Raw genomic sequence first — 55,307 nt, 5'->3', positions numbered from 1 at the left:
TTGGGGGCCTTAGGCATTTCAGCGACTTGTCGTTCCAATGGGCAATCGTCGCGCGGCATCGAGTGTCGCCGTATCCTTTGCGGGACGGCGAGTAGAACAGGGAAGGCAACGTGGCCCAGGACACGCAACGCGGAGGCGACGACAAACGGCCTCGGCGGACTCCCAGCGCCGGCGCACCCCGAAGGGGTTCTTCTGACCCCCGCCGTGGCTCGGCACCCGGCTCCGGCTTCGGCGATCGTCGCGGCGCCCCGCGATCCGGCGGCCCCGATCGCCCGCGCCGACCACACTCGCCATCGGAGGATCCCCGCTCCGACAAGGACGCACCTCCCATCCCCGACGACGTCGAGGCCAAGCAGCTGTCCCCGGACGTCCGCGGGGAATTGATGACCCTGGACAAGGCCACCGCCGACTACGTGGCCAAGCATCTGGTCGCTGCCGGTGACCTCCTCGAGGAGAATCCCGAATTGGCGTTGAAGCATGCGCAGGCCGCCCGGACACGGTCGGGCCGGATCGCCGCCGTACGGGAGGCCGTCGGCATCGCGGCGTATCACTGCGGTGATTGGGCTCAGGCGCTTTCGGAGTTCCGCACCGCGCGACGGATGGGCAGCAAGTCGCCTTTGCTGGCACTGATCGCCGATTGTGAGCGCGGCGTCGGCCGTCCTCAGCGTGCGATCGATCTGTCCCACACCCCCGAGGCGGAGGAACTCACCGGTGACGACGCCGACGAGTTGCGGATCGTCGTCGCGGGCGCCCGGTCGGATCTTGGTCAGCACGAGCAGGCCTTGGCAGTGCTGTCGTCGCCTCCGCTCGACCCAGAGCAAACGGGGTTGACCGCGACACGCCTCTTCTATGCGTACGCGGACACCCTTCTCGCCCTGGGGCGCAATGACGAAGCGCTCCAATGGTTCATCAACGCCGAAGCGGCGGACGTCGACGGCGTCACCGACGCCGACGAACGAATCACCGAGCTGAGCTGAGCTGACGTGACGACACTTGCAGAGCTCCACGACTGTCTGCTGCTCGACCTCGACGGCACGGTCTTCCGCGGGCAACAGCCCACCGAGGGTTCGGTCGAGACGCTCGCGAGCGTCGAACCCCGCACGCTGTTCGTGACCAACAACGCGTCGCGCGGTTCCGACGACGTCGCGAAGAACCTCGTCGCGATGGGCTTCGACGCCAAGGCGGACGACGTCGTCACCAGCGCGCAGAGCGCCGCGCGCCTGTTGGCAACCCAAATGGCTTCGGGGTCAAAGGTTCTCGTCATCGGTACCGAGGCCTTGGCGGACGAGGTCCGCAAGGTCGGTCTCGAGCCGGTCCGCAAGTTCGCCGACAAGCCCGACGCGGTGGTGCAGGGTCATTCGCCGGAGACGGGGTGGGCCGATCTCGCCGAGGCCGCGCTTGCCATCCGTGACGGTGCGCTGTGGGTGGCGGCGAACGTGGACCGCACCCTGCCGTCGGAAGTCGGTCTGTTGCCGGGCAACGGGTCGATGGTCGCGGCGCTGGAGACCGCGACCGATCAGCGACCACAGGTGGCGGGCAAGCCGCAGCCGCCGCTCCTGCTCGACGCGCTGGCCCGCGGTGAGTTCGAACGCCCCCTGGTGATCGGGGACCGACTGGACACCGACATCGCCGGCGCCAACGCCGCCGGTCTGCCGAGCATGTTGGTGTTGACCGGCGTCAGCTCGGTCTCCGACATGATCTACGCCGACGCCGCCGAGCGGCCGAACTACCTGGCCGCGGACCTGCGGTCGCTGAACGAGGACAGCGGAACACTGCGCGTCGCGCCGCACCCGTCGTGGCGCGTGGAGGTCGGCCCGCAGGACGTCACGGTGTACTGGACCGGCCGCGACGCCGAGGACCCGTTGAGCATCGTGCGCGCCGTCGCGAGCACCGTCTGGGGTTCCAGCGTCGACGGGGTTCGGTTCGCCATCCTTGGCGGGGACCACACGGCACACGAAGCACTGGAACGCTGGTCGTTGGCGGGTTCGTCCGATCAGCTAGCGTGAAGGTCGAGATGACGACCGATCCCGACCAGATCCGCGCCATGGTCGCGGCATTGCTCGCCGACCTGCCCGATCCGAGTGCCGACGACGCCGAGCACGTCGACGTCGAGCGCATCGCGGCAAGCCTGGAAGAAGCACACGATCTGCTGGTTCGGGCGCTGGAATCAGTCGAGAGGTAAGCACACGTGACTCGGCGCGCTCGCGTTGATGCCGAGCTGGTCCGACGTGGCCTGGCACGGTCCCGCCAGCAAGCGGCGGAGCTGATCGGTGCCGGTCGGGTGCGCATCGACGGCATGCCGGCCGCCAAGCCTGCGACCGCAGTCACCGCCGACGCGAACCTCACCGTCACCGGAGCCGACGAGCGAAGTTGGGTCTCGCGTGGCGCACACAAGCTGATCGGTGCCCTCGACGCCTTCGACGTACCGGTCGAGGGCCGCCGCTGCCTGGATGCCGGCGCGTCGACCGGTGGTTTCACCGAGGTGCTGCTGGATCGTGGCGCGGGCCAGGTCGTGGCCGCCGACGTCGGATACGGCCAACTGGCGTGGCCGTTGCGCTCCGACTCCCGCGTGGTGGTCATGGAGCGCACCAACGTCCGGGCGCTGACCGCCGACCTCATCGGGGGCCCGGTCGACCTCGTGGTCGCCGACCTGTCGTTCATCTCGTTGGCGACGGTGTTGCCCGCGCTCGTGTCCTGCGCGTCGGCGGGCGCCGATATCGTTCCCATGGTGAAACCACAGTTCGAGGTGGGCAAGGCGCGCGTGGGGCCGGGGGGTGTCGTGTCGGATCCCGAGATCAGGGCCGACGCGGTGCTGTCGGTCGCGCGCAGGGCCGCCGAACTCGACTGGCACACCGTCGACGTCACGTCGAGCCCGCTTCCGGGGCCGTCCGGCAACGTCGAGTTCTTCCTGCGCCTTCGCGCGCAGACCGACCGTCCACTCCTTGGCCAGTCCCTGGAGAGCGCCGTGCGTCGAGCGATCGAAGAAGGGCCACAATGACCTGCGAACGTCAGGTGCTGCTCGTCGTCCACACCGGACGTGACGAGGCCACCGAAACTGCTCGTCGAGTGGAGAAGGTGCTCAGCGCGAACGGAATTGGGCTACGGGTGCTCGCCGCCGAGCAGGTCGAGCATCAGCCGTTCCCGAGCAATACCTCGGTCGTGAACACCATTGGCACCGAGATTCAGGTGGTCGACGCCGACGAGCGTGCCGCCGAAGGGTGCGAGATGGTGCTCGTCCTCGGCGGTGACGGCACGTTCCTGCGGGCCGCAGAACTCGCCCGCAATGTCGAAATCCCAGTGCTGGGCGTGAACCTCGGCCGCATCGGCTTTCTCGCCGAAGCGGAGGCCGCCGCCATCGACACCGTCTTGGATCAGGTGGTCACCCGCAACTACAGCGTCGAGAATCGGATGACGCTCGACATCGTGGTGCGCGTCGACGGTCAGATCAAGCAGCGCGGGTGGGCGTTGAACGAAGCCAGCCTGGAGAAGGGGCCCCGGCTGGGGGTACTCGGCGTCGTCCTCGAGGTCGACGGCCGCCCCGTCTCGGCGTTCGGGTGCGACGGCGTGCTGGTCTCGACTCCGACCGGGTCCACCGCGTACGCGTTCTCTGCAGGCGGCCCGATCCTGTGGCCCGATCTCGAGTCGATCCTGGTGGTGCCCAACAACGCTCACGCTCTGTTCGCTCGGCCCATGGTGACCAGCCCGGACGCGTCCATTGCCATCGAGGTGGAGGCCACCGGGTACGACGCCATGGTGTTCTGCGACGGTCGCCGCGAGATGGTGGTGCCTGCGGGTGGCCGGCTCGAGGTCACCCGGTGCGGGACTCCACTGAAGTGGATCCGGTTGGACAGCGCCCCGTTCACCGACCGACTGGTACGCAAATTCCAGTTGCCGGTCACCGGCTGGCGGGGACACAGTGCTCGCTGAGATCCGCATCGCCGAGCTCGGGGCCATCAGGTCCGCCACCGCCGAATTCGACCGTGGGCTCACCGTCTTGACGGGGGAGACCGGCGCAGGCAAGACCATGGTGGTCACCGGCCTGCACCTGCTCGGTGGCGCCCGCGCCGACGCCAGCCGGGTCCGGTCCGGGTCCGAGCGGGCCGTCGTCGAAGGTCGTTTCACGACCACCGAACTCGAAGGTGCCGTCGCCGAGCGGATCGACGAGATCCTGGATTCCTCCGGCGCTGACCGCGACGACGACGGCAGCGTCATCGCCGCCCGTTCGGTCAGCCGTGACGGTCCGTCGCGCGCCTATCTCGGTGGGCGCAGTGTGCCCGCCAAGTCGTTGAGCACCTTCACCAACGAACTCCTTGCGCTGCACGGGCAGAACGACCAGCTGCGGTTGATGCGCTCCGACGAACAGCGGTCGGCGCTCGACCGATTCGCCGACGTCGACGCCCCGTTGGCGCGGTACCGGGCGCATCGTGACGAGTGGTTGACCCTGCGCCGGGATCTGGCCGATCGCAGGCAGCGGGCGCGCGAGTTGGCGCTGGAGGCCGACCGGCTGCAGTTCGGACTCGGCGAGATCGACGCCGTCGCCCCACAGCTCGGTGAGGACGAGGCGTTGGTGGCCGACATCCGCCGGCTGTCCGAGTTGGATGCGCTGCGTGACGCGGCGCAAACCGCGCGGGTCGCGCTGTCCGGCGAGCTGGACGAGCCGGTGCAGGGGGCTTCGTCGGCGGTCGACGGCATCGGCCAGGCGAAGGCGGCGCTGCAGGCCACCGACGATGCCGCCCTTCGGACTCTGGGCGACCGGCTCGGCGAGGCGCTGGCGGTCGTCGGCGACGTGACAGGCGAGCTCGGCGACTTCCTCGCCGAATTGCCCAGTGACGCAAGCACTCTGGAAGGCAAGCTGGCTCGCCAAGGTGAGCTGCGCAACCTGACCCGCAAGTATGCGGCCGACGTCGACGGCGTGCTGGCATGGGCCGAGGACGCCCGCGGCCGGTTGGCGCAGCTCGACGTCTCCGAGGAGGGGCTGGCGGCGCTGCAGCAGAAGGTGGACCAACTCGAGGGCAAGGTCGTCGCGGCAGCCGCCGAGGTCACCAAGGTGCGCACAAAGTCGGCCAAGGCGATGGCCAAGGCGGTTACGACCGAGCTGGCCGGGCTGGCGATGTCGGGAGCGGGGTTCAGCATCGCGGTGGGTCCGCTGCTGGCCAGGGCCGACGACTCGGCCCCGCTGACGCTCGCCTCGGGTGAGGTGGTGCACGCCGGGCACGACGGGGTCGACGCCGTCGAGTTCGGCTTCAGGCCACATTCCGGGTCCGACGCGTTGCCGCTTGCCAAGAGCGCATCCGGTGGCGAGCTGTCGCGCGTGATGTTGGCCCTCGAGGTCGTGCTGGCCGCGTCGGCGGAGGGCACGACGATGGTCTTCGACGAGGTCGACGCCGGCGTCGGTGGCCGGGCGGCGGTGCAGATCGGCCGCCGGTTGGCGCGGTTGGCCCGTACGCATCAGGTCATCGTGGTGACGCACCTGCCGCAGGTGGCCGCCTATGCCGACGTGCACCTCGTCGTCGACAGCGGTTCCGGCAAGGCCAAGTCGAGCGAGGTGCGCCGTCTCGACGACGACGACCGGGTCGGCGAGCTGGCGCGGATGTTGGCCGGGCTTGGGGAGTCCGACAGCGGTCGGGCACATGCGCGCGAGCTGCTCGAGGGGGCGCAAAAGGAAGCCGCCGAGTAGGGCGTCCGAGACTCGACCGCCCACCCGTTCGTGGTGCAGATGTGACAGAACGTAACTTCTGAGGCTGGTGATACGGCGCGCCTCCACCTCAACTTGAGGGTTGGCCGACAGAATCCCACCATGAAGATGTCAGCGCTTCTCTCGCGTAATGCCGGCTCACGACCCGGCGTAACCGGTACGGCCCGCGTCGATCGCGACATCGACCGCCTGCTCCGACGCGTGGGCCCCGGCGACATCGTGGTCATCGACGCCCTCGACCTCGACCGCATCACGGCCGACGCGCTTGTCGACGCCAACGTCGCCGCGGTGGTCAACGCGTCGCCGTCGATCTCGGGTCGCTATCCGAACCTCGGCCCCGAGGTGCTCGTCGCCAACGGTGTCGTGCTGATCGACGAGGCGGGTCCGGAGATCTTCAAGAAGATCAAGGACGGCAGCAAGGTGCGCTTGCACAACGGCGGCGTCTACTCCGGTGACCGACGCCTCGCGCTGGGCGTCGAGCGCACCGACGAAGAGATCCACGACCTCATGCACGAGGCGAAGACTGGTCTCGTCGCACACCTCGAAGCGTTCGCGGGTAACACCATCGAGTTCATCCGCAGTGAGAGCCCGCTGCTGATCGACGGCATGGGCATCCCGGACATCGACGTCGACCTGCACCGCAGGCACGTCGTCATCGTCGCCGACGAGGCCGATGCCGCAGAGGACCTCAAGGCGCTCAAGCCCTTCATCAAGGAGTATCAGCCGGTGCTGGTCGGCGTCGGCTCCGGCGCGGACGTGCTGCGCAGGGCGGGACACCGGCCTGCCCTCATCGTCGGCGACCCCGAGGAGATGAGCGTCGAGGTGCTGCGGTCCGGCGCTCAGGTGGTGCTGCCCGCCGACGCCGACGGCCACGCCAAGGGACTCGAGCGCATCCAGGATCTCGGGGTTGGGGCCATGACGTTCCCCGCCGCCGGCTCGGCCGCCGACCTGGCGATGCTGCTGTGCGACCATCACGGCGCGTCCTTGATCGTCACCGCGGGGCACAACGCCAGCATCGAGGAGTTCTTCGACCGCTCCCGCCAGCAGAGCAATCCGTCGATGTTCCTCACCCGGCTGAAGGTCGGCGAGAAGCTGGTCGACGCCAAGGCCGTCGCGACGCTATACCGCAGCCGCGTGTCCGGTGGCGCCATCGCGCTGCTGGTGCTGGCCATGCTGATCGCCGTCATCGCCGCCCTCTGGGTCTCACGCGCCGACGCCGTCGTCATCGAATGGGTCACCCAGTACTGGAATCAGTTCTCCCTGTGGGTGCAGGGCCTGGTCACCTGACCCGTCGCCCGTCACTTCTTTCGGAGGTTTCGTGATTTCCCTACGCTCACACGCAATCTCACTGGCGGCGGTCTTCCTCGCCCTGGCGATCGGCGTGGCCTTGGGGTCGGGCTTGTTGTCCAACACGTTGCTGGCGGGTCTCAAGGACGACAAGACCCAGATGCAGAACCAAATCAACGGGCTGACCGACGAGAAGAACGCTCTCAACGAAAAGTTGAGTGCAGCAAATGACTTCGATGCACAGATGTCGCCGCGGATCATCCGCGACGCGATGAAGGACAAGTCGGTGGTGATGTTCCGGACCCCCGACGCCGCCGATGACGACGTAGCTTCGCTGTCGCGACTGGTCGAGGAGGCCGGCGGCGCGGTAACGGGGACGATCGCGTTGACGCCGGAGTTCGTCGACGCCAATTCCTCGGAGAAGCTCCTTTCGGTCATCAATTCACCGATCGTGCCCGCCGGGCGTCAACTCAGCACCACGTCGGTGGACCAGGGCACCCAAGCCGGTGATCTGCTCGGCATCGCGCTGCTGACCGGGAAGGACCAGAACGCCCCCACAGTCGACGACGCACAGCGGGACGGCGTGCTGGTGGCGCTTCGCGACACCGGCTTCCTCACCTACGGCACCGAACGAATCGGGCCCGCGGACACCGCCCTGATCGTCACGGGCGGCGGATTGGCCGACGACGCGGGCAACCAGGGCGCGACCGTGGCACGCTTCGCCGCAGGTCTGGCACCACACGGCGCGGGAACGTTGCTCGCCGGGCGCGACGGCTCGGCGACCGGCACCGGCGCCGTCTCGGTGGTCCGATCCGACGCCAGCCTCACCAACGCGGTCGGCACGGTCGACGACGTCGAGCGTCCGTCGGGCCGTATCACCGCGGTGCTCGGACTTCAGGAAATGGCCAACGGCGGCCGGCCTGGTCAGTACGGCATCGGGCGCGGTGCGTCGTCCGTCACACTCGCTCAGTAGCGATCGACCGGCGCGTCCGTCACCAGTTGTCGCCGTCGGTGTTAGGGTGAGTTTCCGTGGGTCGGCAGGCCCCAAGCCATTCGCCACGGAGGTCGCCCCCTTGCTCAGCCGAACGAATCCGTTACGTAGGCACCCACAGGCCACGACCAAGCATCTCTTCGTCAGCGGTGGTGTGGCGTCTTCGCTAGGTAAGGGCCTCACCGCCAGCAGCCTCGGCCAGTTGCTCACCGCACGCGGTCTTCGCGTGACGATGCAGAAACTCGATCCGTACCTCAACGTGGATCCGGGCACCATGAACCCGTTCCAGCACGGTGAGGTCTTCGTCACCGAAGACGGCGCCGAAACCGACCTGGACGTCGGACATTACGAGCGCTTCCTGGATCGCAATCTGTCGGGATCGGCGAATGTGACCACCGGCCAGGTGTATTCGACGGTGATCGCCAAGGAACGGCGCGGCGAGTACCTCGGCGACACCGTTCAGGTCATCCCGCACATCACCGACGAGATCAAGCGCCGCATCCTGGCGATGGCCGAACCGGACGACGAGGGCGAACGTCCCGACGTCGTCATCACCGAGATCGGCGGCACCGTCGGCGACATCGAGTCGCTGCCGTTCCTGGAGGCGGCCCGACAGGTGCGCCACGAGGTGGGCCGCGACAACGTGTTCTTCCTGCACGTCTCGTTGGTGCCGTACCTGGCGCCGTCCGGCGAGTTGAAGACCAAGCCGACGCAGCATTCGGTGGCCGCGCTGCGCAGCATCGGCATCAGTCCCGACGCGCTGATCCTGCGCTGCGACCGTGACGTGCCCGAGCCGCTCAAGAACAAGATCGCGCTGATGTGCGACGTCGACGTGGACGGCGTGATCTCCACCCCCGACGCGCCGTCGATCTACGACATCCCCAAGGTGCTGCACCGCGAGGAGCTCGACGCGTACGTGGTGCGGCGGCTCAACCTTCCGTTCCGCGACGTCGACTGGACCGAGTGGGACGACCTGCTGCGCCGCGTGCACGAGCCGCAGGAAACCGTGCGAATCGCGTTGGTGGGCAAGTACATCGACCTGTCCGACGCATACCTGTCGGTGGCCGAGGCGCTGCGGGCCGGCGGGTTCCGGCACCGCGCCAAGGTCGAGATCCAGTGGGTCGCCTCCGACGACTGCGAGACCGATCCCAGCGCGGCACTGGCGCTCAACGACGTGCACGCCGTGCTGATCCCCGGTGGCTTCGGCATCCGTGGCATCGAGGGCAAGCTCGGAGCCATCAAGTTCGCGCGCAAGCACGGCATCCCGGTGCTCGGGCTGTGCCTCGGTCTGCAGTGCATCGTCATCGAGGCGGCCCGGTCGGTCGGCATCGACGACGCCAACTCCGCGGAGTTCGACCCTGAGACGCCGGATCCGGTGGTCTCGACGATGGCCGACCAGCAGGACATCGTGGCGGGCGAGGCCGACCTCGGCGGCACCATGCGCCTCGGTGCCTATCCCGCCGTCCTGGAAGAGGATTCGATCGTCGCCAGGGCCTACGAGTCGACGCGGGTGTCCGAGCGGCACCGGCACCGCTACGAGGTGAACAACTCCTACCGTGACCGCATCGCGGAGAGCGGGTTGCGGTTCTCGGGGACCTCACCCGACGGTCACCTCGTCGAATTCGTGGAGTACGACTCCGCGGTTCACCCCTTCCTCGTCGGCACCCAGGCCCACCCCGAGCTCAAGAGCAGGCCCACCCGCCCGCACCCGCTGTTCGTCGCGTTCGTCGGCGCAGCGCTCGACTACAAGGCCGCCGAACGCCTTCCGGTCGAGCTCGCCACCCAACGGGCCAACGGCGCCGAGCTGTCAGAGCCCGCACCCCGTGGCTGACCACGAGTTCTCCACCGTCGACAGCGAGACCGTCTACGTCGGGAAGATCCTGGCGTTGCGCGCCGACGAGGTCGCCATGCCGGGTGGCCGGACGGCGCGCCGCGAGGTGGTCGAACACTTCGGCGCCGTCGGCGTCGTCGCGCTCGACGAGAGCAACAACATCGCGTTGATCCATCAGTACCGGCATCCGGTGGGACGCCGGCTGTGGGAGTTGCCCGCCGGCCTCCTCGACATCGGCGGCGAGGCCCCGCATCTGAGTGCGGCCAGGGAACTCGAGGAAGAAGCGGGGCTGGCGGCCAGGGACTGGGCCGTCCTGGTCGACGTGATCTCGGCGGCGGGATTCAGCGACGAATCCGTCCGGATCTTCCTCGCGACGGGTCTGACCGACGTCGGACGGCCCGAAGCGCATGACGAAGAGGCGGACCTCGAGCTCGAATGGTTCCCGCTCGCCGACGCCGTCGAGATGGTGCTCAGCGGCGACATCGTGAATTCCCTTGCCGTGTCCGGCATCTTGGCTGCCAACGCCGTCGACCGCGACGCTCGGGAGCTGCGCCCGGTTGACGCGCCGTGGCCCGACAAGCCGACGAGGTTCGCCGCACGGCGGACCAACGGGTGACCACCGCCCTGGGCGCCCTGGACGACCAGCTCCGGGGCTACCTCGACCACCTCACCATCGAACGTGGGGTGGCCGCCAACACGCTGAGCTCGTATAAGCGCGACCTGCGCCGCTACGCCGCACATCTGACGGCCAGGGGCGTCGACGACGTCGCCGCGGTCACCGAGGAACACGTCACCGACTTCTTGGTGTCGCTGCGAGTCGGGGACGAAGACCTCGGCACCACGCCGCTGTCGGCGGTGTCCGCGGCGCGCACCCTCATCGCGGTCCGCGGCTTTCACCGCTTCGCCGCCGCCGAGGGTCTCACCACCGTCGACGTCGCCCGCGCGGTCAAGCCGCCGACACCGACCCGCCGGCTGCCCAAGAGCATCAGCCTCGACGACGTCGTCGCGCTGCTGGAGGGCGCCGGAGGGGACAGTGAGACCGACGGTCCGCTGACGCTGCGCAACCGCGCGCTTCTCGAGGTGCTGTACTCGACCGGCGCCCGCATTTCCGAGGCCGTCGGCCTCGACGTTGACGACGTCGACGTGCAGTCGCGGTCGGTGCTGCTGCGCGGCAAGGGCGGCAAGCAGCGACTGGTGCCGATCGGCAGGCCCGCGGTCAGCGCGCTCGAGGCCTATTACGTCCGCGGCCGCCCCGACCTGGCGCGCCGCGGCAAGGGCACCCCGGCGATCTTCCTCAACGCCCGCGGCGGCCGGCTCTCGCGGCAGAGTGCCTGGCAGGTGCTGCAGGACGCCGCAGAACGCGCGGGCATCTCCGGGTCGGTGTCACCGCACACGCTGCGGCACTCGTTCGCCACCCACCTGTTGGAGGGCGGCGCCGACGTCCGCGTCGTCCAAGAACTGCTCGGGCACGCATCGGTCACCACCACGCAGATCTACACGCTGGTGACGGTCAGCGCACTGCGCGAAGTGTGGGCCGGCGCCCATCCACGGGCCCGCTGAGGATGTCGGCACCCGAGAATCAGGTGGTCGTCGTCGGAGCGGGGACGGCGGGTCTGGCTGCCGCCCTGTGTCTGAGCGACCTGTCGATCCCGTCGGTGGTGCTCGAGCGCGGCGACGGGGTCGGCGCGGCGTGGCGGTCGCGTTACGACCGGTTGCGGCTCAACACCGGCCAACGGTATTCACATCTGCCAAAACGGCCGTATCCCAAGGGAACTCCCGTGTTTCCGACCCGGGACCAGGTGATCGCCCATCTCGAGGAGCACGCCGGTGAGCGGGGCATCGAGCTGCGGCTGAACACCCCCGTCGAGCGGGTGGTCCGGCGCAAGCCCACCGGGTGGGGCCTGCTGACCCCCGACGGGATCGTCGGCGCCGCGCACGTCGTCGTGGCGACCGGCTACCTCCACACGCCGGTGCTGCCGGACTGGCCGGGATCGGCGTCGTTCCCCGGCGAGGTGCTGCACTCGTCGGCCTACCGAAGTCCAGGTCCGTTCGCGGGCAAGCGGGTGCTGGTGGTGGGCGCCGGCTCGTCGGGCCTGGAGATCGCGCACGACCTGGCGAGCGGTGGCGCCGCCAAGGTGTGGCTGTCGGTGCGCACCCCGCCGAACGTGCTGCCGCGGACCGGCCCCGGCGGACGGCCAAACGACGTGGTCTCACGGCCGCTGTTCCATCTGCCGCCACGGCTGGCCGACGCGGTGGCGCGGCGCGCCCGGCTGGCCGCCTTCGGCGATCTGACCGAATTCGGCCTGCCGATACCCCGGGAGGGGCCGTTCAGTCGGGCCCACCGCCTGCACGCCGCGCCGACGATCGTCCACTCCGAGGTCGTCGCCGCCGTCCGCGACGGTGCGATCGAGGTCGTCGCCGCGGTGACCGCGTTCGAGGCGTCCTCGGTGGTGCTGACCGACCGCACCCGACTCGACGCCGACGTGGTGATCGCCGCCACGGGCTACCGGACCGGGCTGGAGCCGCTCGTCGGCCAGCTCGGCGTGCTGACCGACGCCGGGACCCCGAGGGTTGGCGGTGACGTCGCCGCCGAGCCGGGCTTGTGGTTCCTGGGAATGTGGTCGCGGCCGTCGCTCATCGGCTACACCTCGACGCAGGCCGAGCGGGTGGCGGCACGGATTGCCAGGGCGATCGCCGAGTCCCAGCGGTCCAAGCGGAACAAGCTCTTCTAGTCGACCGCGCGGGTCTGGCGTCCAGAGCGTTCCCATCCCGTTAAACTCCAAGCGATGTTCGCCAAGCCCGAAGGATGCCTGACCGGCGGCGGTCCCGAGTGACCGACGACGCTGGTACCCCCGACGGCGCTGGAATGTCGGACGCGGTAGGCCACACCGGCCGTCCGCCCCGGTTCATCCCGGAACCGAAGCCCAGGAGCGTGCACGGCCCGGCCAAGGTCATCGCGATGTGCAACCAGAAGGGTGGCGTCGGCAAGACGACGTCCACCATCAACCTGGGGGCGAGCCTCGCCGAGTACGGCCGTCGGGTGTTGCTGGTCGACCTCGACCCGCAGGGCGCGCTGTCCGCCGGTCTCGGCGTGCCGCACTACGAGCTCGACCACACGGTGCACAACCTGCTGATCGAGCCGCGGGTGTCGGTCGAAGACGTGCTGATCAAGACCCGCGTCAAGGGCATGGACCTGGTGCCGAGCAACATCGACCTGTCCGCGGCGGAGATCCAGCTGGTCAACGAGGTCGGCCGCGAACACTCGCTGTCCCGGGCGCTGCACCCCGTGCTCGACCGCTACGACTACGTGCTGATCGACTGCCAGCCGTCCCTTGGCCTGCTCACGGTCAACGGGCTGGCCTGCGCGGACAGCGTCATCATTCCCACCGAGTGCGAGTACTTCTCGCTGCGCGGGCTGGCGTTGCTGACCGACACCGTCACCAAGGTCAAGGAACGCCTCAACCCGAAGCTGGACATCGGCGGAATCCTCATCACCCGCTACGACCCGCGCACCGTCAACTCCCGTGAGGTGATGGCGCGGGTGCTACAGCAGTTCGGCGATCTGGTGTTCGACACCGTCATCACCAGGACCGTCCGCTTCCCCGAGACCAGCGTCGCCGGTGAGCCCATCACCACCTGGGCGCCCAAATCCACTGGTGCCCAGGCGTATCGGTCGTTGGCGCGTGAGGTCATCGACCGGTTCGGCGCGTGAGCTCGCCAGCACCGGATGAGTCACCGCAGACGGGGTTTCAGGTCCGGCTGAGCAACTTCGAGGGTCCGTTCGACCTGCTGCTGCAGCTGATCTTCGCCCACCGGATGGACGTGACCGAGGTCGCGCTGCACCGGGTCACCGACGACTTCATCGCCTACACCAAGCACATCGGCCGCCAGTTTGCGCTCGACGAGACCACGGCGTTCCTCGTGATTGCCGCCACCCTCCTCGACCTCAAGGCGGCCCGACTGCTGCCCGCCGGTGAGGTGCACGACGAGGAAGACCTGGCGCTGCTCGAGGTTCGCGACCTGTTGTTCGCCCGGCTGCTGCAGTACCGCGCGTTCAAGCACGTGGCGGTGATGTTCGGCGAACTCGAGGCCGCCGCGTTGCGCAGCTACCCGCGGTTGGTGTCGCTCGAAGACAAGTTCTCCGACCTGTTACCCGAGGTCATGCTGGGTGTGGACGCCGACGACTTCGCTCAGATCGCCGCGTCGGCCTTCACCCCACGGCCGGTCCCGACGGTCGGCCTGAGCCACCTGCACGTTCAGGGGGTGTCGGTGCCCGAGCAGGCCCGCCTGTTGCTGGGAATGCTCGAAGAGCGCGGGATCGGGGCGTGGGCGTCGTTCTCCGATCTGGTCGCCGACTGCGGGGCGACGATCGAGATCGTCGGCCGGTTCATGGCGCTGTTGGAGTTGTTCCGTGCCAACGCGGTAGCATTTGACCAGCCAGAACCGCTTGGAGTGCTGCAGGTTTCGTGGACCGGGGATCGCCCGACCAGCGAATACCTGGCGACGGCGGTGGAAGAGTGAGAAATACGCAGATGACCGACGACCGTCCCGAGCCCGACGTTGCCTCCGATCTGGGGGTCGACCTCGCGCTCGAGCCCCACATGGACGACTCCGAACTCGGTGCCGTGCTGGAAGCCCTGCTGTTGGTGGTCGACACGCCGGTGACCGTCGACGCGCTGGCCACTGCGGTCGACCAGCCCGCCCACCGGGTCGCGGCGAAGTTGCGCCTGATGGCCGACGAGTTCACCGCCCGCGAGAGCGGCATCGACCTGCGTGAGGCCGGCGGTGGCTGGCGGATGTACACCAGGTCCCAGTACGCGCCATTCGTCGAGCGGCTCCTGCTGGACGGCACCCGCTCGAAGCTGACCCGTGCCGCGCTGGAGACGCTGGCCGTGGTCGCCTACCGGCAGCCGGTGAGCCGGGTTCGGGTGAGCGCCGTGCGTGGCGTCAACTGCGACGCCGTGATGCGCACCCTGCTGGCCCGCGGGCTGATCATCGAATCCGGTACCGACTCCGACACGGGCGCAACCACTTTCGCGACGACCGAGCTGTTCCTCGAACGACTGGGGCTCTCCACGTTGGCGGACCTCCCCGACATCGCTCCGCTTCTCCCAGACATCGACAACATCGACGACATCACCGAGTCATTGGCCGACGAACCCAGGTTCGTGAAACTCGGTGTGGTGCCCAACAATCAACCGCTGGCCTTCGACGTGGACAAGGACTGACATGGCCGACGAAGACGAAGGCACCCGACTGCAGAAGGTGCTCTCCCAGGCGGGGGTCGCCTCCCGCCGCGTGGCGGAACGCATGATCCGCGACGGCAGGGTGGAGGTCGACGGACACATCGTGACCGAGATGGGCACGCGGGTCGACGTCGAGAACGCGGAGATTCGCGTCGACGGCGTGAAGATCCGGCGCGACGACACCATGGTGTACCTGGCGATCAACAAAGAGCGCGGCATGCACTCGACGATGTCCGACGACCAGGGCAGGCCCTGCGTCGGAGACCTCGTCGAGTACCGGGTCCGCGGCAACAAGAAGCTCTTCCACGTTGGCCGGCTGGACGCCGACACCGAGGGTCTGCTGATCCTGACCAACGACGGCGAGCTGGCCCACCGTCTGATGCACCCGTCCTACGAGGTGCCCAAGACGTATCTGGCGACGGTCGTCGGATCGGTGCCGCGTGGCCTCGGCAAGAAGCTGAAGGCGGGCATCGAGTTGGACGACGGTCCCATTCACGTCGACGACTTCGGGATGGTCGACACGGTGCCCGGCAAGTCACTGGTGACGGTGACGCTGCACGAGGGGCGCAAGCGGATCGTGCGACGGATGTTGGCCGCGGTCGGCTTTCCCGTCACCGACCTGGTCCGCACCGACATCGGCACCGTCACCCTCGGTGAGCAGAAGCCCGGCAGCATCCGGGTTCTGACGAGCAAAGAGGTCGGCGAACTCTACAAGGCGGTGGGGATGTGAGCGCCCCCCTGACCGTTGCCATCGACGGGCCTGCGGGCACCGGAAAGTCCTCCGTCTCACGGGGTTTGGCGCGAGCCCTCGACGCGCGCTACCTCAACACCGGAGCGATGTACCGGATCGTGACGCTGGCCGTGCTGCGCGCCGGTTTGGATCTCGACGACGCCGCGGCGGTGGCCGAGTTGGCGTCGCGCGTCGACCTGGCCGTCGGCTTCGATCCCGACGAAGACTTGTACTTCCTTGGGGGAGAGGATGTCTCGGTCGAGATCCGCGGTGACGCGGTGGCCAAGGCGGTCTCGGCGGTCTCCGCCGTCCCCGAGGTGCGGACCCGACTGGTGGACCGGCAGCGCGAACTGGCCGACGGCCCGGTGGCCGTCGTGGTCGAGGGCCGCGACATCGGCACCGTCGTCCTGCCAGACGCCGACCTCAAGGTCTTCCTGACGGCCTCGCCCGAGGAGCGGGCCCGTCGCCGCAACGATCAGAACGTCGAGTCCGGCCTGCCCGGCGACTACGACGCGGTGCTGGCCGACGTGCTGCGCCGCGACCACCTCGATTCCACCCGTGCCGTGTCGCCCCTGCGCGCGGCCGACGACGCGATCGTCGTCGACAGCAGTGACATGTCTCAGTCCGAGACCGTGGCATGTCTTCTCGACCTGGTCGAGCGAGCTCGCCAAGAACAGAGTGTAAAACAATGAGTGACAACGACATTGGCGACATCGGCGGCGAAGCCGACGGTACCTGGGCCGACGAGGGTGACTGGGAACTGCCGCCGGACGGCGTAGAGATCGGCGATCTGGAGGCAGAGTTTGCCCCGCCGCCCGTCGTCGCGGTGGTCGGACGGCCCAACGTCGGCAAGTCCACGCTGGTGAACCGCATCCTCGGCCGTCGTGAGGCCGTCGTGCAGGACATCCCCGGCGTCACCCGCGACCGGGTGTCCTATGACGCGAACTGGCTGGGACGCCGGTTCATGGTGCAGGACACCGGCGGCTGGGAACCGGACGCCAAGGGTCTGCAGCAACTGGTGGCCGAGCAGGCCACCGTCGCGATGCGCACCGCCGACGCGATCATCCTGGTGGTCGACTCGGTCACCGGCGCGACCAGCGCCGACGAGGCCGCGGCCAAGCGCCTGCAGAAGTCGGGCAAGCCGGTCTTCCTGGCGGCCAACAAGGTCGACAACGAGAAGATGGAATCCGAGGCCGCGCTGCTGTGGTCCCTCGGGCTTGGGCAGCCGTATCCCGTCAGCGCGATCCACGGCCGCGGCGTGGCCGATCTGCTCGACGCCGTCCTCGAGGTGTTGCCCGAGGTCTCCGAGATGGGGTCCGGCACGGGCGGTCCGCGGCGCGTGGCTCTGGTCGGCAAGCCGAACGTCGGCAAGAGCTCGTTGATCAACCGGCTCGCCGACGAAGAGCGGTCGGTGGTGCACGACGTCGCAGGCACCACGGTCGACCCCGTCGACTCGCTGATCGAACTTGGCGGCAAGCTCTGGCGCTTCGTCGACACCGCGGGTCTGCGCCGCAAGGTCGGACAGGCCAGCGGGCACGAGTTCTACGCCTCGGTGCGCACGCACGGCGCGATCGACGCCGCCGAGGTCGTCGTCGTCATGATCGACTCGTCGCAACCGTTGACCGAACAGGATCAACGGGTGCTCTCGATGGTGATCGAGGCGGGACGGGCCGTCGTGCTGGCGTTCAACAAGTGGGATCTGATGGACGAGGACCGGCGCTACCTGCTGGACCGCGAGATCGACCTGTCCCTCGAGCAGGTGCAGTGGGCGCAGCGGGTGAACATCTCCGCCAAGACCGGCCGTGCGGTGCAGCGGCTGGTGCCTGCCCTTGAGGCGGCGCTCGCCTCGTGGGACAAGCGCATCACCACCGGGCAGCTGAACACGTTCCTCAAGGAGCTCGTCGCCGCGACGCCGCCGCCGGTGCGCGGTGGCAAGCAGCCCAAGATCCTGTTCGCCACCCAGGCGACGGCGCGGCCGCCGACCTTCGTGCTGTTCACCTCGGGCTTCCTCGAGGCGGGTTACCGGCGCTTCATCGAGCGAAAGCTGCGCGAGAAGTTCGGCTTCGACGGCAGCCCCATCAAGATCAACGTCCGCGTGCGGGAGAAGCGCGCCCAGGGCGGCAAGAAGCGCTGACGCGCGACGTGTGCGTATGCTGAACGCAACACGTATGAGAGGGGAGTGGTGATGGCTGGTCTGGCCTTCCGTACCGCGCCGTCTCATGCCTTCGCGCTAGAGCCGTTCTGGCCCTCACGACGTTTCATCGCTTTCGACGAATGGTGTTGTACGCGCGGTTGATTCGCGTCCACACACCCCCTGTGGCACGTCTTTGGTGCCATTGATCGAAAGTAGCCGGACCTCGTGCGTTCGCTCATCATCTTCACCCTCGTCGGCGTAGGGGCTCAGCTCGTCGACGGTGCGCTCGGCATGGCCTTCGGCGTCACGGCCTCGACGCTCTTGGTCCTCAGCGGCGTCGCGTCGGCCCAGGCCAGCGCCGCAGTCCACCTCGCCGAAGTGGGCACCACCTTCGCGTCGGGCATCTCGCACTGGAAGTTCAAGAACATCGACTGGGGACTCGTCCTGCGGCTCGGTGTGCCGGGTGCGGTCGGCGCCTTCCTCGGCGCGACGGTGCTGTCGTCGTTGTCGACCGAGGACGCGGCACCGGTGATGGCGGCGATCCTGTTGGCGATCGGTGTTTACGTGCTGCTGAGGTTCTCGCTGAAGAACCCGCCCGCGGTCAAGGTCGGCACGACCAAGCACGGCGCCAAGTTCCTGGCGCCGCTGGGATTGTTCGGCGGCTTCATCGACGCGTCCGGCGGTGGCGGCTGGGGTCCGGTCACCACCAGCACGCTGCTGTCGCAGGGCAAGACGGCGCCGCGCACGGTCATCGGCTCGGTGAGCGCGTCGGAGTTCCTGGTCGCGGTGTCGGCGTCGGTCGGATTCCTGATCGGTCTGCGCGAGGAGTTCTTCGACAACCTGCCCGTGGTCCTGGGGTTGGCGATCGGCGGTGTCATCGCGGCGCCATTCGCGGCTTGGCTGGTGAGCCGGGTCAGCCCCGCGCTGCTTGGCACCGCGGTCGGTGGCGTCATCGTGCTGACCAACTCGCAGAAGTTGGTCAAGTACTTCGGCATCACGTCGCCGTGGTCGACGCTCATCTATGCCACCATCGTCGCGGCGTGGGCGTTCTTCGTGTACCTCGCGTGGAAGCTGTCGAAGGCGCCCGCGTTCGTCCCCAACGCCCTCGAAGCCGAAACGGTCGACGACGCTCGCTGACGGCGCGTCGGCACCGGCCCGATAGGGTCACGTGGTGTCCGTCGCCCACATGATTTTGATTGCCCTGGCGGGCGTCGGAGCCGGCGCCATCAACGCGGTCGTCGGCTCGGGCACCCTGATCACCTTCCCGACGCTCGTGGCGCTCGGCTATCCGCCGGTGACCGCCACGATGTCGAATGCGGTCGGGCTGGTGGCCGGCGGAATCTCGGGCACCTGGGGCTACCGCCGTGAGCTGAAGGGCCAGTGGAGGCGGCTGAAGTGGCAGATCCCCGGGTCCTTACTCGGTGCGGTCCTGGGGTCGTGGCTGCTGCTGCACCTGCCGGAGAAGGTGTTCGTAGCGGTCGTGCCCGTGCTCCTCATCGGCGCCCTGCTGCTAGTCGTGCTCGGCCCCCGTATCCAGGCGTGGGCAAAGAAGCGGTCGGCCGACGAGGCAGCGCCGATCTCGACCGGGCGGATGGCTTTGCTCGTGTTGGGGACGTTCGCGGTCGGCGTTTACGGCGGCTACTTCACCGCCGCGCAGGGCATCCTGCTGATCGGCGTGATGGGCGCGCTGCTGCCCGAGTCGATGCAGCGGATGAACGCGGCGAAGAACCTGCTGTCGCTGCTGGTGAACGTCGTCGCTGCGGCGGCGTACACACTGGTCGCGTTCGACCGGATCAGCTGGCTCGCCGCCGGCCTGATCGCCGTTGGCTCACTGCTCGGCGGATTCCTCGGAGCCCATTACGGGCGGCGGCTGTCGCCCAACGCGCTACGGGTGATCATCGTGATCGTCGGCCTGATCGGGCTGTATCGCCTGCTGGCCATCTAGACGTCGGAGCTCTCCCGCCACAGGTCGATGCCCGAGTCCGAGGCGTACTCGTCGATCTCGGTCAGCTCGTCGGCAGTGAAGTCCAGGTTGGCCAGCGCTCCGAGATTCTCGTCGAGCTGTTCGACGCTCGATGCGCCGACGAGGGTCGAGGCCACCGCGGGATCGCGCAGCACCCAGGCCAGCGCCAGCTGCGCCAACGACTGACCACGACGCTGGGCGATGGCCGCGAGTCCCCGCAACTGTCCGAGTACCTCGTCGGTCACCAAGTCGTCGTCGAAGGTGGGGCGTGCCGTTGCGCGGTCGACGTCGCCCGCGGCCCGCTGCAGGTAACGGTCGGTCAGCAGGCCCTGGCCAAGCGCGGTGAACGCGATCGCACCCATGCCCGCCTTGGTGAGCTCATCGGTCAGGCCGCCCTCGATCCACCGGTTCAGCAATGAGTAGGACGGCTGGTGAATCACCAGCGGCGTGCCCATGCGCTCGGCGATGGCCGACGCCTCGGCGGTCTTCGCCGCGGAGTACGACGAGATGCCCACGTAGCGCGCCTTGCCGGCCCGCACCGCCGTGTCGAGGGCGCCGATGGTCTCCTCGAGCGGCGTCACCGGGTCGATGCGATGGGAGTAGAAGATGTCAACGTAGTCCAGGCCCATGCGGTCGAGGGACTCGTCGAGGCTGGCCAACAGGTAGGCGCGGCCGCCGAGCTGGCCGTAGGGTCCCGGCCACATGTCCCAACCGGCCTTGGTGGAGATGAGCAACTCGTTGCGGTACGGCTTGAAGTCGCGGCGCATCATCCGGCCGAAGTTCTCCTCGGCCGATCCGTACGGCGGGCCGTAGTTGTTGGCGAGGTCGAAGTGGGTGATGCCGCGGTCGAAGGCGTGGCGCAGCACCTGCCGAATGACGTCGAAGGGCCGGTTGTCGCCGAAGTTGTACCAAAGGCCCAACGAGATCGCGGGAAGCAGCAAACCAGAGGTTCCCACGCGGCGGTAGGGCATCGCGTCATAGCGGTCGCGGGCGGCCACCCATGGGTCGTGGGTGAAGGGAACGTCGGTGATCGCAAGGTCGTCGGACATGACTCAATCGTAGTGGGAGCGGCTAGAAGTCTTGTCGATCTGCTTCCTGTTCGAGCACGGCGCCGAGGTCGGAGAGCCGGTCCATGTTGGCGACCACGCGCTGGGTTCGGTTGTTCTTGGCGAGCATGTCGCGGTTGTGGTGCACGAAGTTCCAGTAGCCGGCGGTGAAGGGGCAGGCGTCGTCCCCGAGTCGCTTCTTCGGGTCGTAGGCGCAGTCGCCGCAGTGGTCGCTCATCTTGTTGATGTAGGCGCCGCCGGAGGCGTACGGCTTCGTGGCGAGCAGGCCACCGTCTGCATGCTGAGACATTCCGATGACGTTCGTGGGCATCACCCAGCGGAACCCGTCCACGTAGGCGGTGGCGAACCACTCGGTGAGCGCGTCGGGCCGATAGCCGCGCTGCAGGGCGTGGTTGCCGAGCACCATGAGGCGTTGGATGTGGTGGCTCCAGCCACGGTCACGGACGCCCCCGATCGCGTGCTTCAGGCATTCGGCGGTGATGGCGTCGGCGTCGAGGTTGGCCCACCAGTCGGGTAGATCCTGGTGTGCGCCAAGGGCGTTGTTCTTCGTGTACTTCGGTCCGAAGTGCCAATACAGGTGCCACATGTACTCGCGCCAGCCGAGGATTTGGCGGATGAAGCCCTCGACGGAGGCCAGCGGTGCCTGCCCGTCGCGGTAGGCCTTCTCGGCGGCCTCGACCGCGTCGAGCGGATGCAGTACGCCCAGGTTGAGGGGGACCGACAGCAGCGAGTGCGACATGGCCCAGTCCTGACCCATGATGGCGTCCTCGTAGCGGCCGAACAGAGGGAGTCGGTGCTCGACGAACCGCTCGAGCGCGCGCTTCGCCTCGGTGGGAGTGACGGCGAACAGGCGGGGACCGTCGACGCCGACGGTGTCGAGGTCCATCCGGTCGAGGTCGCGCCGGACCCGGTCGTCGACGTCGTCCTCCCGCGGTTGATAGGGCTTGGGCAACCCGAGGGTCTTCTGCTTCTTGGGTGGGGACTCGCGGTTGTCCTCGTCGTAGTTCCACCGGTTGCCGACGGGTTCGCGGCCGTCCATCAGGACGTCGAAGCGGCGACGCTGGTCGCGGTAGAAGTCCTCCATGCGGAAACGGGTACGGTCACCGGCCCACTGCTGAAAGTCCTTGCGCGGCAAGGCGAACATGGGAGTGGGCAGGACGTCGGTGACGAGACCCTGCTTCGTGAGGCGGTGGACGAACCGCTCGGCGGCATGCGAGGTCGGCTCGTGGACCAGGACGGGACGGCCGAACTGCTCGAGCGCGTCGGTGTAGGTGTCGGCCTCGACGAGCGTGGCGCGGTCGCCGAGGTCTTCCTTGGCGTGGCGCAGAGCCGACAGAACCAGGTGCAGCTTCTGCCGGTGGTAGCGCCGCTTTCGGAGCGCGGAGGTGGCCTCGACGAGCAGGACCTCGCGGTGGGCGTGCTCGCCGCCGTACATCGCGGGCCCCAGCTGGTCGGCGAAGAGCCACAGGGGAGTGTCGTCGCGCGTCGTCGGGGCCACGCCTTGTTCATACCCGCGACCACCGACGGCGACGCGGTTGGGATTGCAGGCACCCGCTGCTGTAGCATTTCGACGGCTGCCGGTGATCCCGGCAGCTCCGCGGGCTGTGGCGCAGCTTGGTAGCGCACTTGACTGGGGGTCAAGTGGTCGCAGGTTCAAATCCTGTCAGCCCGACGTAGAAAACCCGCTCTGACCAGTGTCAGAGCGGGTTTTGGCGTTTCGCGGCGATTGGCACACGATCCACGCCCAAACAACCCCCAGGTCGTGATGTCTACCAAGCGAGGCAGCAGGAGATGGCACTGTGGGTGGATGACGTTCCGCGTGCTGGACTTGACGCAGCCGGAGCAACCCGACCGGCAGGAGGTTCACCCAGGTGTCGTCGTGGCATACGGCGACCCGACCGCTTCCGGTAACGACCGTAGGCTCGAACACGCGAGTTTCGCGCTGACCGAGACCGAAACTCATGACGTCCGCTGGGTTCAGGTGCCGTCGGTGCCCGCAGCGCTTGAGGAGCTAGGAGACCGGTTGGCGCGTTGGCCGCAGGCCGCCGCCGTCTGCGACGACGTGCTGCGGTCCGTTGGCTGCGGCACTCCCACACTGCCCGGTGTCGTCACCGAATCATTGGCATATTCGACGCTGCAATCAGGTCCAGAGTTCGAGCGCTGGTTGGCCGGCCGCGGGCAAGTCTCCTACGACCAGTGCGTCGACCCGGTTCTCATCGAACGTACCGGCGATGAACTCGCGGTTCAGTTGAATCGGCCGCACCGACACAACGCCTTCAGTAACGACATGCGTGCCGCGCTCCTTGAAGCCCTCGAGGTTGCTGCCGCGGACATCTCCATCGACAAGGTGGTGTTGTCGGGTGCGGGACCGTCGTTCTGCAGCGGCGGCGACCTCGCTGAATTTGGTACCTTCACCGACCCGGTGAGCGCGCACCTCGCGCGCACCCGTCATAGTCCGGCCCTGGCGCTAGATTCACTCGCCCGGCGTCTAAAGCGCAATTGTCAGGCCCGAATCCACGGTCAGGTGCTCGGCAGTGGGCTGGAGATGGCTGCGTTCTGCGGGCGCGTCGTCTGCAGCCCGGACGCGGTGCTCGGGTTGCCGGAGTTGCGTCTGGGTTTGATACCGGGTGCCGGCGGCACCGTCAGCGTGACCAGGCGCATCGGGCGGTGGCGCACGGCGTACCTGGTGCTGATGGGAAGGACCATCGATGCCGCAACGGCGCTGCGCTGGGGGCTGGTGGACGCGGTGGAGACCGAGGATGGATGTGCGTCAGCCACAATGAGGGGGTGAGCGCACTCGGCATCCCTTCGACAGTTGTGTCTCACGCCGCCGCCGTCGCGGCGGAAATCCGTTCGCTTGCAGGCATCTTCGTCGATACCGACCAAATGTTGACCGGCCGCGCACGGTTGCTGGGCATCTCTCCACGAGGTCAGGTCTCCGCAGGCGGCGCGACGCATCTACTCCGCACGCTCGACCATTGGTGTGCAATCACGTTGTCACGTGACGACGACGTCGACGCAGTGCCTGCCCTGGTCGAACAGGACCAAACCGCCGCACCGGATCCATGGCCGACGGTGCAGCGCTGGGCCGCGACACGATCGACCGCACAGGTCGTGCAACGCGCACGGCTTCTCGATGTACCCGTCGCCGCGCTCGGGGAGACGGCGCCAGCTTCGCCGACCGTACTGTCGTCCGGTGTCGTGGGTGCGCCACGTCCGGCCGCGGGACTCTTGGTGGCCGATCTGACGTCGATGTGGGCTGGCCCGCTCTGCGGCCGGCTCTTGGCGCGTGCTGGCGCAGTCGTCGTCAAGGTCGAAAGCCCACTGCGACCGGACGGTACCCGGTCCGGCAATCGAGCGTTCTTCGATTGGATGAACGGCGACAAGCTTTCTTATGCAATTGATTTCGACCGCGACCTGGAGGCGCTAAGGGGGCTGCTGTCGACTTCGGACGTAATCCTGGAGGGGTCACGGCCGGCGGCGCTGCTGCGTCGTCGTATCGGCCCGAGCCACCTGGATGGTAAACCCGGACGCGTGTGGTTGCGCATCAGCGGTTACGGCACCCGCCAAGGCAACGACCAGCGTCCGGCCTTCGGCGACGACGCTGCGGTGGCCGGCGGGTTGGTCAGGTGGGCCGCGAACAAGCCCGTCCTTTGCGGCGATGCAATCGCTGATCCGCTCACCGGGATCACCGCCGCGCGTGAGGTGTTCGCGGCGCTGAGGCGAGGTGGCGGCGAGTTGATCGAAGTCGCCATGGCCGAGGTCGCCGCGAGCTACGCGGCCCTGCCGGCAGTCGTCGGAGTACCTCACGCAACCTCGGTGCCGCCGAAGCCATCCATGCCTGCTCACGAACTCGGTGCCGACAACGACGTCGTGACGCGGCTGGTCGTCGAACGTACGCAGTCGCGATGCTGATCGTCAACGCGACGCTGCTCGACGGCACGGTGACCGACCTTCGTGTAGGCCAGGTAATCGAAGCCGTTCGTGTACGGCTGGATCCGCGACCTGACGAGGTGGTGCTCGATGCCGGTCGCGGAACCGTGCTGCCAGGAATTCACGACCACCATGTGCATCTGCGTTCAGCTGCAACCGCTTTGGGGTCGGTCGTGGTGGGACCGCCTGACGTCCAGTCTGAATTCGAGTTCAGGCGCGCGCTGGCGGCGGCATCCGTTGGTGCCGATGGTTGGATCCGCGCCATCGGTTACCACGACTCCGTCGCCGGACCCTTGAACCGAAAGTCGCTCGACTTACTCTCGCCGCCAGTGCCAGTGCGGGTGCAGCATCGAAGCGGCGCATCGTGGACGTTCAACTCCGTCGGACTAGCGAAGGCCGGGCTGACGAACCTCGCCGACGGGCGTCTGCACCGTGCCGCCCCAAGTCCCGATCCCGGTCCCTTCGGCGAAGCGGCTTCCCTGGGTGCGCTCAGTACCGCACTGGCGAGCCGAGGCGTCACCGGCGTGACCGACGCCACCCCGGGATACGGCACCCCGGACATCCAAAGCCTTTCCGCTGCATCACTATCTGGTGAGTTTCGTCCGCGATTGCACGTCATGGCACCGCCGGGGGTCGACGCGGTACCCGGCAGCTCGCTAGGCCCGGCCAAGCGCATCCTCGACGACGTCGACCTAGATCTCGACGAGCTGTGTCGGTGGATCGGTCAGTGCCACGACGCGGGCAAGCCGACCGCCGTTCACAGCGTCACCGCGGCGCAGTTGGTGGTGACCATCGCGGCGCTGCGGGAGACCGGAGTTCACCCACGCGACCGCATCGAACACGGCGCGGTGATCCCGGACGACTGCATCGCCGATCTCGCCGAACTCGGTGCGACTGTGGTTACCCAACCCAACTTCATCGCCGAACGCGGCGACCAGTACATCGTCGACGTTCCAGCAGGCGAGCACCATCAACTGTGGCGGGTGGCCTCCCTGCGTCGCGCTGGCGTGCCGGTGGCTCTGTCGACGGACATGCCGTTCGGCCACGGTGACCCGTGGGCGACGATGCGTGCCGCAGTGACACGACGGACCCGCCAGGGCGTGGTCCTGGGCGCCGAGGAGCGGGTAAGCCCGATCGAAGCTCTGACGATGTTCTTGGGCCGCCCGGATGACCCAGCGTCACCGCGAATCGTCGCCACTGGTCAGGCAGGGGACCTCTGCGTGCTCCGGGTCCCTCCCGACGAAGCACTGGCCCGGCTGGATTCAACCGATGTCATCGCGACCATCGTTGGAGGCGAGCAGATTTGGCCCAACCCCGCTCGCCGAGACCGACTGGGCCAAGACTAGGCCGCTTCCTTGGCCGGGGGAGGTCGGAAGAAGATCACCAGCTGACCAATGCCACCCGCCAAACCGAGCACCACGGCGATGAGTAGACCCGCCCAACCCTGCAGGTAACCGAGCACGTCGGAATCGCCGAACAACACGTGATCCAAACTGAATTCGCCCGCCCCGAGTCCGGCGATGGCCACCGCCGCGGCTCCAAGGATGAAGTTGTACTCCCAACCTTCCTTGACGATGAAGAACCCGTTCTTGCGATGAACCGTCCACGCCGCAACGATCATCAGCGCGACGAACCCCGCGGCGGGCACCGGAGTGAGCAACCCGACGACCAAGCCCAGACCAGCGGCGACCTCGGTCGTGGCCGCGACGCGAGCATGAAACATGCCTGGCCGCATACCGATGCTGTCGAACCAACCAGCGGTACCCGGTATTCGGCCCCCGCTGAAGAACTTGTTGTAGCCGTGGGCGGCCATCGTCAGGCCCAGCACGAGGCGAAGCAGAAGGATGCTGAAGTCGTAAGCATTCATGGCGCTCCAATCTTGGACGTGTGACCGAGGATCGTTTTCTCCGGCCAGTTCTTACTGCGACATCGACCACGTCACTGTGTACGAAAGTGGCGGGTGGGTGCGGGAATTGCGAAGGCATCCGGGGGTAAGACAACGGCAGTCATACGTCCTGCGATCGGCACGAAGGTTGACGATCGTCCAATCGAAGGAAGGCTTCGTCATGGGTGCTCTTGGACCGAATGAGGGAGTGGCGGCAGAACTCGCCGACGAGCCTGACGACGATCCCACGGTCGATGCACACTGAGCGAAGTTCGCGCGCGGCTCGATCCAACGGCCAAGCAACACGAGATCGAGCCTCGTACTATGTTGCCCGCTCAACGGACAGCCTCTCGCGTAGCTCTCGCTTGAGCACCTTGCCGTAGGCGTTCTTGGGGAGATCGTCGATGTAGACGTACCGCTTGGGCCGCTTGAAGCGGGCAATTCGCGCCAGCAGATGTGCATCGAGATCTCCCTGGTCGGCGGCACCCACGATGAACGCGACCACGACTTCGCCCCACTCCGCGTCGGGCACGCCCACCACGCAGGCCTCCTCGACGTCGGGGTGCTCGAGCAACACCTCCTCGACCTCGCGCGGGTAGATGTTGCTTCCACCGCTGATGACCACGTCCTTGGACCGGTCGCGCAGGGTCAAGAATCCCCGCGCGTCGAAGCAGCCCATGTCACCCGTCAGGAGCCAACCGCCCTTCAGGGTAGCGTCGGTGGCTACCGGGTCGTTCCAGTAGCCGGACATGACCACGTCACCGCGACAGACGATCTCGCCGATCTCGCCGATCTCCGCGGTGGTGCCATCGGCGCCCATGACGGCAACGTCCACCCCGGACCTGGCATAGCCCACGGATCCGAGCGTCGCGTCATCGGCGCACAGGTGGTCGGCCCGCCGGAGGCCACTGATCGTCATCGGCGCCTCGCCCTGCCCGTAGAGCTGAACGAAGACGGGCCCAAAGGCGGCCATCGCCTTCTTCAAGGAGTCCACGTACATGGGTCCGCCGCCGTAGACGATCGTGCGCAGATTGCATGGGCGGCCGCGGCCGGTCTGCACTAGGCGGCCCACCATGGTCGGAGCGAGGAACGAGCTGCATCCGGGATGCCGGTCGCACAGATCGAGGAACTCGTCCGGTTCGAACGCCGCAGACTCCGGAATCACCTGTCGGGCACCCCGTAGCACGTACGGGGCGATGTACAGGCCGGAGCCGTGCGACATCGGCGCCCCGTGCACCAGGCTGCAGTCCGCATCCGGGTCGTCGAAGTCAGCCAGGTGAGAGACGGTCATCGCCATCAGGTTGCGGTGCGACAACATGGCGCCCTTGGATCGGCCCGTGGTTCCGCTGGTATAGAACAGCCACGCCAACGACGCGGGGTCGGTATCGTGCGGTGGATCGAACGGCGTTGTCTCCAAACGGGAGTGATAATTGGCGGAGCCAACCGTCTCGACTGGTACCTGGGACACGGTGTGCAGCGCGCCGGCGATCTTGGGCGAGGCAAATACCAGCGATGATCCGGAGTCTTGAAGGATCTGCTGCATCTCGCGGACGTGCAACTTGTGGTTGATCGGCACGATCACGCATTCCGCAGCCCAGGCCGCGAACATCAATTCGACGATCTCGGGGCAGTTCTCACTGGCCACCGCGATGCGCGTCCCGGCCAGCTGAGTCCGCCGGATCGACGCGGCCAACCGCAATGCGCGGTCACGCAATTCGCTCCACGTGTGCAGCTGCCGGGTACCGAGGAAGACCGCACCCCGCTGGCCGTAACGGGCGGCGGTCTGGTCGAGGACGGCGAAGACGTTCACCGGGGCGCCCACTCGGAGGACAGGGCGAACTCCGAGAGGTACTTCGTCGAACTCCAGCCGCCATCGACGACGATCGTCTGCCCGTTGATGAAACTGCCACCGGGAGAACAGAGGAACGCGATCGTGCTCGCGACGTCCTCGACGGTCCCCAGGCGCTGGTGTGGCGTCATCTCGACGTTGATCTTGCGAAAGCGCTCGTCCTCGAGCCGCGTGGAGACCATCGGAGTCAGGGTGACGCCGGGTGCGACTGCGTTGCAGCGGATACCCTGCGCACCGTACTGGCACGCGATGTGCGTGGTCAGTGCCGTCAGCCCGCCCTTCGCAGCCGAGTACGCGCCACCGCGAAGTCCGCCGACGACGGCGAACGTCGACGTGACGTTGACGATGGCGGAGCCGGGCGCCAGGTGGGGGATCACGTCACGCGCCAGTCGGAACGGCGCCCTCAACATCAAACCCAGGAAGTAATCCAATGATTCGTCATCGGTCTCGTGCAGGGGTTGTGGCTTGCCGACCCCGGCGTTGTTGACCAGGAAGTCGACGCGACCCCATCTGTCGATCGCGGCATCGACGATGCGTCGGGGGCCGTCGTCTGCGGTGAGGTCGACGGCGATCGTGGCGAGTCGATCCGAGTCACCTACCGATGCGGTCAGTTCGTCGAGGCGCCCCTGATCTCGGCCGGTGCCCAGTACGGCAATGCCGGACTCGGCCAGCTTCACGGCCGTCCCGAAGCCAATTCCGCTGCTCGCTCCCGTGACGATTGCTACCTGCATCTCATCCACCCTCGTGACATAGCATCGACCTGATCTGTTGCTTCAACACCTTGCCCGCCGCGTTCCTTGGGAGATCGGTCCAGATCGCCACCTGCTCGGGCACTTTGAACGTCGCCACCCCGCGCTCGTGGAGGTAGTCCCGCAGATCGGAGACACGCAGCTGACCGTCGAGGGTGCCCGCCCGCGTCGACGGCACGATGACGGCGCAGGCTTGCTCGCCAGACCTTGGGTGCGGAAGGCCGACGACGGCCACCTCGGCGATGCCGTCGTGACCGACCAGGATGTCCTCGATCTCCTTGGGAGAGATGTTCTCGCCGTTGCGGATGATGATGTCCTTGGCCCGGCCGGTGACCACCAGACAGTCGCGGTCCCAGGTGCCCAGATCACCCGTCCGGAAGTAGCCGTCGTCGTCGAACGAATCTGCCTCGTCCGCGACATGGAGGTAGCCGACCAGCATCTGGGCTCCACGGGCCAGGATCTCACCAGAGCCCGCCGGCGCCGCGTCGTGCTCTGCCAGTCGAAGGTCGGCGATCCCGGGGCGGCCGTCGGTGTCGGCGGCGCGATCTGCATCCCGCGGCGAGCCGACCGTGGTCACCGGTACCTCCGTGGACCCGTAGACGCGGGTCACGAGGGCACGCTCGAAATATGCAGTCGCCAATCGGATCAGCGACGGCGGCACCGACGCACCACCGCAGATGAAGACCTTCAACTCCGGTAGCCGGGTACCCGCGTCTCGTGCCGCGGTGAGGAGCTGTTCGAGGAATGGTGTCGCACCGGCCATGTGCGTGCAGCGTTCGGCGGTGATCAGGGCAACGCCGTCGGCGGCGTCCCAGCGCTCCATCAGTACCGCGGTCGACCCCAGCAGGAGCGGCGCCTCGAAAGCGTAGATCGAACCGCCGATGTGAGCGATCGGTGACGGCACCAGGAAGGTGTCACCCGGCTCCACCAGCCAGTGGAGGCTGATCTGTCGGAGCAGCGCGTGAAGCGAATTGTGCGTGTGCAGAACGCCTTTGGATCGACCAGTGGTTCCCGAGGTGTACATGATCATTCGGACGGCGTGCGGATCGAGTACCGGGAGCGCCTCTGTGGCGGGTGTGGTGAGAAGGTCGTCGTAGGCGGTGTGGGGGCCGGGATCGCCGCGCACCACCACCACGTCGGGCGGCTGGCCGCGCCCAGCTGTCACCCTCGTCATCATCGCCGAGTAGTCGTGCCCTCGAAACATGCTGGGGATGAACGTCATTCTGGCATCGGCGTCATCGAGGATGAACGCGACCTCGTGATCGCGTAGCGACGGCAGGATCGGGGTGACGACCATTCCGGCCAGCGTGGCGCCGAGGTACACCACCGCCGCCTCGTACCAGTTGGGGAGCATGAAGGAGACCACGCTGCCCGCCGGCATCCGCGCGAGCAGAGCGCCTGCGAGGCTGGTCGCCTGGGCCTGCAGGTCTCGGCAACTCAGCCGCACGTTCCCGTCGACCACCACGACGCGATCGGGCGTCCGCCGGGCGGCCTCGGTGAGGGAGTCCGCGAGTGTGTCGCTCACCCACAGGCCGTCGGCATGGGCTTGGGCCGCGAGGTCGTCGTCCCACCGGATCGACCGTCCACCAACCGATTTGCGGCCCCTAGCGGGGTCTGTGCGCACGATGACTAGCCCTTGACCCGGCGCAACGTCGTCGAATGCCGGAACCGGGAGGCGGCATGAGTGTTGATGGTGACCTGGGCGATGTCGCCGTCGGACGTCCGGTACGTGCGGTAGACCTGCACCGCGGGCGCCCCGACGCCGACGTCGAGGCGTGGCGCCAGCTCGGGCGTGATCAGGACGGCCCCGATCTCTTGGTGGACCTCGACGACGCTTACACCGAAGAGGTCTTCGATGAGCGGAAAGATCGGACCGGTGTGGCGTTGGAGCATTCTGCCAACGGCCGCATAGGCCCGGTTGATGTAGTACTCGGTCCAGCAGAGCGTGTCCTCGGCGTCGACGGCTTGGCGAAAACCCAGCACGGCCAGCCATTCCTCGCCCTCCGGAAGCGCCGTTCGGGCCGCGAGCTCGGCGTCGACGACGATCATCCCGGTGGATTCGATGTCGAGCGCGGCGCCGCTGGCGAACGCGAGCAGATCGTTGATGGTCATGTTGTCCTGGGCATACGAACTCGTCGCATCGCGGGGCACGACGGTAGTACCGGTGCGTGGGCGCGACGACACCAGGTTGTCGTCGCGCAGTCGGCGCAGCGCCTCCCGAACGGTGTAGCGACTCACTGAGAACCGTTGGCAGAGATCGTGTTCAGTCGGTAACTGAGATCCGACGGGGTAGACGCCGTCGACGATTTCCTTGCGAAGCGTTCGCGCCACCTGTAGGTAGCGATGATCGACGGGACTGGTGGTCATGGGCGCTCCCGATACAGCGCGAAGACGCTGCCCTCCCCATCGCAGGAGACGTAGAGCGCGCCGTCCTGGCCGACTGCGATCCCGGCGAACGGTCCCTGGGGGCCTGAGAACGGCGGCATTCCGCGCAGGGTCTTCGGGGCGACGCCCGGCGGCGCACCGATCGCGAGTCCGGTGGCGATCGTGGAGCGGGCCCGGGTTGCGAGGTCGACGGCGACGACGGACTTCTCCCCGGCGTCGGTGATGAAGAGCGAGCCGTCGACGACCACCATGCCCTGCGGTCTCTGTAGGCCGTCGACGACGGTCTCGACCCCAGAGTCCGTCACCCGCACCACCCGGCCGGCGCCGCACTCGGCGACGAGCACGCCACCGTCGGAGGTGAGCGCCAACCCGACGGGGGTGTCCAGGTCCTCGGCGATGACGCCGACGGTCCCCGAGTGATCCACCGACACCACACGACCGGTGCCCTGCTCGACGGCGAGCACCCCTCCGGGCGTCAGCGCCAGACCGTAGAGCTGATCGAATCCAGCTGCGATCACCTCGCTTTCGGCCGCCACCGGTCGATAGCGGGTGATCTGTCCACCGGATGTGGTGACCACGAATTCGTCGACGCCGGCGGAGGCCACGCCCCGGATGAAGCCCGGATAGCCGGGGGAGAACAGCATGCCCACCGTCTCAAGGGAACCGTCATGGCCGAGTGAGTAGAAGTAGGTGCCGTCGGCGACGTAGAGGCGGCCATCGCGGCCAACGGTCACGTCCAACGGCCAGTTGAGTGCGCCGGGCAGCATGGTGCGGGTGGCGCCGTCACCGAGGATCTCGGTGATCTCGCCGGTGAAGTTGGAGACGAACAATCGCGCATTCGAACCCGACCCGACGATCGCGCAGTTGTCCAGACCGGGCGTCAGTTGTGCCATGACGGTCTGAGCGCCGGTACGCGGGTCGACGCGCAGCACCTGGCCGCTTGCCACCTGGGTCGAGACGATGAAACCCGCCGAGTCGAATTTGACGGAATCGGGAACGCCGAGCCCGGTGGCGACGGTCTGCACCTCGCCGCCGTCGGGATCGATGCGCCAGATCTCGTTGGCGCCCATCACGGGGAAGTACAGCAGCCCGTCGGGACCGACCTCCATTGCGTTGGGGGACGGGACGTTCTCGCACAGGACTCGCGGTGGTCCGCCTCCGAGGTCGAACTCCAAGAGCCGACCGCCCTCGCGGCATTCGCCGACGAACAACCGGCCGTCGTGGACGGTGATGCCGTTGGCGCACGGCACGTCGTCGCGCAGCACCCGGGTGGCGCCGCTGGGGTCGCGCACGCTGACTCGACCGTCCATCACCTCGGTGGCGTACAGGTTCCCGCGGTGATCGAAGGCGACGTCGTCGGGTGCGACGATGTCACCCCCCTTGGCGCTGATGGTGTCCAACTGGCCGGTGCCGACGTCGAGCGCACTGATTTGACTGCCCGTGACCTGAGCGATGTAGAGGCGGCCGTCTGGGCCCGTACGCAAACCGTTCGCCCCGAAGAGCCGACTCGGTGCGGTCAGCCGTTGCAGGCTCCAGCCCGCTGCCGCCGTGGGCGAGGTCGGGACTGCGTAGCGAGTGTTCGGTTCGCTGGGCACGATCGGGACCCTAGCAAGCCAACCTGGTCCAGACAATAGCCGGTATGTCATCGGATCGCTCCCTTGACGGACCCATCTTGCCTGCGGAATACTATTCTCCAATACGCAGAAGGGCATATGTTGTCCGGACAATTGAGAAGGGCAGGCGGAGTTCGCGAGTCATGACTTCAGTGAGGGGCCTACCCGGTCTCGAGGGCCGCATCGTGGTGGTGTCCGGTGCAGGCGGCGGCGGGATCGGCACCGCCGTGGCAGCGATGGTGGCCGAGGCCGGAGCCACGGTGATCGCGGTCAGCCGGTCCAAGGAGAACCTCGACGAACACGTGGTTCCGCTCACTCGCCGGGGCCTTGACGTGGTGGCGGTGTCTGCCGACATGTCCACCGACGACGGCATCGCGACCGTCATGGACCACGTGCGCCAGACCGATGGCGACCTGTACGGACTCGTCAACGTCGCAGGCGGCGCGGCGCCGTCGACGTGGATGCCGTCGACCCGGGTGAGTCGCTCGGACTGGCGGGATCTGTTCACCGCCAACTTGGAGACGGCGTTCTTCACCAGCCAGGCCGTCGCCACCGAACTCCGAGAGCAGGGAAATCCGGGCTCGATCGTGTCGATCTCCTCCATCAGCGGGATGAACACCGCGCCGTTCCACATCGGGTACGGCACGGCCAAGGCTGCCGTGGTCGCGATGACCCGCACCATGGCGCTCGAACTCGCCGCTGACGGCATTCGCGTCAATGCGGTCGCACCCGGTGTCACCGAGACGGCGGCGTCGGCGACCTACGTCGACCCGGATCCCGATCGAGACCGCGCCGCGATTGCGATGGGCAGGCGCGGACGTCCCGACGAGCAGGCGGGGACGATTCTGTTCCTGCTGTCGGATCTCGCGAGCTACGTGACGGGCCAGACCATCCTGGTCGACGGCGGTCTCGACCTGAAGTGGAGCCACCTCGCGGCCGACCACACCTCCCTGTTCCTGGCCGACGACGGCTTCCGTGCAGAGATCAGCCGACCGTGAAGGAGAAGCGATGACGGACACCACGACTGATGACCGCGACGACGTGATCCGCGAAGTGGTGGAGGAACTCTCCTCGCCCACCACGATCGGAGTCGAGGCCTATGTCTCCGAGACCTACGCTCGCGCCGAACGAGACAAACTGTGGCGCAAGGTGTGGCAACAGGTCGGCCGGGTCGAGGAGATCCCCGAGGTCGGCAGCTACCTGACCTACGACATCCTCGACGACTCGATCATCGTCGTCCGTACGGGCCCCAACGAGTTTCGCGCCCATCACAACGTCTGCATGCATCGCGGCCGCAAGCTGGTCGACGTCCCAGCCGGTGCCAAGCACGCCCGCGACCGCACCCGCAAGTCGTTCGTCTGCGGCTTCCACGGCTGGACGTATGGTCTCGACGGTGCGTGCACGCACATCCGCGAACAGGATGACTGGCAGGGCGCGCTCACCCCGGAGAACACACATTTGGCGCGCGTCGACGTCGACACCTGGGGTGGCTGGCTGTTCGTCAACATGGACGCCGATCCAGAACCGTTGGCCGACTACCTCTTTCCCGCCGCCAAGATCCTGGATCCGTTCGGCCTGGACAACATGCGCTTCAAGTGGCGCAAGTGGCTGAACTTCGACTGCAACTGGAAGGTGGCGCTGGAGGCCTTCAACGAGACCTACCACGTCTTCACCACCCACCCCGAGTTCAACAAGTTCGGCGAATTCAAGGGCTGGGCCAAGGCGCAGGGCAAGCACAGCAACATTGGTTACGACGCGCCAAAGGGGTTGGACGAAACCAAGTCCAAGATCCGGCTCGGCTCCGGTGACCCGAGGATCTCGACCGCGGAGATGCAGGTCTACACGATGGAGGAGACCAACGCCACCACTACCCAGACGCTGGTGAACGCCGCAAAACGACTGGTCGACGAACTGCCGGAGGGCACCCCGGCCACCAAGGTCCTCGAACATTGGTTGACCTCGGCCCGCAACGACGACGCGGCGCGCGGTGTCACCTGGCCGACGATTCCCGCCGACATCCTCGGCCAGAGCGGAACGGCATGGCAGCTCTTCCCGAACTTCCAAGTTGGACAGGGTCTGACGAGCGCACTCTGCTACAGCGCCCGGCCCGATCCCGGCTATGACCCCAACAAGTGCATATTCGAAGTCGCCGTCCTCGAGCTGTACCCGAAAGGCCAAGAGCCGCAGACCGAGTGGGTGTACACACCCGTCGGCGATCCGAACTGGCTTTCGGTGCTGCCGCAGGACTTCTCGAACATGGCCGCCGTTCAGCAGGGCATGAAGTCTCTCGGCTTCCCCGGCACCAAGCCCAACCCGTACCGCGAGCGCAGCACCGTCAATCTGCACTTCCAGTTGTCCAAGTACATGGGCACCGGCGCGCCCCAAGACCTCACCTAAGGAGTAGCGATGAAAGTCAATCTCGGAACCGGAGCCCAGAACTCACACGATTGGGATCGTGTGCTGGCCGGAAACTTCAGTAGCCCAACCGAGACTCCGGACTGGCAGTGCGTCGAGGGAGCGTTGGCACTCGGCGACCTGGCCGAGCCGCTGGGCTTCGACGGCATCTGGTTCCCCGAGCACTGTGGCACGCCATACGGCATGACGCCCAATCCGATTCAGGCACTCACCTACTTCGCGGGCCGGACCGAGCGGGTTGGCCTCGGGACGTTCGTCGCCGTTGCGCCGTGGTGGAATCCGGTTCGCCTAGCGCACCAGATCGCCTACCTCGACATCGTTTCCAAGGGACGTTACAACACCATCGGTATTGGGCGTGGTGTGTCGAAGTCGGAGTTCGACGCCGTCGGCGTGCCGCGCGAGGAGAGCCGCGAGCGGTTCAACGAGTGTCTCGACATCCTCGAGCTGGCATTCAGTGGTGATCGGTTCTCCTACGACGGAGAGATCTTCTCCTTCCCCGAGATGTCGCTGCGCCCGGAGCCCTTCAGCAACGACCTGTTCTCGCGGATCTACAGCTCGTCCTCCACGGCCGAGTCGCTGGAGATCCTGTCGCGGCGCGGCATGGTGCCGCTGTTCGTCGGCAACAAGCCGATCTGGGATGCCGGCGCAGAAGTGCAGAAGGTCAACACCTTCCGCCAGGAAGAGGGGTTCGCCCCCTGCCAGCCCAAGAACGTGATGTTCATGTACTGCACCCCCGACGAGCCGGATGCGGCGCAGACCGACGAGTGGATCTGGACGGCGAACCGCGACGTCACCGTGCACTACGGTTTCGCCGATGCGTCGAACTTCAAGGGCGTCAAGGGTTATGAGGCCTATGCCGCCCGCGAAGCCAGCGCCACGGCCGTGCTGGCCGAAGCCGTTCAAGACAAGCCCGAACCGGGCACCAAGAAGATGCCGGGCTACCACGCCTCCAATCTGCTGATCGGCACGCCCAATACGATCTTCGCGAAGTTGAAGGCCGCGCAGGAAGCCTGCTCGTTCTCCGAGGTGACGATCGTCCCGCAGTTCGGCACCATGCCGTATGCCGACGCGATCGAGAGCGTGAAGTTGTTCGCCCGCGAGGTGCTGCCCGCCGTGCACGACATGGCCGCACCGCTGCACGAATCCGCGCTGCCCGCGGAGGCGCTGGCATGACAGCGGTCCAACACTGCGGCCCCACCCAGACGCCCGAGGACGTCGACATTCCGGCGCTGCGCGAGAAGTACCGGTACGAGCGCGAGAAGCGGCTGCGCACGGAAGGCTCCAAGCAGTACGTCGAGACGGGGGATGGCTACGCCGAATTCGCCGAGATCGATCCGCACACACCGTATGTCGAGCGCGATCCGATCGACGCCGACATCGACGTCGCCGTCCTCGGTGGTGGCTTCGGCGGACTGCTGAGCGCGGCCTACCTCAAGAAGGCCGGCGTCGACGACGTCCACGTCATCGAGATGGGCGGCGACTTCGGCGGTGTGTGGTACTGGAACCGCTACCCGGGCATCCAGTGCGACAACGAATCCTATTGCTACGTACCGCTGCTGGAGGAGCTCGACTTCATCCCAAGCAAGAAGTTCGCCGACGGCGCCGAGATCCAGCAGCACTGCCGCAACATCGGCAAGCACTTCGGGCTATACGACGGCGCGATCTTCTCCACCCAGGTTCGCGATCTGATCTGGGACGACGACATCGACCGTTGGCGGGTCACCACCGACCGCGGCGACGACATCCGCGCCCGCTTCGTGGTGATGGCGTCGGGCCCGTTCAACCGGCCGAAGCTGCCGGGAATTCCCGGAATCCACGACTTCACGGGGCACAGCTTCCACTCCTCGCGATGGGATTACGGGTACACCGGTGGCACCTCTGCCGACCCCGTGCTCGACCAGCTCGCCGACAAGACCGTGGCGATCATCGGCACCGGTGCGACGGGCGTGCAGATCGTGCCCTACCTCGGCAGGTACGCCAAGCACGTCTACGTGGTGCAGCGCACGCCGTCGACGGTCGACGAGCGCAACAACCGGCCCACGGACCCGCGGTGGGCGCAATCGCTTGAACCGGGCTGGCAGAAGGAACGTCAACGCAACTTCCATTCCTGGACGTTCGAGGGCATGGCCCTCGGCCAACCCGACCTGGTGTGCGACTTCTGGACAGAGTTGGGACGGAACACCGCGGCCCGCGTGCTCGCGCTGCCCGACCCCGCCGCGATGACCCCCGAGCAGTTCATGGGTCTGCGTGAGGAAGAGGACTACAAGCTGATGGAGCGGCTCCGGCGTCGGGTGGCCGACCTCGTCGAGGACGGTGCCACCGCCGAGGCGCTCAAGCCGTACTACCGATTCCTCTGCAAGCGGCCATGTTCCAACGACGACTACCTGCCGACGTTCAACAGGCCCAACGTGACGTTGGTCGACGTGTCCGAGAGCAAGGGCGTCGAGAAGCTGACCGAGGGCGGCTTCGTGGCCAACGGAGTCGAGTATCCGGTCGACTGCATCATCTACGCGAGCGGTTTCGAGATCACCACTGAGATCAGCAGGCGCTACAGCATCGACGCGATCACCGGGCGCGACGGCGTCTCGCTGTACGACTACTGGCACGACGGGTTCAAGACCCTGCACGGCATGACGAGCCGTGGCTTCCCCAACCAGTTCTTCACCGGCTTCACGCAGGTCGGCATCTCCGCCAACATCGCCGCGAACTACGAGCTGCAGGGTGAGCACATCGCCTACGTCATCGCCGAAGCGCTCAAGCGTGGCGTCACCACACTGGAGCCGACGCAGGAGGCGCAGGACGCCTGGTGCGCGACGATCCGCGAGAACATCGTCGACAACTCGGCGTTCGACGCCGAGTGCACGCCGGGGTACTACAACAACGAAGGTGGCGGGGAGGGGGACGCGGTAGGCGAGGGCATCCGGAGCCATCTCGGCGAGCCCTACGGGCCGGGCTTCTACGCCTTCGGTGACCTGTTGGCCGGCTGGCGCGGCACGGGCGACCTCGACGGCCTGGAACTCGGGAAGTGAAGCCCGCCGAGCATGTCTGAGGCCACCTTCGATGGTCGGGTCGCGGTCGTCACCGGCGGCGGCCGCGGACTCGGCCGGGCCTATGCGCTGCTATTGGGGGCCCGCGGTGCCAAGGTCGTCGTCAACGACGTTGGCGGCAGTCTGACGGGTGAGGGTGGTGACGAGGGGCCCGCGTCCGAGGTGGCTGCCGAGATAATTGCCGCCGGGGGAGAGGCCGTCGCCAACGTCGACTCGGTCGCCACCCCCGCCGGCGGCAGGGCCATCGTCGACACCGCACTCGACCATTTCGGTCGCATCGACGCGCTGGTGCACAACGCGGGTAACGTGCGACGGGCTGCCCTGCGGGACATTACCGTTGAGGACTTCGAGGGGGTCGTCGACGTCCACCTGCGGGGTGCCTTTCACGTTGTTCGCCACGCGTTTCCGGTGATGTGCGACGCGGGATACGGTCGCATCGTGCTGACGTCGTCGATCGGCGGGCTGTACGGCAACCACGACGTGGTCAACTACGCCGTCGCCAAATCGGGCGTGATCGGGTTGTCCAACGTCGCCGCAATCGAGGGCGCTGCGCACGGCGTCAAGTGCAACGTCATCGTCCCCGCCGCGGTGACCCGGATGGCGGAGGGCGTCGACACCTCGGGCTACCCGCCAATGGGGCCCGAGCTCGTCGCACCGGCGGTGGCGTACCTCGTCCACGAATCCTGTTCCGTCACAGGGGAGATGATCATCGCGCTGGCGGGTCGCCTGGCGCGGGCCTTCATCGCGGAGACGCCCGGGGTATATCAGCCGTCGTGGTCGATCGAGCAAGTCGGCGAGCAGCTCGACGCCATTCGGGACGACACCGCAGCGCTGGTGTTCCCGCCCGTGCCGGACGGGCACGACGACCACATTCGTTACAGCTTCGCGATGGCGAATCAGGCGATCGATCATGTCTAACGGTCCGCTCGCGGGGATCCGCGTCATCGACCTGACCGCAGTGGTGATGGGGCCGTACTGCACGCAGATCATGGCCGACATGGGTGCCGACGTCATCAAGGTGGAGCCGCCCGAGGGCGACAATGCGCGCCACATCTCGGTTGGTCCGGCTCCGGGGATGAGTGGCGTGTTCGTCAACGTGAACCGCGGAAAGCGTTCCGTGGTTCTCGATCTCACCACCGACGACGGCAAGACGGCACTGCGCGCGATGATCGCCGGGGCGGACGTCTTCATTCATTCGATGCGGGCCCGGGCGATCGCCAAGCTGGGGTTCGCCTACGACGATGTGGTCTCGCTCAACCCGGTGATCGTGTACACCAATTGCTACGGCTACAGCCGGCGCGGACCCGATGCCGACCTTCCCGCCTACGACGACGTCATCCAGGCTCAGTCCGGCGTCGCGGCGGTTCAACAGCTTCTCACCGGCGAGACGACCTACGTCGGAACGATCGTCGCGGACAAGGTTGCTGGACTCACTGCGCTGTACGCCACGATGATGGCGCTGTTCCACCGGGAGCGCACCGGCGAGGGCCAGGAGGTGGAGGTCAGCATGTTCGAGACGATGGCGTCGTTCATGCTCGTCGAACACGCCAACGGCAGGATGTTCTCGCCGCCGCTCGGTCCGGCGATCTACCCGAGGACGGTCGCGCGCAATCGCAAGCCCTATCCGACCAAGGACGGGCACGTCGCGGTACTGATCTACAACGACAAGCACTGGAATGCGTTCGTCGACGCGGTCAAGCCCGTCTGGATCGAGGATTACGGAGAGGCCTTCGCCTCCCTCGAACAGCGAGCCAAGCAAATCGACGTCATGTATGCCCTGATCGCGCAGACGCTGCTGGAACGCACCACCGCAGAGTGGCTGGAACTGTTTCGGGAGCTACAGATCCCGGTCGCGCCCATCCAGACGCCCGACGAACTGTTCGACGATCCGCACCTCAACGCCGTCGGCCTGTTCGAGACGGTGCAGACGCCACACGGGCCGGTGCGCTTTCCCGGTGTGCCGACCTGGTTCTCACGCACGCCGGGTCGCGTCGCAGGCCCCGCGCCCGAATTGGGTGCCGACACGGCCGAGGTACTTGCGGACTTGGCTGCGATCAACGAGACCTGAACGGTCAGCCGTACCGCCGGGACAATCTCTGACGGTGCTCGGCAGGCGCGCCGAACAACGCTCGGTTCAGCGCCGCTCGCTTCAGGTAGACGTGAAGGCCGCTCTCCCAGGTGTATCCGATGCCGCCGTGCAGTTGTATGGCCTTGCCGGCGACGTCCAACGCCGTTTCGCACGCGTACGACTTGGCCATCGACGTCGCGACCGATGCGTCGACGCCCTCGGCCACCTGGGTCACCGCTGCGTCGACCAAGACGCGCGCAACCGACAGCCGAACCAGCATGTCCGCGCAGGCGTGCTTCACCGCCTGAAACGATCCGATCGGACGGCCGAACTGCTGACGTACTGCGACGTAGTCGACCGTCGCGGCGAGCATCGCCTCGCCGATCCCGAGACTGTCACAGGCGACCGCGACGGCGGCTCGATCCCGCAGCCGTGCGGCCGCCGCAGCTCCCCCGAGCCGCCACACCGACGCCGCGGCGACGTCCACGTTGTCGGCGCTGACGACGCTCAGGCTGCGGGTCTCGTCGAGCAGTGGGTGCGCGGTGACGGTGAGCCCGCTGGCGTCGACGACCACCGGGCACCCGTCGTCATCGGCGAGGACGAGCATGCGGTCGGCACCGACTGCGTCCGGGACGAACTCAGCTCGACCCGACAAACGCACGCCCGGGCCGTCGCGCACCACGCGGAAGGAGTCCGAGACGAGCGCCGCCGAGAGCGTGCCCGCGGCGACTGCGGTCAGCAGCTCGTCGCGAGAGTCGTTGGGCGCCAACGCCATCAGTGCGCCGACCGTGAGCACGGTGCCAAGATATCTGCTCGGTGCGGCGGCGCGGCCCAGTTCCTCGAGGACGATCGCCGTCTCGACGAACGACGCTCCGGCTCCGCCCAGGGCGTCGTCGATCTCCAGACCGAGCCATCCGGCGTCGGCGAACTGAGCCCACCCGACGGGAGTGCCGGCCTTGCCGAGGACCGTGCGCGCGACCGCACGAAGCTCGTCGTGTATCTCGGCGAACTCGGAGGTCACGAACTCGCCGGTTCACGCGGGAGACCGAGGCCCCGTTCACCGATGATGGTGCGCTGAATCTCGCTGGCTCCACCGGGAATCGTCCACTCCCAGGAGCCGATGAAGTCGAGCATCCAGGCGCCTGACTCCCATCCGCTCGACACCGGCTTGGCCAGCACCGTGTGCGCCGCGAGGCCGCTGATCTGGGTACCGAAGTCGGTCATCCGTTGCAGCAGTTCGCTGTAGAACAACTTCACGATGGACGGGTCCGCTGGCCCACCCCGGCCGGTGTCCGGGCTCTCCACTACCGCGCGGCACATTGCCCGCAGCCCGCTGAGTTCGGTCTCGAAGCGAGCCAGGGAATCGCGGACGGACGCGTCGTCGAGCGGCCGCGACCCGTCCGGTCGGTTCCGCGCACAGTCCTCGACCAGCCACCGGAAGCCGGCATTTCCGAGACGCTCGGCGAGTTCCAGCATGGTCATGCCGCGTTCTGCCCCCAGAGTCGCCTGTGCCACTTGCCATCCCGAATTCTCGGCACCGATGAGGTCGTCGGCCGGAATGACCACGTCGTTGAGGAACACCTCGCAGAAGTGCGAGTCCCCGATTGCGTTGCGGATCGGTCGCACGTCGACGCCAGGGGTGGCCATGTCCATCAGGAAGTAGGAGATGCCCTTGCGCTTCGGTGCGTCGGGGTCGGTGCGGGCCAGCAGGAGGCACCAGTCGGCGTGCGCTCCGCCACTGGCCCAGAGCTTCTGGCCGTTGACGACGAAGTGGTCGCCCTCGCGCCGCGCCGAGGTACGTAGGCTGGCAAGGTCGGATCCCGCCTCGGGTTCGGAGAAGCCCTGAACCCAGATCTCGCCGTCGAGAATGGCCGGCAGATGTCGACGACGCTGGGCATCGGTGCCCGCGATCAGCAGCGTGGACGCGGCATGGTGAATTCCGACGAAGGCCAACACGAGTCGGGGTGCGTCATGTGCCGCCAACTCTTGATAGAGCACGATCTGCTCGCCGACCGGCATGCCACCGCCCCACTCCGCCGGCCAATGTGGGACGGCGAATCCCGCGGTGTGCAATTCGGCGAACCAGGACTTCTGGAATGCCACGAACTCGTCGTCCCCGATGCCGGTCTGTGAAGCACGCCAGTCGGCGGGTACGTGCTCGGCACACCACTGGGACACGTGTGTGCGGAACGCGTCGAGATCGGTCATCGGACGGACTCTTCGATGGTGTCGTAGAGGCCAACCAAACCGGCCCGCCCGACGCGCGAGGTCAGCAGGTCGCGGGTGGCCGAGAGCCCGAGTGGCAGCCGTCGAAGCGGCTGGCTGTACCGCGACAGCCACGACAGCGTGGTCTCGTCGCAAAATCCGACCGCGCCGTGCAACTGATGGGCGACGCGGAAGACCACCTCAGCTGCCTCCAACGCGGCGGTTCGCAGTGCGAGCGCATCGTCGAGTGCCTCGGCCCGCATCTCGCCGACGCTCCACAGCGTGTATTTCGCCAGCATCTCCAGCCCGGCCCGTTCGACTTCGGCGTCGGTGAGCTGAAATTGCACGCTCTGGAAACGCGACAGCGGCTGCCCGAACTGCTGACGCAACCGAACATGGCCGACGGTGAGTTCGATTGCCCTGTCTAGCATCCCGAGAAGAGTCCAGCACTGCAGGGTCAGCGCCAGAGCCAGGTCGGCCGTGCCGTCACCGTCGAGCGGCGCCAGGTCCAGCCTGGTCACGAATGCCGCGCCGGGCGTCGACGTTCCGATGACCCGGTGGCGGTGGCCGTCCACGGAGACGGCAGCCCACTGAATGTCGGTTCCTGCGATGGCAGCGGACGGCCGGGGTCCCGAGACGACGACTAGCCCGTCGACGTCGAGGTCCGCGGGACGGGCCAGCCGCTCGGCGACGGGATAGGGCAGTGCCCAGTATCCGGCGCTGCGGCACACTGCTGCCGCCGCCTCCAACGAGTCGGCGTCGTCCCGGGGGTGGAGGTCCACGACGCCGAGCTGCTCGAGCACCGGTCCGACGAGCGCCTCCCGGCCGAGCGGACCCGTTTCGGCCCGCTGCACCAAGAGATCGCCGCCGGCGCCTTCGAAGGCGCGAAGTGCTTGGCGCCCATACTCCTTCGCCTCGTCACTCAGGTCGACGATCATCGGGCCCCCAACATCGAGCGGGACAACAGGATGCGTTGCATCTCGATGCTGCCCGAGGACACCGTCGACGCCTGCGCGTACCGCCAGTGGTCTTCGACCTCGGCGCGGAACACCGCCGCGGTGTCGTCGGCCGCCGCCACGATCTCCATCAGCACCTCGGCGCTGTCCTGGTCGAGCTTCGTCACCGCGATCCGGTAGGCCGCCGAGTCAGTGGGGCTGACTTGGCCGCTGGCCTGCAGCGCGACCAGCCGGTAGGCGAGCAGCCTGGCGCGGCGGCAATGGGTCAGCATGCGGGTCCACCGGCCGTGCAACTCCGCGGGCAGATGGTCCCATCGATGCCCGAGCGCCGACGGCGCAAGGTGCAGGAGCCGTTCGCATCTGGCGTAGCGGGCAATGCCGACCCGCTCGAAGGCGAGCACGTCGGACACTATCGACCAGCCCTCGTCGACGGTCCCAAGCACGTCCGCATCCGAGACCCGAAGGCCGTCGAAGAACACCTCGTTGAGGTGGTGCGGGCCCATCATGCAGCCGATCGGCCGCACGGTGACGGCGGGATCCGACATCGGCACCAGGAATATCGTCAAACCCCGTTGTTTCCGTACGCCTTCGGAGATCTTCGTGGTGCGGGCCAGCAGGAAGCACCACTGCGCCATCGTGGCGTAGGACGTCCAGATCTTCTGCCCGTTGACCACCCAGCCGTCGCCATCGCGAGTTGCGGTGGTGCGCAGGGACGCAAGGTCCGATCCGGCCTCGGGTTCGCTGAAGCCCTGACACCAAATGACCTCGCCGCGGGCGATGGGTGGCAAGTGGGCGCGTTGTTGCTCGGGGGTGCCGTGGCGCATCAGCGTCGGCCCGACCCAGTTGACTCCCATGTATTGCGCGCCCCGGGGTTCGTGATGGGCCCACATCTCCTCGCGCACCACGGTTTGCTCCCAGATCGACGAGCCGCGACCGCCAAATTCTGGTGGCCAAGACATGCATAGGAGGTCGCGTTCGGCGAGCAGGCGACAGAACGCCTGGGCCGTCTCGAGATCGGCGGGATCTGCGGTGAAGGCGCCGAGGAAGTCCTCGGCTACGTTCTCCCTCAGTAGACGTCGGAGATCGTGACGCAACGCCGTTGCCGCGCTGCCTATTTCGAAGTCCACGTGGCGATCCTAAGCCAATCCTTATAAGGATGCCAGATCAATCCTTATAAGGATGGTAGATTCACGCCCCATGACACCTACGGGCGTTGGCCAAACCCCACGGGGTCGGGTGGCCGAAACCGTCGCCGCCGACTTGCGGCAGCGCATCCTGAGCGGGACTGTGATGACTCACCTGCCCACCCAGGACCATCTGGTTCGGGAATTTGGCGTCAGCCATCCGTCGGTGCGTGAGGCGCTGCGGATCCTGGAGACCGAGGGTCTGATCACGACCCGGCGGGGGAGCGTTGGCGGTGCGAAAGTGCATCGACCGGACCAAGCCTCGGCCGCGTATCACCTCGGACTGGTGTTTCAAGGCGCCGGCGTCACGCTCGGCGACCTGGCCCAGGGCCTGCTCCGGCTGGAGCCCCAGTGCGCCGGCGACGTCGCACGCCGGCCGGACCGGATGGCGGCAGTCGTGCCGGTGCTGACCGCCAACGTCGACGCGTCGGCGGAGGCTGTGTCCGACGGTGTCGCGTTCACGCGCATCGCCAGGGAGTTCCACGATTTGGTCGTCGCGTTCACGCCAAACGAGACGACGCGCTACGTCGTGCGCAGCCTCGTCGCGTTGTGGTCCGCCCAGGAACAACAGTGGGCTGAGGTGATCAGCAGCCACGGGCAGTATCCCTCGCCCGCCGCCGCACGCGGCGCCGTACGGACCCACCGTCGACTGGTCGAGGAGATCGCCGCAGGCCGCGCCGACGAGGTGGAGCGCCTTGGTCGACGTCATCTCGCCGCGACCCAAGCACTCGTGCTCGGGCGCTTCGCCGACGACGTCGTCGAGGCCGCCCCGGCGAGGGCAGCGCGCGTCACCCGGGTGGGTTCGGCACCACGCCCCGGGCCCGCGTGAGGGGCAGATCGTTGTAGGTCGCGATGCCCGGTGCGGCCGCGACGACGGCCGGGATGGCATGAATCGGCGGCATCGCGGTCATGATGTGACCGAGCACCATGAACTCCTCGAGGGTGGTCGCCTCGAAGTACGGGGGCGGGAGGAAGCCGACCTGCATGTTGACCGTCGGACGCCCGTCAATGGTGATCTTCCAGCCATCCGGACCCATTTGCCAGTCGGGTTCGAGCGTTTGGCCCTTCCGCCAGCGGACGTTGACGTCGACGATGGTCTCGCCGGCGCTGATGCCCTTCCAGCTGGCATGCACACCGGCCACGCATCCGGCGGGGATGGTCCACGACCCGAGGTCGAGATCTTCTGTGGTCTGGGCATATTCGGCGTCGCAGCGAATCTCGTCCAGCTCGACGCCGAGCGAATCGGCGATCAGCCGAACGGCCTCGCTGAAGATCGCGGTGCCCCGGGACGCCATCGGCGCCAAATCGGGATCGTCGATGGGGCGACCGAATCCGACCGGCTTCTCGGTCTCCGGCGAGTCGTAGAACGTGGTGTCCGCCGACTCCTGAATGGTGACCTTGTCCACCCGGTCGCAGGCATTCGCCGCGACGATGGCCAGCAGTTCGGCGAATCCGGGGCTGACACCGGACCCGAAGATCGTCGAACCGCCGCGCCTACAGGCCTCGAGGATCCGGTCGCGGCCGTCGCCCAGGTTGTGCCCGGTGATGAACGACGCGGTTGCCACGACGTTCACGCCGGCCGAGAGGATGCCGACCAGTTCCTCGACGTTGGGCCACATCGCGTTGTACACCACGCAATCCGGCTTCAATGCGAGAAGCTCGTCGACGTCGTCGGTGGCGGTGATGCCCAAGGGTGGGACGCCAACCAGTTCGCCGACGTCGCGGCCGACCTTGTCCGTGGACCACGCGTAGCACCCGACGAGATCGAAGTCGGGATTGGCGACGATCGCCTGGACGGAACTCCTTCCGACATTGCCGGTGTTCCACTGCACGATGCGATAGCTTTGGCTGCTGGGCACCCGCACAGCATAGGAACCAGCCGGCCGTGACGAAGTGGTTCTGACGATATTCGTCCCAAGCGGCGCGACACGACTTCCTGGGAGAACTCGTCATGGACGATGCGGCACTACTGCTGGAGATCGAGGCGATCAAACGGCTCAAGGCTCGCTACTGTCGTTATCTCGACACCAAGGACTGGGACCGGTGGCGGACAGTCTTCGCCGACGACTTCGTCAGCGACACCAGCGATTCGGGCGGCACGGTGATCAGGGGCGCCGACCGCTTCGTGGCCTACGTCCGCAAGACGCTCGGCAAGCCGTCGCAGCCGACCGTTCATCAGGTGCACGCACCCGAGATCGACCTCGTGTCGGCCACGACTGCGCGCGGCGTATGGGCGCTCAACGACGTCGTCCGACTGGCGCCCGGGCTGAATCTGAATGGCTTCGGGCACTACCACGAAACCTATGAGAAGACCGATGGTGAGTGGCGGATCGCGTCGTCACGGCTGACCCGGCTTCGGGAGGACGTCTTCAATCCGTTCGTGTCCATTCGCGTGTCCGAAAAGCTCAGAAGGCTCGGCGCCACGACTGCGCGGCGGGTGGGACGTTGACGCGATGTTGACCACCACCCCTCGTCGGTGCTAAGCAGGTGCTCAGCAAGTGGTCGCATCAGCCTGCCGATTGTTGGCGTCGACCTCCACGGACTCATCAAATCGATTGCACGTACGGGATTCACGAGCATTACACCAAGGAAGTCGAGGCCAGGATGACATTGCAGTCGGTGTTGGACGAGATACGGGAACGCCCGGGCACGGGTGACGTCATTCCGATCGTCGATCCGGTGACGGAGGAGCGGATCACCGAGTTCACCGACTGCGGTGCGGACGCAGTCGACGACGCGGTGACGCGCGCCAGAGCCTCCTTCGAATCAGGGGTGTGGTCGGGATTGCCCGGTCGCGAACGGGCCAAGATCATGTGGCGCATCGCGGATCTGATCGACGAGCACGCCGCCGACTTCGCCGAGATCGACTCCGCCAACACCGGCATGATGAAGCTGCAGTCGGAGATGGTGGTGCCCACGTGCGCTGAGTTCTTCCGCTACTACGCGGGCTGGTGCTCCAAGATCAACGGTACCGCCTACGACGTCAAGACCACGGGCATCGCCGCCGACAGCTACGTCGACCTGCATGCGTACACGCTCAAGGAGCCGTACGGCGTGGTCGGGCTGATCTTCCCGTGGAACGGGCCCATCTTCAACGCATGCGCCAAGATTGCGCCGGCCCTGGCTGCCGGCTGCAGCAGCCTGGTGAAACCCGCTGAGGAGACGCCACTTTCAGCCCTGCTACTGGACCGGTTGATCCACCAGGCAGGCGTGCCCGAAGGCGTGGTCAACCTGATAACCGGGTACGGCCACACAGCGGGTGCGGCAATCAGCGCCCACCCCGGTGTCGAGAAGGTCGCGTTCACCGGGTCGACCGAGGTCGGCAAGGAAATCGTGCGAGCCTCGGCGGGCAACCTGAAGAAGGTGATGCTCGAACTCGGCGGAAAGTCGCCCGTCCTGATCTTCGACGACGCCAATCTCGACCAGGCCATCTTCGGCGCGGCCATGGGCATCTTCGTCCATTCCGGCCAGGGCTGCGTCTGCGGTTCGCGGATCTTCGTACAGCGCGGTGTCTACGACCGCGTCGTCGAAGGCATTGCGGGAGTGGCGAACTTCATGAAGTACGGCGGCCCGAGCGAAGAGGGCGTCATGAGCGGTCCGTTGATCAGCGCCAAGCAGCTCGACCGGGTGCTTGGCTTCATCGACGAGGGCAAGCGCGACGGTGCCGAGGTCGTCGCCGGTGGTCACCGGCTCGATCGGAAGGGCTACTTCGTGCACCCCACGGTGCTGACGAACGTGGATCCCAGCATGCGGCTGTATCGGGAGGAGATCTTCGGCCCGGTCGTGTCGATCATCCCGTTCGACGACGAGGACGAGGCCGTTGCGATGGCCAATGACACCGACTACGGGCTGGCGGGCACCGTCTGGACCACCAACATCAGCCGCGGCCACCGTCTGGTGAAGCGGCTGCAGGCGGGCAGTGTGCAGATCAACTGCCAACTGATCTTCGACCACGACGTGCCGTTCGGTGGCTACAAGCAATCCGGCTGGGGCCACGAATTTGGCAAGGAGGGGCTTGAGGGCTACCTCAAGACGAAGTCCGTCTGGGCTCAGCTGTAAGAGGGTAAGAGCGCGAATGTCGGTGTGGGAGTGACACTCTCACCCCGATATTCGTCGCGGAGCTCAATCGCTGGCGGGCAGTGGCTTGGCTTCCTTGACGGTCAGCGGTGTGCTTCCGACGCTCAAGGTGCCCGCGCCGGCCTTCGTGACGAGCACCTCGGCGCCAGAGTCGTCGACGTAGCGCTTGCCCATGAGGGTCCCGTCGGACAGGTCTGGGTCGATCGTCAGACCGGCGTCGACGTCGCCGCCGACAGGCACCACCGGGGCCCCACCCACGCGAAGATCGTGGAGGCTGTCGGCGCTGCGCACCACGATCACCTGGGTGTCGCAGACCTGACTCTGTAGACGTGCACCGTTCTTGATCATGCTGACTCCTTGCTGTGGGCGTCTAGTTCGTCGACGAGCTCGCGGCGGAGCACCTTGCCGGTCGCGTTGGTGGGGAGTTCGTGGCGGAACACTACGCGGTCGGGGGTGCGGGAGCCGCGGAGTTGGGCACGGACGTACGCCCGCAGATCTTCGGCGTCCGGGGCGGTGCCCGGCATGGGAACGACGACCGCGACGATGATCTGTCCCCACTCGAGATCTTCCAGACCCACGACGGCGCAATGGCCTACGTGTGGATGCTCGACGAGGACGTCCTCGATCTCGGCGGGCGCGATGTTCTCGCCACCGCGGATGATCGTGTCGTCGGAACGCCCGCCGAGGAACAAGTAGCCCGCCTCGTCGAGCATGGCGCGGTCCCTGGTGGGAAACCACCCCTCGGCGTCGAGCAGAGAGCCGACGTCGGTGTACCGGCCCGACACCTGCTCGCCGCGCACGTAGAGTTCGCCCGTCTCACCAACGCCCAGAACCGTGCCGTCGTCGGCGCGGATCTGGACCTCGATGCCGGGAACCGGTTGACCCACCGAGCCGAGACGGCGCAGCGCGTCGCCGGCGGTCGCCGCCAGTGCTTGGCGGTGGTCCTCTGGGGTCAGCACCGCGATCGTCGAGCTGGTCTCGGTGAGCCCGTAGGCGTTGACGAGCCCAACGCCGGGAAAGACGGCCATTGCCCTGCGAACCAGCGGCAGCGCCACCTTCGAACCCCCGTACGCGAGGGTGCGCAGGCTCGAGGGCACCGCGTGCTCGGCCGACGAATTCTCCAGGACGTCGACGATCCGATCCAGCATGGTGGGCACCACGGTCGCCGACGTCACCCGCTCCTCGTTGACAAGCCTGATCCAGTGGCTGGCGTCGAAGTTCTTGAGGTAAACCATCTTTCGTCCGGCGTAGAGGTTGGACAGCGCCGCGCCAACCCCGGCGACGTGGTACGGCGGCACGCAGATGAGGGCGGCGTCTCCCGCCTCTGCGGAGTCGAACTCGACCGTTCCGGTGACATAGCTGGTGAGGTTGTTGTGGGTGAGTTCGACGGCCTTGGGCGTCGACGTGGTTCCCGAGGTGAACAGGACAACGGCCACCGAATCGGGATCGGCGAACCCTGACGAGGGATCGGCGGCCCGCGCGGCGGAGACGAAGTCGGTCGACGTGATCACGCGTTCGCCGTCGACGACGTGGCGGTATTCCTCGTCGACCACGACGAGTGGATCGGGCAGTCGCTCGACGAGCGCCCGCACACCGTCGGTGGACAGCCGGTAGTTCAGCGGAGTGATCGCGACACTCGCGCGGGCGGCGCCGAACAGGAGCAGGGGGAGCATCTCCGCGCCGGTGCCGACATAGGCGACGTGCCGGGCGCCGGTGTCGGTGATGACGCCCGCGGCGCCGTCGGCGAGTCGGCTCAGTTCGGCCGTCGTCCACCGCAAGCCACCGGAGATCAGCGCCTCGCGGTCGGGCTGCGACGACTCCGCCATCTCCAGCAGCAGCGAGATGCTCACCGGGTGCCTTCCATCTGCGGGGCGTCGACGAAGATGTCCCACTTGGGGTTGTCGCCGCCGCCGTAGGACGACAGGTCGGTGATACCCGACTCGGTCAACACGTCGGCGTCGACGAAGCACCTGCCGTTGGCGCTTGCCGGGGGCATCGCCAGGATGGCGGTCGCGGCGTCGGCCATGATCTCGGGGCCGCGGGACGCGGCCACCAGGGCCTCACCGTCGGCGAGGTTGGACACCGCAGACGTCGCGATGTAGGTCTGTGGCCACAGACAGCTGAATCCGATTCCGGCATCGGCATATTCGGAGGCCCAGCCGAGTGAGAGCAGTGTCATGCCGTACTTCGAGAGCGTGTAGGCCGGATGTGCACCGAGCCAGTGGGGACTCGTGTTGAGCGGCGGCGCCAGCGTCACCACATGAGCGTGGGAGGACTTTCGTAGGTGGGGGATTGCCGCCTTGGTCAGGAGGAACGTGCCGCGCACGTTGACGTCCATCATGAGGTCGAACTTCTTCGTGGACAGTCTTTCCGTGGGATCGGTCGCGATGGCGCTGGCGTTGTTGACGACGACGTCGACGCCGCCGAAGCGTTCGACGGCCACGTCCACGGCACGTACGACGTCCTCTTCGTTGCGGACGTCGCCGACGACGGCGACTCCCTTGCCGCCGGCCGCCTCGATGTCGGCCACCGCGGTGTGCACGGTTCCCGGGAGCTTCGGATGCGGCTCACTGGTCTTGGCGAGCAGAACCGCGTTGGCGCCGAGTCTGGCTGCGCCGAGCGCGATCGCCAAGCCGATGCCGCGGCTTCCGCCGGAAATCACCAGCGTGCGGTCGGCCAATGGATGCAGACTCGACATGGGTCTCCTTGGTTGATTGCCTCGCATGCTAGCTGATTGATAGTGGCATTCTCATTTTTTGCAAGTGTAATGCTCGGAGCTGGTGACGTTGCACATTGGCAGGTCGACACTCATGGTGGCGCCATTGCCGACGGATGCACCGAACGTGCCGCCAAACGCCTGTTCGCGGTCCGCGGTATTGGAATTCTCATTTTTTGCAAGTACGTTATCTCCGATGAGCGAGCAAGTCGGCCCCCGGGTAGAAACGCCGTCGGGCATCCCGCTGGCGGCGGTGTACGGTCCGGCCGACCTGGCGTCGGCTCCACCCGCGCCGGGCGAATTCCCCTTCACCCGGGGTAATTTCGCATCCGGCTACCGGGGAAAGACCTGGACCTTCCGACAGTATTCGGGATTCGGCACTGCCGAGGAGTCGAACGAGCGCTACCGATATCTGCTCGGTCAGGGAGGTACCGGCCTGTCCGTCGCACTCGACCTGCCGACCCAGTGCGGCTACGACTCCGACGACGACGAGTACGGCGAAGAGGTCGGTCGCGTCGGAGTCGCCGTGGACACCCTCGCCGACGCAGAGGTTCTCTTCGACGGGATACCACTGGACGAGATCAGCACCAGTTTCACGATCAACGGCACCGCCGCGATCCTGCTGGCCCTCTACGTCGCGGCCGCCGAGAAGAAGGGCGTGCCCCGGGCGAAGCTCACCGGAACGATCCAGAACGACATCCTCAAGGAGTACGCGTCGCGCGGTACTTGGATCTGGCCGCCGGAGCCCTCGCTGCGGTTGATCGCCGACACCATCGAGTTCTGCGCGGCCGAAGTCCCCAGGTTCAACGCGATCTCCGTGGCGGGGGCGCACTTTCGGGACGCGGGCGCCAACGCGGTGCAGGAGATGGCGTTCACGTTGGCCGACGGCGTGACCTACTGCGACACCGTCGTCGAACGCGGCCGGATGACCGTCGACGAGTTCGCCCCCCAGATCTCCTTCTTCTTCTACACCCACGGTGACTTCTTCGAGGAGATTGCCAAGTACCGCGCCGGCCGGCGCCGGTGGGCCACCATCGTGCGCGAGCGCTACGGGGCGACGACGGACAAGGCGTCGATGTTCCGCTTCGGTTGTGTGGCCGGCGGGGTGTCCCTGTACGCGCCTCAGGCGCAGAACAATCTCGTGCGCGTCGCCTATGAGTCGATGGCGGCGGTGCTCGGTGGCGTCCAGTCGATGTTCACCGCGGCGTGGGACGAACCGTTTGCGTTGCCGAGCGAGGAGTCGGCGACCCTGGCGCTGCGCACCCAGCAGATTCTCGCCTACGAAACGGGTGTGACGAAGGTGGCGGATCCGCTGGGCGGCTCCTACTTCGTCGAGGCGCTGACCGATGCGACCGAGGCAAGGATCGTCGAGATCATGGATGACCTCGAGGCGCACGGTGGGATGGTGCGCTCCATCGAGGACGGTTACCTGCAGGGGCTCATCGCCGACGAGGCGTTCAAGATCCACCACGAGGTGGAATCGGGGAAGCGGCCCGTCGTCGGGGTCAACAAGTTCGTCACCGACGAACCGGCTCCCGACATCGACACCTACGAGTTGAATGCCGAGGGTCGCGATCTGCAGCTGAAGCGGCTGGCGAGGGTGAAGGCCGAACGTGATGGCGTCGCCGTGCGGGACACGCTCGCTGCGCTGTCGCGTGCGGCGGAGAGCAGCGAGGACAACGTGATGCACAGGCTGATCGACTGCGCCAAGGCCTACTGCACGGTCGGTGAGATGGTGACCGCGCTGAAGTCAGTGTGGGGCGAGTTCCAGCAACCGGTGGTGTTCTGATGAGCGCGACGAGGAGACGAGCCTGATGGGTACCCGTGTGCTGGTGGCGAAGCCAGGCTTGGACGGCCACGACCGGGGCGCAAAGATCGTGGCGCGCACTCTGCGCGACGCAGGTTTCGAGGTCATCTACACCGGCATTCGTCAACGCATCGAGGACATCGTGTCGATTGCGCTGCAGGAGGACGTCAAGCTCGTCGGGCTGTCGATCCTCTCGGGGGCACACGTGGGATTGACCGCACGGGTGGTCGACGCCTTGCGTGCTGCCGACGCGGGCGACATCGCCGTCGTGGTCGGGGGCACGATTCCGCAGACCGACGTCCAGAAGCTTCTCGATGCCGGTGCGGCGGCGGTGTTTCCGACCGGGACGCCGCTCGACACGCTCGTCCGCGACGTGCGTGCGCTGACCGAGAGCGAGGGGGACCTCTGATGCGCCTCGGAGTGATGATCGGCGCCGAGCGCGGCGATTCTGCCCGAAAGGTGACCAAGCTCGTCTCCGACATCGAGTGGGCCGAGTCTGCGGGCCTGGACACGGCGTGGATGCCGCAGGTGCCCAACGACTTCGACGCGCTCACGATGGTGGCGCTGATGTCAGGCCGCACCACCAGGATCGAACTGGGCACGGCCGTGGTACCGCTGCAGGCGCAACATCCCATCGCGCTTGCGCGCCAAGCGCTCTCGGTGCAGGCGCTGGCCGGCGGCCGACTGGCGCTGGGCGTGGGCCCGTCGCACCATTGGATCGTCGCCGACATGCTGGGCCTGCCCTACGAGAAGCCCGCGGCCTACACCCGCGACTATCTCGAAGTGTTGCGCGCGGCGTTCGACAACCCCGGTCCGGTCGACGTCGAGAACGACACGTTTACCGTGCACAATCCTCTTGACCTGCAACCGGTTTCGCCGATGCCGGTGTTGGTTGCGGCGCTCGGTCCGGTCATGCTCAGGATCGCCGGCGAGCACGCCGACGGCACCGTGCTGTGGATGGCCGACGAGCGAGCCATCGGCGATCACATTGCGCCGCGGATCAACGAGGCCGCGGCGGATGCGGGCAAGCCGTCGCCGCGAATCGTCGCGGGCATTCCCGTCTGCCTGTGCGCGAACTCCGAGATCGACGCGGCGAAGGAGAGGGCCAACCGGATCCTGTCCGAGGCGGAGACGTCGCCCAACTACCAGAAGCTCCTCGACCGGGGCGACGCCCGCAACGTCGGCGATCTCTGTGCGGCCGGTGACATGGACGAAATCCTGCGTCGATTCCAGTCCTTCGCGGACGCGGGCGTCACCGATCTGTCGGTGCGCCTGCTGCCGATCGGGGACACCCGTGACGAACTCGTCGCGTCGAAGTACCGGACCAGGGAGATGATCGGCGAGCTCGCCAAGGCCCTGCGGTGAGCGCGGCGACCGCCGGTCCGCTGGCGGGCATCCGCATCCTCGAGGTCGGCCACATGCTGGCCGGCCCCTATGCCACCATGATGCTCGCCGACCTCGGCGCCGAGGTCAC

At 67.1% G+C, this 55,307-nt stretch carries 52 protein-coding genes and 1 tRNA gene; 37 read left to right on the top strand and 16 right to left on the bottom strand.

The window, feature by feature from the left end; all coding sequences use genetic code 11:
* Positions 1 to 110 precede the first annotated feature (110 nt).
* The 20 genes from B1790_RS27055 to B1790_RS26960 all read left to right on the top strand — a co-directional run bounded on the left by B1790_RS27055 (position 111) and on the right by B1790_RS26960 (position 19,859).
* On the top strand, positions 111 to 977 hold the full coding sequence (locus B1790_RS27055; RefSeq protein WP_079926378.1) for a tetratricopeptide repeat protein: 867 nt from the start codon (positions 111 to 113) through the stop codon (positions 975 to 977).
* Positions 978 to 983: 6 nt separating this feature from the next.
* Complete coding sequence (locus B1790_RS27050) at positions 984 to 2,006, top strand: HAD-IIA family hydrolase (RefSeq protein ID WP_079926377.1); 1,023 nt, start codon at positions 984 to 986, stop codon at positions 2,004 to 2,006.
* 8 nt (positions 2,007 to 2,014) lie between these two features.
* A complete protein-coding gene (locus B1790_RS27045) occupies positions 2,015 to 2,182 on the top strand; it encodes a hypothetical protein (protein ID WP_198952130.1) in 168 nt (55 codons plus the stop codon).
* A gap of 6 nt (positions 2,183 to 2,188) precedes the next feature.
* The gene (locus B1790_RS27040; protein WP_079926376.1) at positions 2,189 to 2,998 is read left to right on the top strand and encodes a TlyA family RNA methyltransferase; all 810 of its coding nucleotides are present in this window, start codon (positions 2,189 to 2,191) and stop codon (positions 2,996 to 2,998) included.
* Positions 2,995 to 3,927: an NAD kinase gene (locus tag B1790_RS27035; RefSeq protein WP_079926375.1), complete on the top strand. Its 933-nt coding sequence runs from the start codon at positions 2,995 to 2,997 to the stop codon at positions 3,925 to 3,927. Before B1790_RS27040 ends, B1790_RS27035 begins: the two co-directional genes overlap by 4 nt.
* On the top strand, positions 3,917 to 5,677 hold the full coding sequence (recN, locus tag B1790_RS27030) for a DNA repair protein RecN (protein WP_079926374.1): 1,761 nt from the start codon (positions 3,917 to 3,919) through the stop codon (positions 5,675 to 5,677). The genes B1790_RS27035 and recN overlap by 11 nt, the downstream gene beginning before the upstream one ends.
* A 120-nt stretch (positions 5,678 to 5,797) precedes the next feature.
* Entirely contained in the window at positions 5,798 to 6,982 is a 1,185-nt protein-coding gene (steA, locus tag B1790_RS27025) for a putative cytokinetic ring protein SteA (protein WP_079926373.1), read from the top strand.
* A gap of 31 nt (positions 6,983 to 7,013) precedes the next feature.
* Positions 7,014 to 7,955 carry a copper transporter gene (locus tag B1790_RS27020; protein ID WP_079926372.1) on the top strand — a complete coding sequence of 314 codons (942 nt, stop codon included), beginning with the start codon at positions 7,014 to 7,016 and terminating at the stop codon, positions 7,953 to 7,955.
* A 100-nt stretch (positions 7,956 to 8,055) separates the two neighbouring features.
* Complete coding sequence (locus tag B1790_RS27015) at positions 8,056 to 9,804, top strand: CTP synthase (RefSeq protein WP_079926383.1); 1,749 nt, start codon at positions 8,056 to 8,058, stop codon at positions 9,802 to 9,804.
* Positions 9,797 to 10,420 (top strand): NUDIX hydrolase, encoded by a 624-nt coding sequence (locus tag B1790_RS27010; protein WP_079926371.1) that lies wholly within the window; start codon positions 9,797 to 9,799, stop codon positions 10,418 to 10,420. Before B1790_RS27015 ends, B1790_RS27010 begins: the two co-directional genes overlap by 8 nt.
* Positions 10,421 to 10,428: 8 nt before the next feature.
* The gene (gene xerD, locus B1790_RS27005) at positions 10,429 to 11,364 is read left to right on the top strand and encodes a site-specific tyrosine recombinase XerD (RefSeq protein ID WP_198952131.1); all 936 of its coding nucleotides are present in this window, start codon (positions 10,429 to 10,431) and stop codon (positions 11,362 to 11,364) included.
* Between the two features lie 2 nt (positions 11,365 to 11,366).
* Positions 11,367 to 12,536, top strand: coding sequence for an NAD(P)/FAD-dependent oxidoreductase (locus B1790_RS27000; RefSeq protein WP_079926370.1), 1,170 nt, complete (start codon positions 11,367 to 11,369; stop codon positions 12,534 to 12,536).
* Between the two features lie 98 nt (positions 12,537 to 12,634).
* Positions 12,635 to 13,516 (top strand): ParA family protein, encoded by an 882-nt coding sequence (locus B1790_RS26995; RefSeq protein WP_079926369.1) that lies wholly within the window; start codon positions 12,635 to 12,637, stop codon positions 13,514 to 13,516.
* Positions 13,513 to 14,325 carry a segregation/condensation protein A gene (locus B1790_RS26990; protein WP_079926368.1) on the top strand — a complete coding sequence of 271 codons (813 nt, stop codon included), beginning with the start codon at positions 13,513 to 13,515 and terminating at the stop codon, positions 14,323 to 14,325. The genes B1790_RS26995 and B1790_RS26990 overlap by 4 nt, the downstream gene beginning before the upstream one ends.
* Positions 14,326 to 14,336: 11 nt before the next feature.
* A complete protein-coding gene (scpB, locus tag B1790_RS26985) occupies positions 14,337 to 15,032 on the top strand; it encodes an SMC-Scp complex subunit ScpB (protein WP_079926367.1) in 696 nt (231 codons plus the stop codon).
* A 1-nt stretch (position 15,033) separates the two neighbouring features.
* On the top strand, positions 15,034 to 15,780 hold the full coding sequence (locus B1790_RS26980; protein ID WP_079926366.1) for a pseudouridine synthase: 747 nt from the start codon (positions 15,034 to 15,036) through the stop codon (positions 15,778 to 15,780).
* Positions 15,777 to 16,472, top strand: coding sequence for a (d)CMP kinase (cmk, locus tag B1790_RS26975; protein WP_079926365.1), 696 nt, complete (start codon positions 15,777 to 15,779; stop codon positions 16,470 to 16,472). Before B1790_RS26980 ends, cmk begins: the two co-directional genes overlap by 4 nt.
* Positions 16,469 to 17,914, top strand: a complete 1,446-nt coding sequence (gene der / locus B1790_RS26970; protein WP_079926364.1) for a ribosome biogenesis GTPase Der — start codon at positions 16,469 to 16,471, stop codon at positions 17,912 to 17,914. The genes cmk and der overlap by 4 nt, the downstream gene beginning before the upstream one ends.
* Positions 17,915 to 18,139: 225 nt before the next feature.
* Positions 18,140 to 19,051, top strand: coding sequence for a sulfite exporter TauE/SafE family protein (locus B1790_RS26965; RefSeq protein WP_079926363.1), 912 nt, complete (start codon positions 18,140 to 18,142; stop codon positions 19,049 to 19,051).
* A 49-nt stretch (positions 19,052 to 19,100) separates the two neighbouring features.
* Positions 19,101 to 19,859: a sulfite exporter TauE/SafE family protein gene (locus tag B1790_RS26960; RefSeq protein WP_369832432.1), complete on the top strand. Its 759-nt coding sequence runs from the start codon at positions 19,101 to 19,103 to the stop codon at positions 19,857 to 19,859.
* On the opposite strand, the gene B1790_RS26955 is transcribed toward B1790_RS26960, so the two are convergent.
* Both B1790_RS26955 and B1790_RS26950 read right to left on the bottom strand, forming a co-directional pair.
* Positions 19,856 to 20,926: an aldo/keto reductase gene (locus B1790_RS26955; protein ID WP_079926362.1), complete on the bottom strand. Its 1,071-nt coding sequence runs from the start codon at positions 20,924 to 20,926 to the stop codon at positions 19,856 to 19,858. The two genes, B1790_RS26960 and B1790_RS26955, sit on opposite strands and share 4 nt — an antisense overlap.
* Before the next feature lie 22 nt (positions 20,927 to 20,948).
* Entirely contained in the window at positions 20,949 to 22,442 is a 1,494-nt protein-coding gene (locus B1790_RS26950; RefSeq protein WP_079926361.1) for a cryptochrome/photolyase family protein, read from the bottom strand.
* A gap of 100 nt (positions 22,443 to 22,542) precedes the next feature.
* On the opposite strand from B1790_RS26950, the gene B1790_RS26945 reads away from it, so the two are divergent.
* The 4 genes from B1790_RS26945 (at position 22,543) to B1790_RS26930 (ending at position 26,223) form a co-directional block, all read left to right on the top strand.
* Positions 22,543 to 22,616: transfer RNA gene (locus B1790_RS26945), tRNA-Pro, on the top strand.
* 135 nt (positions 22,617 to 22,751) lie between these two features.
* On the top strand, positions 22,752 to 23,735 hold the full coding sequence (locus tag B1790_RS26940) for an enoyl-CoA hydratase/isomerase family protein (protein ID WP_079926360.1): 984 nt from the start codon (positions 22,752 to 22,754) through the stop codon (positions 23,733 to 23,735).
* Entirely contained in the window at positions 23,732 to 24,859 is a 1,128-nt protein-coding gene (locus B1790_RS26935) for a CoA transferase (RefSeq protein WP_233165332.1), read from the top strand. The genes B1790_RS26940 and B1790_RS26935 overlap by 4 nt, the downstream gene beginning before the upstream one ends.
* Positions 24,853 to 26,223, top strand: coding sequence for an amidohydrolase family protein (locus B1790_RS26930; RefSeq protein WP_079926358.1), 1,371 nt, complete (start codon positions 24,853 to 24,855; stop codon positions 26,221 to 26,223). Before B1790_RS26935 ends, B1790_RS26930 begins: the two co-directional genes overlap by 7 nt.
* On the opposite strand, the gene B1790_RS26925 is transcribed toward B1790_RS26930, so the two are convergent.
* From B1790_RS26925 to B1790_RS26900, 6 genes are all read right to left on the bottom strand, one after another.
* The gene (locus B1790_RS26925; RefSeq protein ID WP_079926357.1) at positions 26,220 to 26,744 is read right to left on the bottom strand and encodes a DoxX family protein; all 525 of its coding nucleotides are present in this window, start codon (positions 26,742 to 26,744) and stop codon (positions 26,220 to 26,222) included. The two genes, B1790_RS26930 and B1790_RS26925, sit on opposite strands and share 4 nt — an antisense overlap.
* 340 nt (positions 26,745 to 27,084) lie before the next feature.
* Entirely contained in the window at positions 27,085 to 28,572 is a 1,488-nt protein-coding gene (locus tag B1790_RS26920; RefSeq protein ID WP_079926381.1) for an AMP-binding protein, read from the bottom strand.
* Complete coding sequence (locus tag B1790_RS26915) at positions 28,569 to 29,351, bottom strand: SDR family NAD(P)-dependent oxidoreductase (RefSeq protein WP_198952129.1); 783 nt, start codon at positions 29,349 to 29,351, stop codon at positions 28,569 to 28,571. Before B1790_RS26915 ends, B1790_RS26920 begins: the two co-directional genes overlap by 4 nt.
* Positions 29,344 to 30,936 carry an AMP-binding protein gene (locus B1790_RS26910; RefSeq protein WP_079926380.1) on the bottom strand — a complete coding sequence of 531 codons (1,593 nt, stop codon included), beginning with the start codon at positions 30,934 to 30,936 and terminating at the stop codon, positions 29,344 to 29,346. Before B1790_RS26910 ends, B1790_RS26915 begins: the two co-directional genes overlap by 8 nt.
* A 53-nt stretch (positions 30,937 to 30,989) precedes the next feature.
* Positions 30,990 to 31,727: a GntR family transcriptional regulator gene (locus B1790_RS26905; RefSeq protein WP_079926355.1), complete on the bottom strand. Its 738-nt coding sequence runs from the start codon at positions 31,725 to 31,727 to the stop codon at positions 30,990 to 30,992.
* Entirely contained in the window at positions 31,724 to 33,265 is a 1,542-nt protein-coding gene (locus B1790_RS26900) for a gluconolaconase (RefSeq protein ID WP_369832431.1), read from the bottom strand. The genes B1790_RS26905 and B1790_RS26900 overlap by 4 nt, the downstream gene beginning before the upstream one ends.
* 236 nt (positions 33,266 to 33,501) lie before the next feature.
* Between B1790_RS26900 and B1790_RS26895 the strand changes: the two genes are divergently transcribed.
* From B1790_RS26895 to B1790_RS26870, 6 genes are read left to right on the top strand one after another with little or no spacing between them, the layout of a single operon-like run.
* On the top strand, positions 33,502 to 34,356 hold the full coding sequence (locus B1790_RS26895; RefSeq protein ID WP_079926353.1) for an SDR family NAD(P)-dependent oxidoreductase: 855 nt from the start codon (positions 33,502 to 33,504) through the stop codon (positions 34,354 to 34,356).
* Between the two features lie 10 nt (positions 34,357 to 34,366).
* On the top strand, positions 34,367 to 35,755 hold the full coding sequence (locus tag B1790_RS26890) for an SRPBCC family protein (protein ID WP_079926352.1): 1,389 nt from the start codon (positions 34,367 to 34,369) through the stop codon (positions 35,753 to 35,755).
* Between the two features lie 9 nt (positions 35,756 to 35,764).
* Complete coding sequence (locus B1790_RS26885) at positions 35,765 to 36,946, top strand: LLM class flavin-dependent oxidoreductase (RefSeq protein ID WP_079926351.1); 1,182 nt, start codon at positions 35,765 to 35,767, stop codon at positions 36,944 to 36,946.
* A complete protein-coding gene (locus tag B1790_RS26880; RefSeq protein ID WP_079926350.1) occupies positions 36,943 to 38,802 on the top strand; it encodes an NAD(P)/FAD-dependent oxidoreductase in 1,860 nt (619 codons plus the stop codon). The genes B1790_RS26885 and B1790_RS26880 overlap by 4 nt, the downstream gene beginning before the upstream one ends.
* 12 nt (positions 38,803 to 38,814) lie before the next feature.
* Positions 38,815 to 39,738: an SDR family NAD(P)-dependent oxidoreductase gene (locus tag B1790_RS26875; RefSeq protein WP_079926349.1), complete on the top strand. Its 924-nt coding sequence runs from the start codon at positions 38,815 to 38,817 to the stop codon at positions 39,736 to 39,738.
* A complete protein-coding gene (locus B1790_RS26870) occupies positions 39,731 to 40,888 on the top strand; it encodes a CaiB/BaiF CoA-transferase family protein (RefSeq protein ID WP_079926348.1) in 1,158 nt (385 codons plus the stop codon). Before B1790_RS26875 ends, B1790_RS26870 begins: the two co-directional genes overlap by 8 nt.
* A 4-nt stretch (positions 40,889 to 40,892) precedes the next feature.
* Here B1790_RS26870 and B1790_RS26865 read toward each other — a convergent pair whose 3' ends face one another.
* From B1790_RS26865 to B1790_RS26850, 4 genes are read right to left on the bottom strand one after another with little or no spacing between them, the layout of a single operon-like run.
* Complete coding sequence (locus tag B1790_RS26865; protein ID WP_079926347.1) at positions 40,893 to 41,909, bottom strand: acyl-CoA dehydrogenase family protein; 1,017 nt, start codon at positions 41,907 to 41,909, stop codon at positions 40,893 to 40,895.
* Complete coding sequence (locus B1790_RS26860; protein ID WP_079926346.1) at positions 41,906 to 43,096, bottom strand: acyl-CoA dehydrogenase family protein; 1,191 nt, start codon at positions 43,094 to 43,096, stop codon at positions 41,906 to 41,908. The genes B1790_RS26865 and B1790_RS26860 overlap by 4 nt, the downstream gene beginning before the upstream one ends.
* Positions 43,093 to 44,031, bottom strand: a complete 939-nt coding sequence (locus B1790_RS26855) for an acyl-CoA dehydrogenase family protein (protein WP_079926345.1) — start codon at positions 44,029 to 44,031, stop codon at positions 43,093 to 43,095. Before B1790_RS26855 ends, B1790_RS26860 begins: the two co-directional genes overlap by 4 nt.
* Complete coding sequence (locus tag B1790_RS26850; RefSeq protein WP_079926344.1) at positions 44,028 to 45,176, bottom strand: acyl-CoA dehydrogenase family protein; 1,149 nt, start codon at positions 45,174 to 45,176, stop codon at positions 44,028 to 44,030. Before B1790_RS26850 ends, B1790_RS26855 begins: the two co-directional genes overlap by 4 nt.
* A gap of 70 nt (positions 45,177 to 45,246) precedes the next feature.
* Here B1790_RS26850 and B1790_RS26845 point away from each other — a divergent pair, with 70 nt between their 5' ends.
* Positions 45,247 to 46,062: a FadR/GntR family transcriptional regulator gene (locus B1790_RS26845; protein WP_079926343.1), complete on the top strand. Its 816-nt coding sequence runs from the start codon at positions 45,247 to 45,249 to the stop codon at positions 46,060 to 46,062.
* On the opposite strand, the gene B1790_RS26840 is transcribed toward B1790_RS26845, so the two are convergent.
* Positions 46,022 to 47,092, bottom strand: a complete 1,071-nt coding sequence (locus tag B1790_RS26840) for a dihydrodipicolinate reductase (protein WP_079926379.1) — start codon at positions 47,090 to 47,092, stop codon at positions 46,022 to 46,024. The two genes, B1790_RS26845 and B1790_RS26840, sit on opposite strands and share 41 nt — an antisense overlap.
* Before the next feature lie 92 nt (positions 47,093 to 47,184).
* Between B1790_RS26840 and B1790_RS26835 the strand changes: the two genes are divergently transcribed.
* Entirely contained in the window at positions 47,185 to 47,682 is a 498-nt protein-coding gene (locus B1790_RS26835) for a nuclear transport factor 2 family protein (RefSeq protein WP_079926342.1), read from the top strand.
* A 155-nt stretch (positions 47,683 to 47,837) separates the two neighbouring features.
* The gene (locus tag B1790_RS26830) at positions 47,838 to 49,292 is read left to right on the top strand and encodes an aldehyde dehydrogenase (RefSeq protein ID WP_079926341.1); all 1,455 of its coding nucleotides are present in this window, start codon (positions 47,838 to 47,840) and stop codon (positions 49,290 to 49,292) included.
* 63 nt (positions 49,293 to 49,355) lie between these two features.
* On the opposite strand, the gene B1790_RS26825 is transcribed toward B1790_RS26830, so the two are convergent.
* The 3 genes from B1790_RS26825 to B1790_RS26815 are packed head-to-tail and all read right to left on the bottom strand — an operon-like array spanning position 49,356 to position 52,008.
* Positions 49,356 to 49,658 (bottom strand): hypothetical protein, encoded by a 303-nt coding sequence (locus B1790_RS26825; RefSeq protein WP_079926340.1) that lies wholly within the window; start codon positions 49,656 to 49,658, stop codon positions 49,356 to 49,358.
* The gene (locus tag B1790_RS26820; protein ID WP_079926339.1) at positions 49,655 to 51,160 is read right to left on the bottom strand and encodes a class I adenylate-forming enzyme family protein; all 1,506 of its coding nucleotides are present in this window, start codon (positions 51,158 to 51,160) and stop codon (positions 49,655 to 49,657) included. Before B1790_RS26820 ends, B1790_RS26825 begins: the two co-directional genes overlap by 4 nt.
* Positions 51,157 to 52,008, bottom strand: a complete 852-nt coding sequence (locus B1790_RS26815) for an NAD(P)-dependent oxidoreductase (RefSeq protein ID WP_079926338.1) — start codon at positions 52,006 to 52,008, stop codon at positions 51,157 to 51,159. Before B1790_RS26815 ends, B1790_RS26820 begins: the two co-directional genes overlap by 4 nt.
* A 214-nt stretch (positions 52,009 to 52,222) precedes the next feature.
* Between B1790_RS26815 and B1790_RS26810 the strand changes: the two genes are divergently transcribed.
* From B1790_RS26810 to B1790_RS26795, 4 genes are all read left to right on the top strand, one after another.
* Positions 52,223 to 53,815, top strand: coding sequence for a methylmalonyl-CoA mutase family protein (locus B1790_RS26810; RefSeq protein WP_079926337.1), 1,593 nt, complete (start codon positions 52,223 to 52,225; stop codon positions 53,813 to 53,815).
* A 25-nt stretch (positions 53,816 to 53,840) separates the two neighbouring features.
* A complete protein-coding gene (locus tag B1790_RS26805; protein WP_079926336.1) occupies positions 53,841 to 54,242 on the top strand; it encodes a cobalamin B12-binding domain-containing protein in 402 nt (133 codons plus the stop codon).
* Positions 54,242 to 55,198 (top strand): LLM class F420-dependent oxidoreductase, encoded by a 957-nt coding sequence (locus tag B1790_RS26800; protein ID WP_079926335.1) that lies wholly within the window; start codon positions 54,242 to 54,244, stop codon positions 55,196 to 55,198. Before B1790_RS26805 ends, B1790_RS26800 begins: the two co-directional genes overlap by 1 nt.
* Positions 55,195 to 55,307: CoA transferase (locus B1790_RS26795; RefSeq protein WP_198952128.1), on the top strand; the 113-nt coding region annotated here is incomplete at its 3' end. The genes B1790_RS26800 and B1790_RS26795, both read left to right, overlap by 4 nt.

It is taken from the genome of Mycobacterium sp. AT1 (genome assembly GCF_002043095.1).
In the GTDB taxonomy this organism is placed as follows: Bacteria; Actinomycetota; Actinomycetes; order Mycobacteriales; family Mycobacteriaceae; genus Mycobacterium.
The sequence above is the reverse complement of the archived record's forward strand: the minus strand, read 5'-3'. Positions and strand labels throughout refer to the sequence as shown.

Bases quoted from the DNA above. Each gene is read 5' to 3' on its own strand.
- B1790_RS27045 (WP_198952130.1), top strand. From the start codon at position 2,015: ATGACGACCGATCCCGACCAGATCCGCGCCATGGTCGCGGCATTGCTC.
- B1790_RS27035 (WP_079926375.1), top strand. From the start codon at position 2,995: ATGACCTGCGAACGTCAGGTGCTGCTCGTCGTCCACACCGGACGTGAC.
- steA (WP_079926373.1), top strand. From the start codon at position 5,798: ATGAAGATGTCAGCGCTTCTCTCGCGTAATGCCGGCTCACGACCCGGC.
- B1790_RS27000 (WP_079926370.1), top strand. From the start codon at position 11,367: ATGTCGGCACCCGAGAATCAGGTGGTCGTCGTCGGAGCGGGGACGGCG.
- scpB (WP_079926367.1), top strand. From the start codon at position 14,337: ATGACCGACGACCGTCCCGAGCCCGACGTTGCCTCCGATCTGGGGGTC.
- B1790_RS26980 (WP_079926366.1), top strand. From the start codon at position 15,034: ATGGCCGACGAAGACGAAGGCACCCGACTGCAGAAGGTGCTCTCCCAG.
- der (WP_079926364.1), top strand. From the start codon at position 16,469: ATGAGTGACAACGACATTGGCGACATCGGCGGCGAAGCCGACGGTACC.
- B1790_RS26960 (WP_369832432.1), top strand. From the start codon at position 19,101: ATGATTTTGATTGCCCTGGCGGGCGTCGGAGCCGGCGCCATCAACGCG.
- B1790_RS26955 (WP_079926362.1), bottom strand. From the start codon at position 20,926: ATGTCCGACGACCTTGCGATCACCGACGTTCCCTTCACCCACGACCCA.
- B1790_RS26940 (WP_079926360.1), top strand. From the start codon at position 22,752: ATGACGTTCCGCGTGCTGGACTTGACGCAGCCGGAGCAACCCGACCGG.
- B1790_RS26930 (WP_079926358.1), top strand. From the start codon at position 24,853: ATGCTGATCGTCAACGCGACGCTGCTCGACGGCACGGTGACCGACCTT.
- B1790_RS26925 (WP_079926357.1), bottom strand. From the start codon at position 26,744: ATGAATGCTTACGACTTCAGCATCCTTCTGCTTCGCCTCGTGCTGGGC.
- B1790_RS26905 (WP_079926355.1), bottom strand. From the start codon at position 31,727: ATGACCACCAGTCCCGTCGATCATCGCTACCTACAGGTGGCGCGAACG.
- B1790_RS26895 (WP_079926353.1), top strand. From the start codon at position 33,502: ATGACTTCAGTGAGGGGCCTACCCGGTCTCGAGGGCCGCATCGTGGTG.
- B1790_RS26890 (WP_079926352.1), top strand. From the start codon at position 34,367: ATGACGGACACCACGACTGATGACCGCGACGACGTGATCCGCGAAGTG.
- B1790_RS26885 (WP_079926351.1), top strand. From the start codon at position 35,765: ATGAAAGTCAATCTCGGAACCGGAGCCCAGAACTCACACGATTGGGAT.
- B1790_RS26880 (WP_079926350.1), top strand. From the start codon at position 36,943: ATGACAGCGGTCCAACACTGCGGCCCCACCCAGACGCCCGAGGACGTC.
- B1790_RS26875 (WP_079926349.1), top strand. From the start codon at position 38,815: ATGTCTGAGGCCACCTTCGATGGTCGGGTCGCGGTCGTCACCGGCGGC.
- B1790_RS26870 (WP_079926348.1), top strand. From the start codon at position 39,731: ATGTCTAACGGTCCGCTCGCGGGGATCCGCGTCATCGACCTGACCGCA.
- B1790_RS26860 (WP_079926346.1), bottom strand. From the start codon at position 43,096: ATGACCGATCTCGACGCGTTCCGCACACACGTGTCCCAGTGGTGTGCC.
- B1790_RS26855 (WP_079926345.1), bottom strand. From the start codon at position 44,031: ATGATCGTCGACCTGAGTGACGAGGCGAAGGAGTATGGGCGCCAAGCA.
- B1790_RS26845 (WP_079926343.1), top strand. From the start codon at position 45,247: ATGACACCTACGGGCGTTGGCCAAACCCCACGGGGTCGGGTGGCCGAA.
- B1790_RS26835 (WP_079926342.1), top strand. From the start codon at position 47,185: ATGGACGATGCGGCACTACTGCTGGAGATCGAGGCGATCAAACGGCTC.
- B1790_RS26830 (WP_079926341.1), top strand. From the start codon at position 47,838: ATGACATTGCAGTCGGTGTTGGACGAGATACGGGAACGCCCGGGCACG.
- B1790_RS26825 (WP_079926340.1), bottom strand. From the start codon at position 49,658: ATGATCAAGAACGGTGCACGTCTACAGAGTCAGGTCTGCGACACCCAG.
- B1790_RS26815 (WP_079926338.1), bottom strand. From the start codon at position 52,008: ATGTCGAGTCTGCATCCATTGGCCGACCGCACGCTGGTGATTTCCGGC.
- B1790_RS26810 (WP_079926337.1), top strand. From the start codon at position 52,223: ATGAGCGAGCAAGTCGGCCCCCGGGTAGAAACGCCGTCGGGCATCCCG.
- B1790_RS26805 (WP_079926336.1), top strand. From the start codon at position 53,841: ATGGGTACCCGTGTGCTGGTGGCGAAGCCAGGCTTGGACGGCCACGAC.
- B1790_RS26800 (WP_079926335.1), top strand. From the start codon at position 54,242: ATGCGCCTCGGAGTGATGATCGGCGCCGAGCGCGGCGATTCTGCCCGA.